The following is a 57,671-nucleotide window of genomic DNA, read 5'->3' as shown; positions in this document are numbered from 1 at the left end:
CTTCTGTTACTAAATTAATTCAGCATAAATAGGGGTTGCTGATTCAACGAGACGCATTATAGGCTAGTGAATTATATTTGCAAGGCTTATTACAAAAACACTAGGTTTTTCAATCACCTTGGTAAGTTTCTACTCTAGATTTAAGCTTTTGTCCGGCTCTAAAGGTAACCACTCGGCGGGCTGAAATTGGAATTTCTTCACCCGTTTTAGGGTTGCGGCCTGGGCGTTCATTTTTATCTCTTAAATCAAAGTTTCCAAAGCCTGAAATTTTAACTTGTTCGTTATCTGCTAGGCAGTCTTTAATTTCACCAAAGAATAAATCTACCATTTCTTTGGCGTCTCGCTTAGTTAAGCCTAATTCATCAATTAGCTTTTCAGCCATCTCTGCTTTAGTCAATGCACCCATCTATTCTGCTCCTTGCATAGGTTGTTCGTAACCTATTCAGTTAGATGAACAAGCTTTTACACTTGTTCATCTGATAGCAGGGTTGTCTCTAAGCTGATTTTTCTGCCTAGCACATAACTTGTAGTTAATATACTTGTCTTAGTCAGTTTACTAAGAGTTTAACTACGCAGTTCTGCTGCATAACCCTGTGAAAAGGCCGTAACAACTTGATTAACTTGAGTATTAATTTCTTCATCAGTTAGAGTGCGTGAAGGATGCTGCCAGGTCAAGCCCAAAGCGAGGCTCTTTTTACCTTCTTCTACGCCTTTTCCTTGATAAACATCAAACAGGGTGACTTTTTGCAACCACTCGCCACCTTGAATGCGAGCTTCTTGTATGAGTTGTCCTACTGGTAGCTCTGCATCTACCACTAGAGCTAGATCACGGCGCATTTCTGGGAAGCGTGAAAGGCTTTGGAATTGAGCTACTTGAGCCTGTGTAATGCAGGCTAGGGATACCTCAAAAACAAATACTTTGCCTTTTAAGTCGAGCGACTTCATTAGTTGAGGGTGAAGTGCGCCTATCCAACCTGCGGTTACCTGCTGACCATCATCTTGCTGGAAGAGTATTTCTGCACTTTGACCTGGATGCAGTGCAGGATTGCTAGCAACACGAAACTGCCAACGCTCGGCATTATTGCCTAGGTCTATTAAAGCTTCTAAATCGCCTTTAAGGTCGAAAAAGTCGACATCTTCTGTTTTGCCTGCCCAACCTTCTGGGAAGCGGTTGCCACTAATCAAGCCAGCCAATTTAGGTTCTTGGCTTAGGCTACCGTCTGCTTGTTTAATAAAGCTTAAGCCTGTTTCAAAAAAGCGTACTCTTGCTTGTTGGCGCTTTTGATTGTGGCTAAGTGCTTTAGCTAGGCTAGGCAGTAGGCTAGTGCGCATAACGGCTAGGTCTGCTGAGATTGGGTTAGCTAGGGCTAGTGGTTCGTTGTTGGGGTCAAATAAAGCCGACCACTTAGGGTCTATAAAGCTATAGGTAATGGCTTCTTGATAACCACGCGAAATCAGTAGCTCACGAATTTGACGCTTGCTAAGCTCACTTTCTGAACGGCTTTGAATAATTAAGTTGGCCGTGGGTGCTTTAACGGGGAGGTTATCGTAGCCGTACACCCGTGCAACTTCTTCTATAAGGTCTTCTTCAATGCTGATATCAAAACGGTAGCTAGGCACTTGGGTAACCCAAGCTGCGCCTGTGTCGGTTACTTCTAAGCCTAAGCGGGTAAGAATATCATTGACTTCTGCATCGTCTAAGCGTAGCGCCAATAGCTTTTCTAAGCGTGCTTTGCGTAAAGTTACAGGTTTGCGAGTGGGTAAATGACCTTCTGAGACTGCTTCAGTAATAGGGCCAGCTTTACCACCGGTGATTTCTAGCAATAGCTCAGTGGCTCGTTCCATGGCTCTTTCTTGCAGTTTAAAATCAACGCCTCGTTCAAAACGGTGTGAAGCATCGGTGTGTAAGCCATAGTCACGGGCTTTACCTGCTAGGGATAAAGGGTCGAAATAGGCAACTTCTAACATTAAATCTTGGGTGGCTTCATTACAGCCGCTAGCTTCACCGCCCATAATGCCAGCAAGTGCTAGGGCTTGTTTTTCATCGGCAATGACTAGGCTTTCTGGGTTTAGCTTAAGTTCGGTACCGTTTAACAGGGTTAAGGTTTCGTTTTCTTTTGAAAGACGAACAGTAATAGCCCCGTTAATATTGGCTAAGTCAAAAGCATGCATGGGCTGACCTAGCTCTAACATGACATAGTTGGTGACATCAACCACTGGGTCTAGGCTTCGAATACCACCACGGCGCAGTTTTTCTTGCATCCAAAGTGGGGTGGTGGCTTTAATGTTTACACCTCGAATAATACGGCCTAGGTAACGTGGGCAGGCTGTGGGTGCCTCTAAGGTGATTTTTGGCTGATCTTCAATCTCAGCAACAATGCGGTTAAGCACTGGCTGGTTTACGCCCATTTTATTGAGTACACCTAACTCGCGTGCCAAGCCTGCAATGGATAGGCAGTCACTACGATTAGGGGTTAGATCGACATCAAAAATTTGATCGTCTAAATCTAGGTATTCACGAATATCCATACCTAAGGGAGCATCGCTAGGTAGTTCCATGATGCCGTCGTGGTTTTCAGATAAGCCTAGCTCTTGTTCTGAACTGAGCATTCCAAAGGATTCCACCTGGCGTAGCTTGGCTTTTTTAATTTTAAAGTTACCAGGCAATACAGCACCTATACGGGCAAAGGCAGTTTTTAATCCAGCTCTTGCATTAGGCGCACCACAGACTACGGCATAGGTTTCTGTACCATCGGTGACGCTGCAAACTTGTAGCTTGTCTGCATTAGGGTGGGGTTCAGCACTGAGTATTTCCCCAATTACAACACCACTAAATTCGCCCGCAGCAGCTTCACGTCCATCTATTTCTAAACCAGCTAAAGAGAGTTGTTCATCTAGGCTGTCTGAATCTATAGCGGGGTTAACCCACTCACGCAGCCATTTTTCACTGAATTTCATTGTTTTGGAATCCCCGAGTAAATAGGTTGCTTAATCAGCCTAGCTGGCTGAGGAATTTTAGGTCGTTATCAAAAAATAGGCGTAAATCATCAACGCCATAGCGCAGCATTGCAAAACGCTCCATACCCATTCCAAAAGCAAAACCTGTGTATTTTTCAGGGTCTATGCCTGACATTTCTAAAACTTTTGGGTGAACCATGCCGCAGCCTAGTACTTCTAACCAGCGACCATCGCCTCGGTCTACGTCTACCTCTATGGAAGGTTCTGTAAAAGGGAAGTAAGAAGGACGGAAGCGCACTTTTAAATCTTGCTCAAAAAAGGCGCGTAGAAATTGTTGCAGAATACCTTTTAGGTCTGCAAAACTAATGTTCTCATCAATTAATAATCCTTCCATTTGATGAAACATAGGGGAGTGGGTCATATCTGAATCACAACGGTAAACACGCCCAGGGCAAATAATGCGTATTGGTGGCTGTTTGTTTTCCATTTCACGCACTTGCACAGGTGAAGTGTGAGTACGCAATAGGGTATGCGCATCAAAGTAGAAGGTGTCGTGCATGGCGCGTGCTGGATGGTGTTCGGGTATATTTAAGGCTTCAAAGTTGTGGTAATCATCTTCAACTTCTGGGCCTTCTGCCACAGTAAAACCTATAGAAGAGAAAAAATCTTCGATACGGTCTATGGTGCGGGTTACTGGGTGGAGGCCACCAATTTCCTGACCACGACCTGGTAGGCTAATGTCGATAGACTCAGCAGCAAGGCGTGCATTAAGGGCCGCGCTATCAAGTTCATCTTTGCGTGTATTTAAAGCATCTTGAACGACTTGTTTAGCTTGGTTAATAACTTCACCGGCTTTAGGTCGTTCTTCGGCTGGCAGGCTGCCTAGGGTTTTGAGTAGGCTGGTTAATTCGCCTTTTTTACCTAGGTAATCTACCCGGAGTTGGTCTAGGGCTTGACTGTCTGAGGTCTGGGTGATTTTTTCCAGTGCCTGATACACCCTTTGCTGTAAAGACTCGCCTTCTACAGTGAGGGAGGAGAGGTTTTCCATCTGCACAACTCCAGAATAAAAATGGGTTAAATAAAAATCAATAAAAAAGGGGAAGAGCGCAGCCCTTCCCCTGATTACTTTCTACTTGCTTAAGTTAAAAAACTAAGCCAAAGAGGCTTGGGATTTTTCAACGATAGCAGCAAAAGTTGCCATATCGTGTACTGCTATATCAGCCAGTACTTTACGGTCAATGGCGATGTCCGCTTTCTTCAAACCTGAAATGAAACGGCTGTAAGACATGCCATTCATACGGGCTGCTGCATTAATACGGGCAATCCACAGAGCACGGAACTGACGCTTACGGACTTTACGGTCACGGTAAGCATACTGACCAGCTTTAATAACTGCCTGTTTAGCTACGCGGAATACACGGCTACGAGCGCCATAGTAACCTTTAGCTAATTTTAAAATCTTTTTGTGACGACGACGCGCCTGAACACCACGCTTTACGCGAGCCATACTTTACTCCTGAAAATGAATTAGAAAAAAACCTAAATTAAGCAAGCATACGCTTGATAAGCGGCTGGTCTGCAGCTGCAACTACTTTCATGTTACGTAGTTGACGCTTACGCTTAGGGCTTTTCTTAGTCAGGATATGGCTACGGTGTGACTGCTTGTGCTTAAAGCCGTTGGCAGTCGCTTTGAAACGCTTACGCGCTCCGCTTTTGGTCTTCATTTTTACTTTAGACATTGCTTGTACTCCACAAGTGCATCTTAGGATGCGTTGCAAGGGATTGGGCATGATCCAGGCCCTACTGCTAACTAACTGCACCCCAAATTTTAACTTTTAAAGGCTAAAACCTAGAGTGCAGTAGGGATCATTTCTTCTTAGGTGCTAGCATCATTACCATTTGTCTGCCTTCTAAACGAGGGCGAGATTCAACAACAATGGTATCACCTAGGTCTTCTTCGATCCGTTGGAAAAGGCGTAAACCAATATCTTGGTGTGCCATTTCACGACCACGGAAGCGGAGAGTTATTTTCACCTTGTCACCATCTTCAAGGAAACGAACCATATTACGGAATTTAATTTGGTAGTCGCCTTCATCAGTGCCAGGGCGGAATTTTAGCTCTTTAATTTGGATTTGTTTCTGCTTTTTCTTTTGAGCATTTTTTGCTTTTTTCTGCTCAAAAACAAATTTGCCATAGTCCATTATTTTACAAACAATGGGGTCGGCATCAGAAATTTTTACCAAATCTAATTCTACAGCCGCTGCACGCTCTAGTGCATCTTCTAGCTGTACAACACCTACCTGTTCACCTTCTTGATCGATAAGGCGTACTTCGGTAGCTTGAATGTTTTCATTTATTGGTGGCAGGTTCTTTTTTGGATCCCGCCTAATTGGATTAGCGCGCTTGATTGCTATATCTCCATCAATTTTTAGTGTTTTTCGAGCAGTTTGGATTTGAATGTCTCTAAATCCATGGAACCAAGGTCTTCGCCGTGTCGAGTACGTACTGAAATGGTTCCATTCTCAACTTCCTTATTACCAACTACAAGCAGATAAGGAATCTTAGCGAGGGTATGCTCGCGGATTTTAAAGCCTATCTTCTCATTTCTCAAGTCCGTTTCTACACGAAAGCCTGAATTTAACAAGTTTTTTGTTAAATCCTTGGCATAATCTGCCTGCTTGTCTGTGATATTCATCACAGCGACTTGAACAGGGGCTAACCAAGTGGGTAAGTCACCCGCATAATGCTCGATTAATATACCTATAAAACGCTCAAATGAGCCTAAAATAGCTCGGTGTAGCATAACTGGGTTTTTACGGTTGCCGTCTTCTGCTACATATTGAGAGTTGAGGCGACCGGGTAAAACAAAGTCTAACTGTAGCGTACCACACTGCCACACACGACCTATAGAATCGCGTAATGAGAACTCAATTTTAGGGCCATAGAAAGCACCTTCACCAATTTGCAGCTCCCATTTTTTACCGACTTTATTTAAAGCACCTTCAAGTGCATGTTCGGCTTTATCCCAAAGGGCATCATCACCTAAACGGCTTTCTGGGCGAGTAGACAGTTTAAGTTCTACATCGTTAAAACCAAACTCTTTATAAACGTCTAGGGTCAGCTGAATAAAGCGAGTGGATTCTTCTTCCATCTGCTCTTCAGTACAGAAAATGTGCGCATCATCTTGTGTGAAGCCTCGAACACGCATTAGACCATGTAAGGAACCAGAAGGTTCATTGCGGTGGCAAGCACCAAACTCAGCCATGCGCAGGGGTAGATCGCGGTAACTTTTTAAACCCTGGTTAAAAATCTGCAAATGGCAGGGGCAGTTCATGGGTTTAACAGCATAGTCACGGTTTTCAGATACAGTGGTGAACATATTGGCATGGTAGTGTTCCCAATGCCCGGAGCGTTCCCAAAGTACTTTATCAACCACTTGCGGTGTTCTTACTTCTTGGTAGCCATTTTTACGCTGAATGTCGCGCATATAGGCTTCAAGAATTTGGTAGAGAGTCCAGCCGTTGGGGTGCCAAAACACCATGCCAGGCGCCTCATCTTGAATATGAAATAAATCCATACGCTTGGCTAGCTTACGGTGATCGCGTTTTTCAGCTTCTTCCAAGCGGTGCAGGTAAGCTTTTAGGTCTTTTTTATCTGCCCAGCAGGTACCATAAATACGCTGCAGCATTTTGTTGTTCGAGTCGCCACGCCAATAAGCACCCGAAACACGCATTAGTTTGAAGGCTTTGATCTTTCCAGTGCTAGGTACATGGGGACCACGACATAGGTCGGTAAAATCACCTTGGCGATAAAGGGATAGTTCTTCATGTACAGGAATGTCACGAATGATTTGAGCTTTATAAATCTCACCCTGCTGCTCAAAGAAGGTAATTGCTTCATCTCGCGACATGGTTAAGCGTTCTACAGGTATATCCTGTTTAACTAGCTCGCCCATGCGTTTTTCAATGGCTTCTAAATCTTCTGGCGCAAAGGTGCCTTCTATATCGAAGTCGTAGTAAAAACCGTCTTCAATGGTTGGGCCGATGGTGACTTGAGACTGGGGCCAAAGTTGTTTAACAGCCTGCGCCATGAGGTGGGCACAAGAATGGCGTAACACTTCAACACCATCGTCATCTTTAGCGGTGACGATAGCAAGGGTGGAGTCTTCGCTTATAAGGTAGCTAGTATCAACTAGCTGACCATTCACCTTGCCTGCAAGAGCTGCCTTGGCTAAACCTGCGCCTATCGATTCGGCAACTTGAAATACGCTAACAGCTTGGTCAAAACTACGTTGACTGCCATCGGGGAGGGTAATTAAAGGCATTTTTTATCCTGAGCAGTGGTGTCCCGTACGAGAGGACACTTGGTTCGTTTCCCATTTTCAGTGGGCTTCAGTATCAAAAATTTTATCGATTAAAATAAAAACCGACCTTATCGGTCGGCGCAAAATACTGCCATTAAAACAGGGTTTTGTCCAGTTAATTCACTGGCAATAAGGCTTTTACTGGTACATTACACCTTGTTTAGGTAGGGGTGTTCCATCCAGGGTTGGGTAATTACCCATTAGCTGCAAACGACCTTGTAAAAACCAGCGTACTGCAATGGGGTAGAGGGTATGCTCTTGAGCCTGCACCTTATTGGCTAGGGTCGCTTCGTCATCATCAGAAGTGACGGGGATTTTTGCCTGCAAGATGATAGGGCCGCCATCTAGCTCTTCAGTTACAAAGTGAATGCTTAGGCCGTGTTCCTCATCACCTGCTTCCAGTACCCGGCGATGAGTGTGCAAGCCTTTGTATTTAGGAAGTAAAGAAGGGTGGATGTTTAATAGCTTGCCATGAAATTTAATTACAAAAGCAGGCGATAAAATGCGCATAAAGCCCGCTAGTACTATTAAGTCTGGCTGTTGTTCTTCCACGAGCCGCGCTAGTTGTAGGTCATAAGCCTCACGGCTAGGGAAGTCTTTTGCTGATAGCGTTAAGGCTGGAATGCTAACCTGACGTGCACGCTCTAAGCCAAAGGCATCGGCTTTATCGCTAATAACGGCAACTATCTCACCGTTCAACCCTTCCTTGGATTGAGCAGTGTCGATTAAGGCTTGTAAGTTACTGCCATTGCCCGATATTAGAACAACCACTCGGCGTGCATCCGGCATTTCACTCACCTGCATCATGCTTGAAGCCCTTTAACCACCACCGCATCTTCACCTGCTTGGCGCTGGGTAATTTCACCTAGTTCAAAAACAGTTTCACCGGCTGCTTCAAGTTTTTTAGTTAGCTCGGTAACGCGAGCAGCATCCACCGCTAAAACCATACCAATGCCACAGTTAAGTGTACGGTACATTTCCATTTCTGCGACTTGGCCTGCTTCTTGTAGCCAATCAAATACGGCTGGGCGCTGGTAGTTGGTTAAATCTAGCTCTGCCTTGCAGTTGTCGGGTAACACGCGGGGAATGTTTTCATACCAACCGCCACCAGTAATGTGCGACAAAGCGTGAATGCCTTCATCGCCACGAACTAAAGGCAGTAAAGATTTAACGTAAATGCGTGTGGGTGCCATTAAAGCATCGCCAAGCTTTTGACCATCTTCTAAGAGTGTATCTAAAGGCTCACCAGAAACTTCAATCAGCTTACGAATTAAAGAATAGCCGTTAGAATGGGGGCCAGACGATGTTAAACCTAAGAGGCGGTCACCTGCTTTTACCTTGGTGCCATCGACTATTTCTGACTTTTCTACAATGCCAACACAAAAGCCTGCCAAGTCATAGTCATCACCTTCATACATGCCAGGCATTTCAGCGGTTTCACCACCCACCAGTGCACAACCTGCTTGCTCACAGCCTGTACCTATGCCAGTAACAACGTCTGATGCTACATCTACATTTAATTTGCCTGTAGCATAGTAGTCTAAAAAGAATAATGGCTCTGCACCACATACCAGTAAGTCATTAACGCACATGGCTACCAAGTCGATACCGATAGTGTCATGCTTGTTAATATCAATAGCTAGGCGTAATTTAGTGCCAACACCGTCGGTACCAGAAACCAAAACTGGCTCACGGTAACCCGCTGGAATTTGGCAAAGTGCGCCAAACCCACCAAGGCCACCCATAACTTCTGGACGGCTGGTGCGCTTGGCAACACCTTTAATACGTTCAACTAGGGCATTGCCTGCGTCTATGTCTACGCCAGCATCTTTATAAGTAATAGGGGTTTTGCTACGGCTCATTGGGTGTCCTGCGTTGGAAAAATTGGAACGGTAATATTGGGCAAGAAGCATAAAGTTGCGTATTCTAGCACTCCAACGAGCGAGTCTCCATGCACTAGAGCTGCTCAATTTGAATTTATTTATACTTGGATGGATTATTCCGACTTATTGCAAAGGGATGGAATAGGTGAAATTGAAAAAAATCGCACAAAAACTAGCCATAACACTGCTGGCATGCTTGCTACTAAGTTTGCCCGTTTATGCTGAAAGACTAACTGACCTCTATACTCTAAGTAGCTTAGTTAAAGATACTTCAGGTGAGCAACGTGCGCTGGTTGCTAACGAGCTATTAAAAAAACTTTTAGTTAAAGTTTCTGGCACAATCGCTGTGCTAGAAAAAATGCCTCCAGAAGATTTTAGTACCCGTTTGTTAGATCAAGAAAATGAAGCTGAGTTTCTTGAACTCTATAGTGAGTACCCCGGCTATGAGCTTTGGAAAGAGTTGACCTCAGCTCAACACCTCATTAATCAATTTAGTTATACAGCAAGCAACGAATCAGTCACTCTAAGTAATGGTGAAGTGGTAAAAGGACAGCTTTTGGAGCTAACTTTTGATGAAGCAGGGGTGAAAAGCTTATTGCATCGCTTAAATACCCAGGTGTGGGATGCAAATCGCCCAAAGGTTTTATTTTGGGTAGCCTTAGAAAGCAGAAAAGGCCGTACTCTAATCACACCAAATTCTAATGCACCTCTTTCGAATGTGTTAACTAGCCTTAGTGAGGAGCGGGGTATTCCTTACCAGCTACCCGATTTTAACCTTCACTCTGCGACAGACACATTATTCTCAGATATTTGGGGTGGTTTTAGTCAGCAGATAATTACTGCTTCAGCTCCTTATAAACCCGATGCAATTGCCGTGGGTAAAATTAAAGCCTCAGGTAGTAATTGGCGAGTAGAGTGGCGTTTATTCACTGGTATGGGCAGTGTTTGGCATAACGCCCAGGTAAGAACCTTAAGAGAAGCTTTGCAAGAAGGTGTAGAGTTTTCTGCTGAAGAGTTGTCTAAGCGCTACGCTAGCCAAGCAGGTCAAGGTGCGGGTACTTACCAAGTCATGATTAGCAATATAAAACACTTGCAAGACTATGCAGCTATAACGGCCTATCTAAATGGACTCGCTTTAACGAGCCAAGTACGTGTGGTTCAATCTGCTGATCAACGTATTTTATTTGAACTAGGTTTGCGCGGTGGTTTAGATCAACTAAAAGCCAACTTAGCCTTAGATGGACGCTTAAATGAAGAGTCTTTTTTTGGTCTGCAGCAAAGCAGTAATTACGCTCAGCAAGTTACTACAGATCAGCCAGACAAGGTTAAGACTGAACAGGCTGATGCTTATTTCCGTTGGCAAGCTAACTAAAAAGTACCTTAATTTATGACTTTTCAGCCAATGCAACTATCCCTTGGCGTAAACCTACAAGATGACCTGCATTTTGATAATTTTTTAGCGGGTCAAAATTTAGCTGTGTTAACCCAGCTGCAGCAAATGTTTACTCAAGAAAAAGAGGCTTTTCAGTTTGTGTACCTCTGGGGTGCAGAAGACTCAGGTAAAACGCACCTCTTGAAAGCAGTGTGCCAACAAGCCCAGCAGCTTTCAAAAACTCACTGTTACCTAGATTTAGGCAAAGAAACACAGCCCGAAGTATTAAGCAGTGTGACTAGCCAGGTGGTTTGTATTGATAACTTACAGCAGATCGCTAGCCAGCCAGCTTGGGAAGAAGGTCTTTTTCACTTATTTAACCGTATTCGTGAGCAGCAGGGGTTGCTGGTTTTTTCAGCATCCAGTGGTCCAGCACACCTAGGTATTGTTTTGCCTGATTTGTTGTCCCGGCTTTCTTGGGGGCTAACCTATCACCTACAAGCCTTACAAGATGATGAGAAGCTGTTAGCCTTCAAGTTAAGAGCAAGGCAAAGAGGCATGGATGTACCAGACGAAGTAATTCGTTATTTAATTCATCGTAGCCCTAGAAAACTTAGCGGTTTATTCGCTTTACTAGATTTGCTAGACGAAGCGAGTTTAAAAGAGCAACGTAAATTAACGATTCCCTTTGTTCGTCAGGCACTAAATTGGTAGGATTTGCTTGTTGTTACATATAGTTGTGATTTAATCTTTCACTTGTGGGTTGCTTAGGGTTAATCTATAGGTATTCTAAGGTTGGTATTTAAGCAAACTGTAGCTGTTAGCATCGGAAGGAAAAAGTCTTGGCTAGAATCTCTGAGCAGGAAGTAACACACATTCTTCAGCAATCACTTGATCTGGTTTTAATACTAGACCCTGGTGATTTAACTCTAATGTTTGTCAATGAGCATGGTGCTAACTGGTTAGGTTACACGGCTGCAAACTTAATGGATAAACTGCCCATCGAGTTTATGCCAGAAATGTCGGCTGCTGAATTAGAAGGCATACTTGAGAACCTACGTATTCTTGATGTAGGTGAAGGCACGGTTCTTGTAACCCCAGTACGCCGTAGCCTTGGCAATGATCACGACTTTGAATTTCGTCTACAGTTAATTGAAATTGGTGGTCGTGAGTTTGTGCTAGCTAATGGTAGAGACATAGCCGAGCGAGTAGCTGTTACCGATGAAGTACACAACCTGCTAGCCGATGCGCAAACAGAGTCACGCCAAGATAAAACCACACAGCTTTATCAGCGTGATACTTTCTTGCAAATTTTCCGTGATTTAGTAAAAGAAGTTGGGCCAGATGGTTTGCGCTTAACGCTTGTTGTGATCGATATGAAAAACCTGCACGAGATTAACACTCAGTTTGGGCAGGGTGTAGGTGACAGAGTGCTTCGCAATATGGGTAATTTATTACGCCATGCAGCTACTCGAGAAGATATTTGTGCACGTTTTAGTGGGCGTAAATTATGTATTTTATTGCCCCGCAAAGGTCAAAATGATGGCTTAAACTTGGCTGAGAAAGTCAATCGTGCTTTAACCAAGGTTAAGTATTCAGAATATCCAGAACTACGTATTCATACCAGCGTAGGTGTAGCAGAACTACCAGAACCTAACGAACCAGAGCTATTACTGGAAAAAGTGATCAGCCAAATGCGCGAACTTAAATCTGAAGAAGTCGCGCAAGAGGTACACCGTTTAGGTTTGCTAGTTATATAGATTGATTAGTTTTGAGCTGTGTCGTCGATGATTGCGCCGCGCAGCTCCATTCCTCGCCAACGGCCATACATCATAGCTGCCGTAAACAGCGTTATCGCTAAAAGCGCCTGCAAAGCGCCTATGCCTGCCTTACCTGGCACAATAAAAGTTGTTGTGCCTTGCATAAAATAGACCAAGCTAACAAAACACAGCCAAGCATGCCCACGTGGATTACGCGTGATGACAGCTGGCAAAAAAGCTAAAAGTGGCAACCAAAGTACCGTTAAAATAACCCATAAACGGCTTTCCTCAGGCAGAGGGAAAATAATCAGCCCAGCTAAAAGAATGGCTAATAAGCCAAAGTAGCTTAATAAAGTAAGCCAGCGACTAATCGCCAGCTTCAAATTGAGTTCTTTGCGGGGTAGGGGGGTAGCAGGTTTCACGGGTAATTATGCTTCCTAATCGTTAGTTTTATGCACTCTGCAGCTTTAAGGCTAAACCTGCTAGTCGCTTACCTTGCGCATGGCAAAGTTTTATTTCAGTGGCGCTCAGCTCGCTATTGCCTTTAACCCCAGCAAGGTGGCTAGCGCCGTAAGGGGTTCCACCATCGGTCGTGCTAGTAAGCTCAGGGTTAGAATAAGGAATACCCGCCCAAAGCATACCGTGATGAATTAAAGGAATTGCCATGGTGAACAAAGTGGTTTCTTGTCCACCATGTAAACTAGAAGTTGAGGTAAAAGTGCCGGCAGGTTTATCAATTAAAGCGCCAGATAACCACAAACCACTGGTTGAATCGATAAAATACTTCATGGGCGCAGCCATATTACCAAATCGAGTAGGGCTACCTAAGAGTAAACCTGAGCAATTGCGTAGGTCTTCTTCTGTACAATAAATAGCACCTTCTTCGGGTACCGCAGGCTCAGTTGCTTCGCTAACGCTAGATACAGCCGGTACAGTGCGTAATCGTGCTTCTATACCACTAACCTGTTCAACACCTTCGGCTAGGGCACGCGCCATGTTAGCGGTACTGCCGTTGCGAGAGTAATAAAGCACCAAAACATAAGGGTGTGACATACCTTTTCCTTCTTAAATTAGTTCAAGCACTTGCTCGGGTGGGCGGCCAATACGCGCTTCTTTACCATTACTTAAAATGGGGCGCTCTATAAGCTTAGGGTGATCAACCATGGCTTGAATTAATGCTTCTTCAGTTACTTCTGCAGCACCTAGCTTCAATTCCTTATAAAGGTCTTCGCCTTGACGAATAAGCTCAGCTGGTTTTTTTCCTAGCTGAGCTAGTAGGTCGGTGAGTTCGTCAATGGTTAACGGTGCTTCAAGGTATTTGCGAATTTCTGGCTGCACACCTTTTTCTTCAAGAAGCTGTAAAGCTTGACGAGATTTTGAGCAGCGTGGGTTATGAAATAAGACTAATGACATAAGGTGTCCCTTATAAATTCGATTATCGGTGTTAGAATGACGCTATTCTAACAGTCTGTGATACGGATTAAACCTTTACATGCAAAGACTCCAATCTTTACTGACCCAAGCTTTAAATATAAAAGCCATTAACTACGCTTGGCGAGTGTTTCAGCGCTTTTTAAAAGATGACGGCCCGCGTAATGCAGCTGCCTTAACCTATACTTCGCTTTTTGCAGTTGTTCCTATGCTCATGGTGGTTTATTCCATGTTAGCTGCGCTGCCAATTTTTCAGGGTGTAGGTGATGAGCTGCAAGCCATGTTGTTTAATAACCTAGTACCCGCAACGGGTGAGGTTATACAAGATTATATGCAAGGCTTTACTAAACAAGCCAGGCAAATGACTTTGGTTGGTGCGGCGGTTTTAGTGGCTACTGCCGGCATGATGATTGTCAGCATTGAGAAAGCCTTTAACCGTATTTGGCGGGTTGAAAAGCCGCGCCGTGGTTTACAGGCTTTTTTAATTTACTGGTCTGTGCTTAGCCTAGGTCCCATGCTGCTAGGTGTAGGGGTGATGTTAAGTTCTTATTTAACCAGCTTGCCGCTTTTAGATAAGCTCAACGGCTATACAGGAGGCGGTGTAGCCAGCCTTTGGAAATTCTTACCCTTACTGTTCAGTGTGTTAGCTTTTACCCTGCTTTATTGGGCCATGCCTAATTGTAAAGTGAGGTTTCTTGATGCTGCCATAGGCGGCCTGGCTATGGCACTTTTATTTGAAACGGCCAAAAAATTATTTACCTGGTTTGTGAGTAGCTTCCCTAGCTATGAGTTTATTTATGGTGCTTTTGCGGCTTTCCCATTATTTTTAATGTGGGTTTATTTATCTTGGATGATGATTTTACTCTGTGCAGAATGGGTTGCCATTAGAGGTCTACCAGAAGAAAATTATTCAACCGATAAGTTAGAACCTAGCTTACAAATGCTGCTGGTATTAAAAGAGCTTTGGCAAGCCTTTGCTAAGGGTGAAGGTGTTAGTGAAAACCGGCTAAGAACAATGGCTGCTAGCCACAATGCTGAAGCCTGGCAAACGCATATAGAATGGATGCAAGACAATAAGTGGGTTGTTTATAATGCTGAACAAGAAGTGTGGTTGCCCGCCCGTGATTATAGCCAAATAAGCTTTGCTGATTGGCTGCAATCCTTGCCTTGGCGCTTACCACCAGTAGCCGATTGGCCAGCCTCACTTAACTCTTTGCAAGCTGTACAAGGCATTCTTGCAGACCTACAAAAAGAAGAAGCAGAACGTTTTTCTGCACCTTTAGCTGAGCTTATCAGTTCATCACACCTAAAAAAGGATAACTCACTATGAGACGCGCAACGAGTTTATTGCTGATCGTTATAGGTATTTTGCTTTTGTATTGGGGTTATGATTTACAAGAGCGAGTGGATGTAGAACTAATTAAACAAATCACCGGTGAAGCACCTGAAAAGGTATGGCAATACTATGTGACTGGTGGGATAGCGGTGCTAGTGGGTATTTTAGGCGTGTGGAAAAGCAAGTGATTTAAGTAGAAGCTAGCTATTTAGCTAGCTTCTAAAGGGGTTTTTAGTCGCCCATGCTGATTTCAGGGCCTTCAGCATCGGCCATTGCCTGTATTTCACCATCAACCTTTTCAGCTATCTCTGCAAAAATAGCCGCAGCTTTACTCTCAGGTTCGCTAATGGCCAAAGGCTGGCCTAAATCCATTTGTTTACGAATATTCAAAGCTAGGGGCAACTGGCCAAGTAGCTCAGTTTGGTATTCTTCAGCAATTCTTTCACCGCCACCTTCACCAAAAATTGGCTCACTATGCCCGCATTCAGAGCAGGTGTGTAGGCTCATATTTTCAACCACACCTAACACGGGTACTTTTACTTGACGGAACATTTCGATTCCGCGCTTGGCATCTAAAAGCGCTATATCTTGTGGGGTAGTTACTATTACCGCACCGGTTACTTTTACCTTTTGCGCCATGGTTAGCTGAATATCACCCGTGCCTGGTGGCATATCAATAAATAGATAGTCCAAATTTTGCCAGCGAGTTTGATCAAGTAATTGCTGAAAAGCACCCGCAGCCATAGGGCCACGCCAAATCATTGGGGTTTTGGACTCCACTAAAAAAGCCATCGACATTAGCTGTAGGCCATGGGCATTAATAGGATCAAAACTTTTGCCATCTTCAGAGTTAGGCTTGGTGTTTTCTGGAACAGCAAACATAGCTGCTTGGCTAGGGCCATAGATATCCGCATCTAATACACCTACACGTTTACCCTTAGCAGCCATTGCCATGGCTAAATTAGCTGTTACAGTCGATTTACCTACGCCGCCTTTACCTGATGCAACGGCAATAATATGCTTTACGCCATCTGTCACTTTATTCTCCTCACAAGGTTTATACTGCACATCTTAGACCTGTTTGATAACTAGGGCAAAGGACTTACCACAAGGATAGCTTTTAATGTTGGTTGAAAAAAAACACTATAAAATGCAGGGGTTTACCACTTTTAATGGGCAGCTTATACCCGAAGTAAATATAGGCTGGGAAAGCTGGGGCAAGCTGAACGCTAAACGTGATAACGCTATTCTGGTCACCCATTACTTTTCAGGCTCTAGCCATGCGGCAGGGCGCTATCAAGAAGATGATCTACTAGCAGGCTATTGGGATAGCATTATTGGCCCAGGCAAGCCTTTAGATACCGATAAATACTTTATTATCAGTAGCGACACCCTAGTTAACCAAGAGCCTTTTAATCCTCAGGTAATAACCACTGGTCCTGCCACTATCAACCCAGATACAGACAGGCCTTGGGGATTAGATTTCCCTGTAGTGACGATTCGTGATTTTGTAGAAGTACAGCGGTCTTTATTACTTTCACTCGGTATAGAAGAATTACATGCGGTAATTGGTCCTTCAATGGGTTCGCTACAAGCTTTAGAGTGGGCGATTGCCTACCCAGAAGCCGTTAAACGCATGGTTTCAGTGATAGGTATGGGCGAAGCCGATGCCTGGAGCTGCTTAGGTTTGCAGCAATGGGCAGAACCCATTTTAAATGACCCTTTATGGCGTGAAGGCAATTATTACAACTCAGAAGCACCCACCGCTGGAGTACAACAAACCCTAATGCAAATTAGCCTAGCTGCTATGTCGCCAAGCATTATTAACCGTACCTTCAACAAGCATTACCCCTTAGAAGCAGCACCTTTAAAAGACATTCGCCAAGGTTTTCGCATGGTTGACTACTTTAAAGCCCAAAGCCTTGCACAAGCTAAGTACGCCGATGCAAATCATCTTTTATATTTGATTCGCGCTAATCAACTTTTTATTGCCGGGCAGGGTAAAACGCTAAATGAAGGTTTGCAGAAAATTAAGGCAGAGTGTTTGTTTTTACCCGCCACTAACGACCTGCTACTTAGGCCAGCCATGTCACAACTTATTCACCAAGAGTTGCTGAGCTTAGGTAAAACTAGCCGTTATGCAGAAATTGAAGGTGATTGGGGCCATTTAGATGGCTTAAATTCAATTACTAGCCAAGCCGAAACACTCAAGCAATTTATTAACTAGAAGAAAGGTTTAATTTACTATGTCACTAAATTTAGCTGCTGGAATTAACTGGCAAGAAGCCAAGGGCGCAGTATGGCGTGTTCATGCACAGCGCTTAAAGCCCATTATTGAGTTCTCAGCTTTTCCTTTAGACAAACTGCTAGGAATTGAAAGACAAAAAGCCGCTTTAATAAAAAACACCGAGCAGTTTATAGCAGGAGCCGCTAGCAACCACGTATTGCTATGGGGTAGCCGTGGCACGGGCAAAAGCTCATTAATCCGCTCTCTATTATACCGTTATCATACTAGTGGATTAAAAGTGATAGAAATTCCGCGTGAAAGCTTAAGTTGGTTACCTGAAATTTCTGATGAACTGCGGCTATTACCTTATCGTTTTATTATTTTTTGCGATGATTTAAGTTTTGAAAGCGGTGAAAGTGGATATAAAGGCTTAAAAAGTATTATGGAAGGCTCGCTAGAAACACCACCCGATAATATTAAAGTTTACGCAACCAGCAACCGCCGCCACCTAGTACCTGAATACATGAGCGACAACCAACAAGCGACAGTAGGTGAGCGGGGTGAGTTACACCTGAGTGATAGCGTAGAAGAGCGTATTTCTTTAGCGGATAGGTTTGGTTTAAGTCTTTCATTTTATTCAGGCAACCTAGATGATTACCTTGCTTTGGTTAAAAGCTATTTTGAAGGGTACAAAGGCGATTGGCAGGAGTTACAGCAAGAAGCTAGACAGTTTGCCCAAGCACGTGCTTCCTATAGTGGCCGTACCGCCCAGCAGTTTTTTAATTTTAAGGGTAAGTTTAACCAGTAAGTTGAATCCAGAAAATAACCCTGCCAACTCATTATTTCTAACTAGCTGGCAGGGCATTATATTTAGGTCGTGGAATATCCCAGATATTCGGGTAGCCAGAGTGCAATTTGTGGGAAGAACAATACCAGCAATAAGGCACTAAACATAGTAACCATAAACAGCATAGCCCAACTAAAGGTTTCTTCTAGGCGTATATTGGCAACTTTAGTGGTAACCATCAGGTTGATAGCAACTGGTGGCGTGAACTGGCCTATAGCAATATTCATCGCTAATAAAATACCAAACCAAACAGGATTCCATTCAAAGTGATTAATTAAAGGCACTAAAATAGGCGTTAAGATTAAGTAGATAGAAATAGCATCTAGTAACATACCTGCCAACAAGACCAATAGCATAACTAAAAATAATAATACTAATGAGCTGTCCGAAATAGAAAGTATCGCGTCAGCTAAGCGAGTAAATGTACCTAGTGTAGTACCAGCCCAAGCAAAAATACCTGCTAAAGCAATAATAATTAAAACTATTCCAGAAATTTTAACGGCTTCATTTAGCATTTCTACTAAGCTAGTCCAGTTAAGCTGCTGATAAACAAATGTACCGATAATTAAGCCATAAGTAACAGCTACAACAGCAGCTTCGGTTGGTGTAAATAAGCCAGAGCGTAAGCCACCCAAAATGATAACAGGTGCTAGTAAAGCTGGAATGGCTTTTATGAAGCTAGCTTTAACTGATGGTAATTCTTCATCTGAACTATTCTTTGTTTCCCAGCCGTTACGCTTTGCTAAAAAATAGGCTGGCACTAGTAAAGATGCTCCAGCCAGTAGCCCAGGAAATAAACCAGCTGCAAATAATGCACGTAAATCTAGACCAGGTAGCATTACTGAGTAGAGAATAAGTGCTATAGATGGCGGTATAAGTATTGCTGTAGACGAAGCAGCAGCAATAAGAGAAGCAGAAAAAGGACGCGGATACCCAGCTTTAGTCATACTTGGTAGCATAACCATGGCAACAGCGGCTGCATCAGCAGGGCCGGAACCACTCATACCACCCATAATTAAGCAGACCAGCACAGCTACTAACGCTAGCCCACCATGCCTACGTCCAATTAGAGACTGAGCAAAATTAACTAGGCTTGATGCCACACCAGCCCGTTCAAAAATAATGCCAGTTAAAATAAACAATGGAATAGCAATAAGCGGGTATTTAGCAATACTGTTATAGGTGTTAGTCCCTAGTGTTGCTAGCATATCGGGTGATAAACCCGTAATGATTCCAGCAATACCACCTAAACCTAAAGCAAAAGCAACAGGCATACCTAAAAGAAGACTGGCACCAAAAATTAATAGCATCCATAAATCTGGAGTCATTGTGCTTCCTCTCTTTTAATATCGCTATCACGCAAGCGATTAAAGAGACTTTGCGTGCTACGAAAAATAACTACACTAGCAAGGAGAGGTAACCAAATTAAGTAAATCCAAGTTGGGTAGCCTAAACCGGGTGAAAGTGATTCCCAAGTATATTCTTCATAAGTTAACCAGCCGCCATACCAAACGACCAAACCCAAAACTATAAGACTGCCTAGCCATTGCAGAACAAAAACAATACGCCGTCCAAGTAAGCCTAAATAGTTTTCTAAAAGGGTAATACGAATGTGCTCATTACTTCTTGCAGCAACCGCAGCGCCAGAAAAGGCAAGTACAACCATTAAAAATACTGAGAATTCTTCAGTAAAAGCAAAGGATGCATTAGTAGTGTAACGGACTAGTACATTAGCTAGGCTAATAACGCTAATACCAACTAAAGCAGTTATTCCTAGCCAGGATTCAAGGTGAGTTCGTTTTTTTGACATAAATAATTGTAACCAGCGATACCTAAACCTAACCTTAATTTACCAAGGCTAGGCTTAAGAGTTAGCAGAAATTAGCGATTTTTAATGGCTGTTTGTGCAGCGTCTACTAATTTTTTACCAATGCGCGGAATCCATTTTTCATACACTGTTTGTGTTGCTTGAACAAAAGCTTGGTGCTGTTCAGATGTTAGTTCTGTTACTTCTACACCGCGATCACGAATAGCTTGTAGTGTTGCATCTAACTCAGAACGTGATTTTTTGATTTCCCACTGGCCCGCATCATAAGCTGCTTGTTTAAGAAGCTTCTGGTCGTCAGTAGAAAGGGTCGACCAAACACGCTTGCTAACACCAAAAATGAGCGGATCATTCATGTAATGCCAAAGCGTTAGGTATTTTTGATTAGCTCGATCTGCACGGGCCACATCAAATACGGCTAAGGGGTTTTCTTGACCATCAACAGCACCGGTTGTCAGTGCGGGTAGAGCATCAGTCCAACTCATCTGTGTTGGGTTAGCGCCTAAGGCATTAAAGGTATCTAAAAAAAGAGGTGAACCAACAACACGGACTTTTAAACCTTCTAAATCAGAAGGCTGACTTAATACAGCACGAGAGTTAGATAGCTCACGGAAACCATTTTCACCCCAAGCCAAAGGAACAACACCGCGCTTTTCAATGGCATCAAATACCATTTTACCGGCTTCACCTTGCGTAATTGCATCGACCGCAGCGTTGTCAGGCATTAAAAAAGGTAAAGAAAATAGGTTTACTTCAGGAACTTGGGTAGACCAGTTAATCGTGGAACCAACAGCCATATCAATTAAGCCACTACGCATGGCAGAAAATTCACGCGTTTGGTCACCTGATACTAGCTGGGCATTAGGATAAACTTTTAGCGTAATACGACCTTCAGAACGCTCTTCTACTAACTCAGCCCACTTTTTAGCAGCTTGACCCCAAGGAAAAGCATCAGATAAAACCGTTGAAACTGAAAACTCGCGTGTTTCTTGAGCGAAAGTAGGTGCGCTACTAAAAGCTAAGCAAGCAGCACTAACTAACAACCATTTTTTGATTTGCATCACAAACTCCAGTGTTATTTTTTTAGAGCTTGATATTAGCAGAATAGTAACAAAAAAATTAACTTTATTAGACTAATAACTTATTCTGTAGGTTAAGGTTGATGCAAGGTCCAAGTAACCACACCCCAAAACAGGGTTTCGTGATCATAACGGCTAATATTAACTGGCTGGTAAATGCTATTGCTTGATTCTGCTATCAACCAGCTGCCTGAGTTGTTAATAACTAAACGTCTTACAATCATTTCACCAAATAAAACCGCTACTACCACTCTGTTGTGGGTTGGGTTAAGCGATGAGTCTACAACCAGTAAATCACCATCATTAATGCCTGCATTTTGCATAGCATCACCAACAACACGGCAATAGTAGGTCGAAGAGGGGCGAGGTGCTAGGTATTTATCTAAAGACAAGGAGCTGGTTTCAGCCCCAGCAGCAGGACTAAGAAAACCAGTCATTTCTGAGGTTTCACTTAGCTCTGAAGAAGTTTTTTGCGTTAACGCAGTAAATGTTTGATTAATATCCATAGCAACCCAGAAAGCTGTTTATTTGTACAGCGATCATTCTAGCCGGATACTAACGATTAAGCCAAGCTCTTAACCTGCTTTTTGGCTTTTTTTGCTTGGTTACATCAAAGTACCATTCATGTATCAGTTCTAAATCTTCTTTACTTGGGTTGCTGTTGGCTACGCCTCTAATTTCACCCAACACCCAGCCATTCTCTCTTGAATTTAAAGCTAGAGTTAACCGTACACTGGCATGTACCTTATATATAAAAATTTGCCCTTCACTGATTCGATTGTGGTAAGAAGAAACACAATGCTTCATTTTTCGACCTTCAAGAATTAAATCTGCCCAACAGGTCAGGGGGCAAATAACTTCATTACCAGGTAGAGGCGGCTTAGGAAAAGCACCGTATTGTCTTAAATAGAATACTTCCTGCTGCTCAGCATCAAGAAGATTGTAGCGAGTCACTAAACGATCATGCAGTGCATCAAGCTCAGCTAATGAAGATGCAGCATTCAGCTGGTTTAACTGCATACCCATTCGCCAACAGTCATGAGTGATAACCAGAAGGTGGTTTGCCTCTTTTTTACTGGTGTTAGGGGTAATTAAGTTTAATAGGTTAGTTGTTAATCTTGCCCTGTAGCGCTTAATAAAGTGAAAGTGTTGAATGCAGGGTTGCTTGATATGCGGAATTAGCGACAAAAACTGTGGATCACTCAGTACTTGATGAATCACTTCTAAATCTGTCGAGTAATCAAAGGATAAATCGGTTCGTGCCAGTGTTTTTACAATAGAAGGTTTAGCAGGCAAGCCAAGGTAGTTTAAAATTTCTGTTCGTTTCTCTATAACTAATTTTTTAAAGCCTTCTTCGCTTAGATTATTTTTCTCAGCACTTATAACTAGCAGCATAAACAGTATAGGATTAGACAAAGCTAATTCTGTAGACGCACTACTAATTAAAATAGCCTGTAGAATTTGGCAGCTTTTGGCAGGTATAAGATTAGTTATTTCTAGTATTTCACTAGGCAATCTAGCTAACTCTTCTTCAGGAACTAAAATCTCTAAAGAAAAACCTGTTGCCTCTAAAAAAGCGCTCTTGGTTGTTAAGCCTTCTTCGTCTAATGAATGCCAAAACAAGGGTCTAGGGTGATTGAGGGTGTTCACTTCTAACCAAAACGGGTAGCCAACAAATTTTTCTAGATCAATACGTTTTACTGAGCTTATTTCGCTTTGCTGAAGGTTGGTAAGGGCAAGCATGTTAATCCTTAAACAATTTTAACCCAGCTAGTGTAAGGGGGTTTGTCTAGGATTCCAATAAGGAAAGCCTAAGTTAGCTTGCCTACTAAAAAAACAATGTTTAAAGTATTTTAACAAATAAAATAATTAAGAGCGATTTACTCATGGAAGACCTAAGCCCGTCTGATCTTAAAAGTGTATTACATTCAAAACGTGCCAATATTTATTACCTGCAATACTGCCGTGTGCTGGTTAATGGTGGTCGTGTTGAATATGTAACCGATGAAGCCCGCCGTTCCCTGTATTGGAACATTCCCATTGCCAACACTACCAGCCTATTACTGGGTACAGGTACGTCTATTACACAAGCCGCTATGCGTGAACTGGCTAAGGCAGGTGTTTTAGTTGGCTTTTGCGGCGGTGGTGGTACGCCTTTATTTAGCGCGAATGAGGTAGATGTTGAAGTTGCTTGGTTAACACCTCAAAGCGAATACCGGCCAACAGAATACCTGCAGCAGTGGGTTAGCTTCTGGTTTGATGATGAACTACGAATAGAAGCAGCTAAGCTGTTTCAGCATTCCCGCTTAAATTTTATCGAAAAGCATTGGTTAACTAACCGACGTTTAAAAGATGCTGGCTTTATTGTTGATGCTGAACAAATAAAATACGCTCTCAATAAGTCTCGCACAGCTATCGCAGCCTGCCCAAGCAATATGTCTTTACTAGCTGAAGAGGCACGTTTAACCAAGCTCCTTTATAAAATCACTGCCAATACACTTGAATACGGTGACTTTACTCGTTCTAAACGAGGTTCAGGCGTAGACCCAGCCAACCGTTTTTTAGATCACGGCAATTATTTAGCTTATGGCATGGGGGCAACTGCCACTTGGGTTATTGGTTTACCGCATGGTTTAGCTGTTTTACATGGAAAGACTCGCCGAGGAGGTTTGGTGTTTGATGTCGCCGACCTAGTAAAAGATGCTTTGATTTTGCCACAAGCTTTTATATCTGCTGCTCGGGGTGATGAAGAACAAGCCTTTCGCCAAACTTGTATAGATAACCTAACTCGTGCTGAAGCACTCGATTTTATGATCAAAACCTTACAAGACATTGCCCTGCATTTAGGTGGTGATAGATAAGTGAATATTTTATTAATTTCAGAATGTAATAAAGCTGCTTTAAAAGAAACTCGCCGAATTTTAGATCAATTTGCGGAAAGGCGCGGTGAACGCACTTGGCAAACTTCAATCACCTATGAAGGCTTAAAAACACTCAGGCGTTTGTTGCGTAAAACTGCACGCAAAAATACGGCAGTAGCTTGCCATTGGGTTCGCGGTTTGAATAATAGTGAATTGATGTGGGTGGTGGGTAATAGTAACCACTTCAATACAGAAGGCGCAGTACCCACCAACACAACTCAACGTAATATTCTTCGTTTAGCTGACGAAAATGATTGGCACACAGGCGAGGACATTTACTTACTCAGTGCCTTTGCAGCCCTTTTGCATGATTTAGGTAAAGCCTGCGATGCTTTTCAAGGCCGTTTAGCTGGGAAGCCAGACTGCCAAGGAAAAAACTTGTACCGCCACGAATGGGTTTCACTGCGTTTGTTTCAAGCTTTTGTAGGCAAAGATGATGATGCCGCTTGGCTAGAACGCATGGTCAATTTAAGTGAAATAAATCAAACAGCTTGGCTAGATGACTTACAGCGCGATGGTTTAGATACCGTTACCGATAAACCTTTTGAAAACCTACCACCTTTAGCAGCTGCACTGGCTTGGCTGGTGGTTTCTCACCACCGCTTACCCAGCAAACCTGAAGATGAGCAGAGTATAAAAGCAGACCAGTTTGATTATTACTTTAAAGAAATTAATGCTGAATGGAATCAAACCTGCTTAGAAACAGATGCAAAGCTTATCCAGCCTTATTGGTCTTTTAGCAATGGTTTACCGTCCAGCGATCCAGTGTGGCAAAAAAGAGCTGCTCGTTTAGCAAGTCGGTTACTTAAACTGCAAGGCTCAGAAAAGGCAACGGATTGGCTAGATAACTTATATTTAATGCATTTATCACGTTTAAGCCTAATGCTAGCAGACCACCATTATTCAAGCCTTAGTGATAAAAAAGACCGAATCTTCCATACAGCAACAAACAAGCTTTATGCCAATACAGATCGAAAAACAGGTAAATACAACCAAACGCTAGAAGAACACCTTGTTGGTGTAGCTATTAACGCCGGTTATATTAGCCACAGTTTCCCTGATTTAGAACGCTCTTTACCCACCTTAAAAAATCATAAAGGCTTACGTAAACGCAGTGCTTTAGCTCGATTCCGTTGGCAAGATAAAGCCACTGATTTAGCGACTTCTATGCGTGAACGCAGTGCTAAACAAGGTGCATTCATTGTTAATATGGCTTCAACTGGTTGTGGTAAAACGCTTGCTAACGCTCGAATTATGTATGCTTTAGCAGAGCCAAGCCAAGGTGCTAGATTTTCCGTTGCTTTAGGTTTGCGTACTTTAACCCTACAAACTGGCAAAGCTTATCGAGAACATAAAATGCACTTGGATGAAGACCTGCTAGCAGTAAGAGTAGGTGGTTCTGCCAGTCGTGATTTGTTTGAATATTACCAACAACAAGCAGCAAAGCAGGGCTCAGAATCTGTTCAAGATTTAATCGACGAAGATAGTGGTGTGCTTTATGAAGGTGATTATGATGCACACCCTTTATTAACTCGAACACTTCACAAAAAAGACATTAAATCCTTGGTTGCTGCGCCTGTTTTAGTTTGTACGATAGACCACTTAACACCTGCAACTGAAAGCCAGCGTGGAGGGCGGCAAATAGCCCCTATGTTGCGCTTAATGACCAGTGATTTAGTGTTAGATGAAATTGATGATTATGGCTTAGAAGATTTGCCTGCTTTAGCCAGATTAGTCAACTGGGCTGGATTATTAGGTTCAAAGGTAATGCTGTCATCCGCTACCTTGCCACCCGCCTTAGTACAAGGCTTATACGATGCTTACCGAGCAGGGCGTAAACAATATCAAGCTAACCGAGGTGAGCCAAATACGCCGATTGATATTTGTTGTGCCTGGATAGATGAAAATGGTTGCAGTGCTACAGATTGCGCCACCACAGAAGTTTTTAAAGAAGCCCATCTAGCCTTTGCCCAAGAGCGAGCTGAAAAACTTGCCCAAGAAGTTAAAAAGCAACAAGTAAGACGGGTTAGTGAGTTAGTGCCGATTGAATGTACTAGCAATCAACCAGAAGATGTTCACCAAGCCTTTGCCGAGCGTATGCTACAAAGTGCGCTAGAGCTACATAAAACCAACCATACAATAGATGAAAATACACAAAAAACAGTCAGTTTTGGTTTGATTCGTATGGCTAATATAAAGCCGCTGATTCAAATTGCGTTAGCGCTGTTTAAAGCAAAAGTACCAACCAATACACAAGTTCACCTAGCTGTATATCATTCACAGTTTCCACTTTTAATACGCTCTGCCATAGAAAACGAGCTAGACACCACGCTAAACCGTGACAAGCCACAAGCAGTATTCCAACTACCGCGCATTAAGCAGTTACTTAAAGAGTCTAATCAGCAAAACCATTTATTTGTTGTGTTGGGTTCACCAGTCACTGAAGTAGGCCGCGACCATGATTATGATTGGGCGATTGTTGAACCTTCTTCCATGCGTTCACTGATTCAACTAGTCGGTCGGGTAAGAAGGCATCGACCAGAGGCTTACTTAACGACCAATATTCATTTATTACAGCGCAATATTAACTCTTTTATTGGCCCACAAAAGCCTGCTTTTACACGGCCGGGCTTTGAAACGGATAGGGTAAAACTGAAAAGCAAAGACCTAGCCGAAATACTTGAGCAGCAGGAGTGGCAATTTATTGATTCACGTCCACGCATTTTAGAGCGAGAAACACTAGAACAAACACTAAGCTTGGTTGATATTGAACACTACCAGCTACAACAAAAAATGCTGCCGAAAAAACCGCGTTCTGGCCCATCACGCAGGCGTGCGAAAAGTACAGCAAAAGAAAGCTATATTCCGCCGCCACTGGGCGCACATAGTTGGTGGACAGCCCCTAAAGCAACTTTGCTAGCAATTTTGCAGCAAGCACAGCCTTTTAGGAAAGATGATGGTCAGCAAGATGACTTAGCTTTACTGCCCAATGAAGACGAAGATGATTTTTTACTGCATAAGATAGAAAAGCAAAAAAACTTTGCAGGAAATAATTACACCTTGATTGAAGAATCACAGCTCAAACGCTTGCCTGATCGCTGCGTAGAAGGCGAAAGAATCAGCCCTTGGTTTGTAGAAGACTACCCAACCCTTTTAATTAACCAAGCAGAAAGTGAAGACCTGGAACTTAATCGCTGTGCAAAAAAATACGGGGTTCTAAGCTTAAGAGAAAGTAAGCAGGGTTGGTGTTTTCATGCAGTCTTAGGTTTTTTTAACGCCACATGAAAACACCCAGGCTAAAACTAGCTGCTGCCTATTCGGCAGTAAAATGCTTATAAAGCAAAGCGTTAATCTTTCTGAGCTGCCTATTCGGCAGGGTTGCTATTCTAACAAAATTTTAACTTAGGTATTTTTTTAATTCATTTAGCTTTTTAAGTTTTAAAAGCTAAGCGTTAATCGGTTGACTTATAATTTCTGCAAGCTACTATGAGTTTACTTGCTTTGGATTTTGCAAATTTTGGAGAGAAGGAATGTCAGAAGAAAAACTTAGCAGTAGGGCAAAAGCGATACGTAAAGCCATGCATGACTTTATAGCTGATCGCCTTAGTGCAAGGATAGAAAAGCTAGCTATAGATGATCCTAAATATCAAGCTTTACAAGATAGTCACTTACCTGATGTTTGGCTTGCCAGTGCTATTGATCGTTCACCACAAATTCAAGTTGTAACGCATCCACTAAAAGCCACCTATCCTCATGCACACATCACAAAAACCACCAGCTTGTATTGTCAGCCAAAAGATTTACCTCAACACAACTTGGTAGCAACTCAAGCTTTAAAAGAAAACTTTACTGATGACGTAACTGGTAATGCGGGTGCATTAGATATTTACGCTTTATTGCAGATAGTATTTGAAGGTAAAACTCTTTTAAAGCTTTGCTTGGCCGAAGATAAGGATATGCAAGCAGCATTGCATGATGATCCAGAAACAGGCAAAACATGGCTAGCTGCTTTAGCTGATGTTACTCAGCCTAAAATGCAAGGTGTTGCTTCTCATAACTTTGCTAAACAGTTATTTTGGTTCGCAGGTGATGACCCTTATAACAATCAAGACTATCTGTTACTCGCACCACTTTATTCCAGTACGTTAGCCCATAAAGTGTATGAGCAGATAGATTTTGATCGATTTACCCCAGAATCAAAAGAAATACGTGATGCTGTACGTGCCAATAAGCAGCACGACGGAATCGCTCGAAGCTATCCGCAGTTAGCTGTTCAGGTGATAGGCGGCGCTAACCCGCAAGGTATTTCTTCTTTATCTAGTAAACGACGCGGTGTTAACTATTTATTAGCTTCTTTACCACCCAGCTGGAAGCCAACAAAAAATCGACCACCTTTTAAAGTGCCATCTATCTTTACTGTATTTGAAAAACGCCGTGATACAGCAGCCTGGGTAAATGAACTTAAAGAGTTTTTAGCAAGTAGCCCGCCCTCTAATGTACAAACGCGTAAAAAAGTTGATTGGCTGGTGAATGGTTTGCTTGATGAATTAACTATTTATGCTGCTGTGTATCAAGAGCTGCCTGCTGGTTGGAGTGTGGATGAACAATGTCATTTACCTTTGGCACAGCGTTGTTGGCTAGACCCAGCACGTGCGTTACATGATGCAGACTTTGCTGCAGCTTGGCTTAATTCAGAATGGGCAGAGCAGGTAGAACAAGACTTTGCTCGCTGGTTAAATCAGCAGTTGGGTAAGAAAGTAAGCCAGCTAGGCGATATAGAGTTTCGCCGCTGGGCAAAAGAAATGCAAACAAATAGCCACTGGGAAAGTTTTATAACTGACGACTTAAAACAGTTACAGAAAACAGCAGCAAGGAGTGATAGCTAATGGAAATGGAGCATAACGCTTACCTTGTATTACCACGTCTACAAGTACAAAACCTAAATACTCTTTCTAGCCCCATGACTTGGGGAGCACCTTCAATCACTGCGGCAATGGGCTTTATGCTTGCGCTGCAAAGAAAAATTCCCTTTGAATGGGAAATAGACTTACTAAGTATTGGTATGGTTATTCATGACTTTGAGCCGCAAGTTAATGGAAATTATGTAAAAAAATTTAACTTAACCCGTAATCCTTTAGGCAAGGATGGTAAAACACCTGGAATAACTGAAGAAGGACGTGCTCATGCGACTGTTAGCTTAGTTTTTGGTGCTTATATTGATGGCAATACAGCAGATAATCATTTACTACAAGAGCGTGTTTCAGATATCTATAAGCTTGCTAGCAGTATGCGCTTTGCTGGTGGTTCAATTATCTATAACTCCAAAAACTGGCATTCACCACAGCTACAAATATTAGGTGATGACGAAGAAGCAGATGAAAAGTATCTAGCCAAACTAAAGCGCAGTTTATTGCCTGGCTTTGCGCTAATTAGCCGTGATGATGCACTGCTAGCGCACACTAAAAAATTACAGACAGAAAATTCTGAATTAACAGCCTTAGACGCGTGGTTAGATTTATCGCGTATAAATAAACGCTGTGTTGTAACGCAAACTGAGCAAGCCAGTGGTGAAGTTAAAGAAACCCTTGAATGGAAGTCTGACCGCGAAAAAGGCAGCGGCTGGCTAGTGCCTATTCCTGTTGGCTACAGTGCTTTATCTGAACTGTATGAAGCTGGAGAAGTGCAAAATACCCGTGACCCTAATGTGCCGTTTCGTTTTGTAGAAAGCATGTATTCCATCGGCGAATGGTGCAGTCCGCACCGCTTAGCTTCTTTAGATGAACTTTTATGGTATTCCAGCGCAGACCATGACGCGGGAGTTTACCGTTGTTTAAATAAAAACCTTAACCAAAAGACCCTAACCAAAACTAATCAATAATAAGCTTCAAGGAGCGAAAATTATGTCTAAAACGACTTTAAAAACTGCCTCAGTATTAGCATTTGAACGTAAAATTGATCCATCCGATGCCCTGCTGTTTTCAGGTGATTGGAACGAGCGTGCCACTGCAGCCAATTGGCCAGCCATTGAAGTACGCGAGAAATCAGTGCGCGGCACTATTTCTAATCGCTTAAAAGCTAAAGACCAAGATCCAACTAAAGTTGATGCTGCGATTGAAAATGCCAACTTACAAACGGTTGATATTGCGGCTTTAGATAGCCAACACGATACATTACAAATGCGTTTTACGATGCGTATTTTACCTGGTGCTGGCACACCTTCAGCCTGTAATAATGCCGACTACCAAGCAAAACTGGTTGAAACAGTAAAAGGTTATGCAGATACGAATAAATTTACTGAATTAGCCAAACGCTATGCAACCAACTTAGCGAGCGGTCGTTTTTTATGGCGCAACCGCATTGGTAGCGAACAAGTAGAAGTTAATGTTGCACGTTTAGTTAAAGGTAAAGCAGCAGACATCTATACTTTTAATGGTTTAGATTTTTCACTGCGTAACTTTGACCATTCCACACCAGAGTTAGAGAAATTAAGCCAAGTAATTGCTGAAGGCTTAGCAGGTGACGAGCATGTGCTACTTGAAGTGACTGCCTTTGCACGTATGGGAGCAGGGCAAGAAGTATTTCCTTCACAAGAATTAATTCTTGATCGTGGCCGTGGTGATAAAAGTAAGACCTTGTACAAGGTTAAAGATGTAGCAGCTTTGCACTCACAAAAAGTGGGTAATGCTTTGCGTACTATCGACACTTGGTACCCTATTGAAGAAGATACTGTGAACTTAGGACCAATTGCGGTAGAGCCCTACGGTTCAGTGACTACCCAAGGTAAAGCTTATCGCCAGCCTAAGCAAAAAATGGATTTTTATAACCTGCTAGATAACTGGCTATTAAAAGATCAAGTGCCTGATTTAGAACAACAACACTTCGTGATGGCGATTTTAATTCGTGGTGGCGTATTCGGCGATGCAGGTTAAAACAATGGACTATTACCTAGATATTCAACTACAGCCAGATCCTGACTTTGTGCCTGCCATGTTGATGAATGCTCTATTTAGTAAATTGCATAGGGCTTTGGTAGAACACCCACAACTCACTGTTGCTTTAAGTTTTCCTGAATACAGCCTAAGCCCACGCGGGCTAGGTAATTGCTTACGTTTACATGGTAAGCAGCATGAATTAGAAAGTTTGCAAACTACAACTTGGCTAAAAGGTATGCATGACCATGTTTTTTGCAAAGAAATACAAGCAATCCCTAGTAATACAAAGCATATTCTAGTTAAACGTGTGCAAGCTAAGTCTAGTGTCGAACGTTTAGTAAGACGTTATGCTAAACGTAAAAATATTAGTGAAAAGGAGGCACTTAGTTATTACGAAAAAACACAGCCTAAAAAGCTACGTTTACCTTTTGTAAATCTTAACAGCCAAAGCAGTAAGCAAAAGTTTTCTTTGTTTATTAAACAGAGTAAACCACAAGAAAAACCACAAGTAGGGGAGTTTAATCGCTATGGATTAAGCCAAGCTGCAACTGTTCCTTGGTTCTAACCCTTTTTTTAAAGGAAAGTAGCAGGCTAAGTAAATCAATAACTTACGCCTGTTGCTAAAAAAAGGGGATTTTTAACAAAAAGCACCAGAAGCTCTTTAAAAATGAAGGAATACACTGTATAAACTCTTGTTCACTGCCGAGTAGGCAGCTCAGAAAGTGTAAATTTAGCTTTATAATTCTTTCTCTCAGTTCACTGCCGAGTAGGCAGCTCAGAAATTGCGCTTAGGTGTGTTTTTGTGTAAACAATTGTTCACTGCCGAGTAGGCAGCTCAGAAAAAGAACAATCGTATAATGCAAGGCATTATAATTGTTCACTGCCGAGTAGGCAGCTCAGAAAAAGTCGTCAGCTAAAACATTTTCTAACGGATAGTTCACTGCCGAGTAGGCAGCTCAGAAACTCATGGCGCTGTCAAGAAGGCTTTTAGTTCGTGTTCACTGCCGAGTAGGCAGCTCAGAAAGTGGCCGCTGAACTGAGCAACCAAGATGAAATGTTCACTGCCGAGTAGGCAGCTCAGAAATTGTGCATACCTTTCAAGCGTAATACGTTCAAGTTCACTGCCGAGTAGGCAGCTCAGAAATGGGCCGTTATTATTGTGCGGGTAAACGTCACGTTCACTGCCGAGTAGGCAGCTCAGAAATGCAGCTTTCTATTTTTAATAAAATGCCTGTCGTTCACTGCTGAGTAGGCAGCTCAGAAAGCCATTTTTACCTGCGTTGCCAGCAAAGCCGCGTTCACTGCCGAGTAGGCAGCTCAGAAAAAGTTAAACTTAGTAAGTCGCCCGGCCTTAAAGTTCACTGCCGAGTAGGCAGCTCAGAAAGTGTCGATTGAGTTAAGAGCAAGGCCGTAGGCGTTCACTGCCGAGTAGGCAGCTCAGAAAATTATAGACGGTGCATCATTGGGTCGGATATTGTTCACTGCCGAGTAGGCAGCTCAGAAACAGTTGAGCCACCAGTATCTCCGCCAGTTGGTGTTCACTGCCGAGTAGGCAGCTCAGAAAGTGCAGCGTCCAATCTAACGCGATATTAGAGCGTTCACTGCCGAGTAGGCAGCTCAGAAATAGCATTGCGCCCAGCTCGTTTAAATGCCCTAGTTCACTGCCGAGTAGGCAGCTCAGAAATCATCAGGTGAGCCAGTTTTAACCTGGTCAGTGTTCACTGCCGAGTAGGCAGCTCAGAAACTTTAAAATCTACAGAACGAAGGAAATCAACAGTTCACTGCCGAGTAGGCAGCTCAGAAAGCAGCAGAGCGGAATAGAAGGGCTAGAGCCAAGTTCACTGCCGAGTAGGCAGCTCAGAAAACGCCGTAATCGTCAGTCATTGCATGGTCCACGTTCACTGCCGAGTAGGCAGCTCAGAAAGCACCAATCCACACCTTGGCAGGCTTTTCTTAGTTCACTGCCGAGTAGGCAGCTCAGAAATAACCTTATGCTGCTAAAATCTGCCACAACTTGTTCACTGCCGAGTAGGCAGCTCAGAAAAAAAGAACGGAGAAGGAAAAAATGGAAACTAAGTTCACTGCCGAGTAGGCAGCTCAGAAAAGTATTGGTCGCAATCGCTGCCAGCATTTTTTGTTCACTGCCGAGTAGGCAGCTCAGAAAATGTTGATCATGTGATTGATATGGTATCGGAAGTTCACTGCCGAGTAGGCAGCTCAGAAACCCAGGTCAGAGAACACACGTTTTAAGGCATAGTTCACTGCCGAGTAGGCAGCTCAGAAAGTCGCTCGTCGTGTCGGTCGCTTGCACGAAAAGTTCACTGCCGAGTAGGCAGCTCAGAAAAGCGCCCCCCTCATGCTTCGGGTAGACACTGGGTTCACTGCCGAGTAGGCAGCTCAGAAAAATGGTTAGCAAAAGGTGGTGACGACTATAACGTTCACTGCCGAGTAGGCAGCTCAGAAAACAGAGGAAGTGTCGGTGGGCAGGGTTGTTGCGTTCACTGCCGAGTAGGCAGCTCAGAAATTTTTGGGAGGCGTGGCGGTGACAAACTCAAAGTTCACTGCCGAGTAGGCAGCTCAGAAAACTAATAAGCAAGCATTTTTTTGCTGAACTGAGTTCACTGCCGAGTAGGCAGCTCAGAAATCCAGCTCCGTCATTTCGTCTATTTTGTTTGTGTTCACTGCCGAGTAGGCAGCTCAGAAAGTCATATCGCCCGTGGCAATGGCGTTTCTTAGGTTCACTGCCGAGTAGGCAGCTCAGAAATTTTAACGTGCTATTCTCTAGAATGGGTACTAGTTCACTGCCGAGTAGGCAGCTCAGAAAATTGGCTGAATTGCTAGTTTGCTATACCAGTTGTTCACTGCCGAGTAGGCAGCTCAGAAATGTATCTCGCCAACGGAATAGGTTAAAAGCCCGTTCACTGCCGAGTAGGCAGCTCAGAAATGTTACAACGTCCATCATTAGCTTGTCGCCACGTTCACTGCCGAGTAGGCAGCTCAGAAAATTTGGGGGCTAGACGTTACAATAGCCTGTAAGTTCACTGCCGAGTAGGCAGCTCAGAAATATGAAAAAACCCCTAACCCGCACCGCACAAGGTTCACTGCCGAGTAGGCAGCTCAGAAAATTGGCTGAATTGCTAGTTTGCTATACCAGTTGTTCACTGCCGAGTAGGCAGCTCAGAAATGTATCTCGCCAACGGAATAGGTTAAAAGCCCGTTCACTGCCGAGTAGGCAGCTCAGAAACGTTTAACACGACACTGACGCGGATTTGAACAGTTCACTGCCGAATAGGCAGCTCAGAAATGCACAATTCAGAAGCGTATTACCGTTAAAGGGTTCACTACCGAATAGGTAGCACAAAAAATCTAAGCTAAAAGAAAAAATATTATAAAATCTATTCTTTTAGACTTTTTAATATGTAATTTTTAGCTAAATTGTTGAAGTATTTGATTTAGAAGTTAAAAGGAGTGGTGCCCAGAGCGGGACTTGAACCCGCACACTCATAAGAGCGAGGGATTTTAAATCCCTTGTGTCTACCAATTCCACCATCCGGGCATTTACTACAGAGCTATTGCAGCTCTTATTTCTTACTAGACAGATCTAAAAATGGAGGCTGGAGTCGGAATCGAACCGGCGTTGACGGATTTGCAATCCGCTGCATGACCACTCTGCCATCCAGCCTTCTTGTTTCTTAATTCCAGCTTTAAATCTATTGGAGCGGGAAACGAGATTCGAACTCGCGACCCCAACCTTGGCAAGGTTGTGCTCTACCACTGAGCTATTCCCGCTCGATCTGGTTGCACATTATAGGTAGAATTTTTTCCTTGTCAACAAAATAAATGAAATTATTTATAAAAAACTTCTGATAAGCCAAAGACTTAGCGATCTTACTTGTTTTCACTAGGTAAAAGGTGAGGCATTGCTGCTCGTAAATAGCTATACATGGACCAAAGCGTTAAGAGGGCAGCAAGGTAAAGTGTGGCTATGCCAGCCCACGCAATTAGCTCGCCTGGGGGTGCAAGCAATAAAAGAAAAATAGAAACCATTTGGAAGGTGGTTTTTACTTTGCCTAACCAGCTAACCGCAACATTGGCGCTTTTACCGAGCTCAGCCATCCATTCACGCAAAGCAGAAATAACAATTTCACGACCAATAATTACTAAGGCTGGCAAGGTTAATAACCAGCTAGCATGAACTTCAATGAGCAACCCTAAGGCAACGGCAACCATTAATTTGTCGGCTACTGGGTCTAAGAAAGCACCAAAGGGTGTCATTTGATTCCAGCGCCTAGCTAAAAAACCATCTAACCAATCTGTTAGGGCTGCTAAACCAAACAAACCTGCACAAATAAGGTATTTACTGTCTAGAGGTAGATAATAAATAGCCACTAATAATGGAATGATTAAGATACGAAATAGAGTTAGGAGAGTGGGAAAGTTCATTAGACTGGCGCTCTAAAGTGGATTTAACTGGTATGAAGAGTAGCATGAATTTCTTCTGCTAGGGCACGATTAATGCCATCAACTTGGCATAAAGCGTCTAGGCTGGCTTCGGCAATGGCTTTGCGTCCACCAAAGTGGCGTAGAAGTGCTTGACGGCGCTTAGGCCCAACACCTGGGATGCCTTCTAGGCCTGAAGTGGTTCTTGCTTTATCGCGTCTTTGTCGGTGTCCAGTAATAGCAAAGCGGTGAGCTTCATCTCGAATTTGTTGAATTAAATGCAAAGCTGGTGAGTGTCCGGGTAAAGCTAGTTGGTTATCGATGGTTTCAAGAAAGAGAGTTTCTAAGCCAGGTTTGCGTGTTGTGCCTTTAGCTACGCCTAAAAGGTGAATGCTCGTTAAGTCCAGCGATGCAAGTATAGCTCTGGCTGCATTTAGTTGTCCTTTACCACCATCAACTAGCAGTAAATCTGGCATGGCGGCTTCACCGGCTTTCACTCTTTTATAGCGTCTTTCTAGTGCCTGGCTCATGGCTGCATAGTCATCACCTGCTGCTACACCTTCGATATTGAAGCGTCGATAATCTTGTTTAAGCGGGCCTTCAGCATTAAAAACTACACAGGAAGCTACGGTTGCTTCGCCGTGACTGTGGCTAATATCAAAACATTCCATTCGCTTAATGGGTTGGCTAAAGCCTAATGCTTCTTCTAAGGCTTTCATGCGTTGTTCTTGTTGACCTGCTTTACCTCTATGTGTGGCTAATTGCTGTTCAGCATTGGTAATGGCTAATTCTAACCAGCGTGCTCTTTGGCTACGTACTTTATGCGCTAAACGTGACTTAAACCCAAAGCGTTCTTCTAACGCAGTTTGCAAAGTATCCGCTTCTTCTAACTCATGGCTTAAGAGTATTTCTGCGGCTGGGGGTAGGGAGGTGCGTGTTAAATAGTATTGAGCTACAAAGGCGGTAAGCGTAGCGCTGTCGGTTTCGTCTAAAGGGTTCTTAAAATTAAAGTGACGTGTACTTATTAAGCGACCTTGGCGTAACTGCAAGAGGCTAATGCTGCTATTACCTTCTGTAGAAACCAAACCAAAAACATCGGCTTCGCCTACGCCTGTATCTACATCTTGCTGGGTTTGAAGTTGCCTTAATTGTTGAATTTGATCGCGGTAATGGCTGGCTTTTTCAAATGCTAGCTCTGCTGCTGCGGCTTCCATTTTTTCTGCTAAAGCATCGGTAACTTGGTTATTTTTTCCTTTTAGCAATAGCTTGGCATGGCGCAAGTCTTCTGCATAAGCTTCGGCTGAAATCTCACCTGTGCAAGGGGCTGAGCAGCGTTTGATTTGATGTTGTAAACAAGGGCGGCTGCGATTAGCAAAGGTGGTGTCATCACATTGGCGTAATTGAAATACACGGTACAGCAGTTGCAAAGTGTCTCTTACACTAGATGCGCTAGGGTAGGGACCAAACCATTCACCAGCTCCTCGCTGATGCCTTGCACGCTTAATGCTTAAAGCAGGCCAAGCATGGTTAGAAAAATGCAGAAAAGGGTAAGATTTATCATCGCGCAGCAGAATATTATAGGGTGGTTTTAGTGCTTTAATTAGGTTTTGCTCTAAGAGCAAAGCTTCGGTTTCTGTACGCGTAATGGTGAGTTCAATGTTGTTTATTTTACTCACTAAAGCTTGGGTCTTTATGGGCAGACCCGTGGGGCGAAAATAGCTTGCAAGGCGCTTTTTAAGGTTTCTAGCTTTACCCACATAAAGAATTTTGCCGTCTAGCGCAAACATTTGGTAAATGCCTGGGGCTTGAGTGGCTTGCTTTAAAAAAGCTGAATGATCAAAAGTCGTTATTGTTTCTGAATCGGTCACAGTGTTTACCAGTCTAGTCAGTGACATCAACTAATTTATGACGCATAGCAAGGTGCGTTAGTTCAACATCATTGCGTACTGCTAGCTTTTCAAAAATTCTGTAACGGTAGGTGTTGATGGTTCGTGGGCTAACAAACAGGCTATCGGCTATTTCTTGTACTTTTTGGCAGTTAACAATCATCATCGTTACTTGCATTTCACGATCAGAAAGCAGTTCAAAAGGGTTGTTGTTCTGTGGATCACGCACCAACATGCCGCTGGCTAGGGTGGGGTCAACGTAAAACTGGCCGGCAGACACTAACCTGATTGCGCGTACAACCTCTTCGTAGCTGGTGCCTTTGGTTAAGTAGCCTTTAGCACCTGCCTGTAATAAGCGCTGAACAAAAGTTTCATCACCACTGGCCGTTAAACCGATAACACCTATGGATGGGTTGGTACGGGTTATTTTTCGAGTTGCCTCAACACCGCCTATGCCTGGCATTTTTACGTCCATCAAAACTATGTCTGGCGATAATTCTCGAGATTTTTGAACGGCTTCTTCGCCATCTGCCGCTTGCCCTATGACTTGAATGCCCTCTGTTTCAGAAAGCATGCGCTCTATTCCTGTTCTAACTAGAATGTGGTCATCTACAATTAATACGCGAGTCACCTTGAGCTACCTCTATAATATAGCTAGCGAATTTATTACTAGAATACCAGAAACCAAGCTAAAACAGCTAACTAGGCTAGCTAGAGGCTAGACATTAAAAAGTTCTTTTTTAGGTCAGTACAAACAGCTAGAATGCCGCATAAAATTTAAACACTAGAGTAAAGTTTTTATGGCTTCGAGCATTTCTACCAGTAGTGACACGCATAAAGTTGGCTTTGTTAGTTTAGGTTGCCCCAAGGCATTGGTTGACTCTGAACGTATTCTTACCCAGTTAAGGGGTGAAGGGTACGATTTAGTTCCTAGCTATGAAGATGCTAATCTTGTTGTTGTTAATACCTGTGGCTTTATAGATGCTGCTAAAGCTGAGTCTTTAGATGCTATAGGCGAAGCCATTAGTGAGAATGGTCGTGTAATTGTTACTGGCTGCATGGGAGTGGATGAAGCTTTAATTCGTGATTTGCATCCACAAGTCTTGGCTGTCACTGGTCCACAGCAATACGAGCAGGTGGTTAAGGCTGTACATCAGTATTTGCCGCCTAAAATTGACTATAATCCTTACCTAGATTTACTGCCGCCTCAAGGTATTAAGTTAACTCCAAGGCATTATTCTTATTTAAAAATTTCTGAAGGCTGTAATCACCGTTGCAGCTTTTGCATCATTCCTTCGCTAAGGGGCGACTTGGTTTCTCGCCCTATAGGTGAAGTGTTAAGTGAAGCCGAGCGCTTAGTTGATGCGGGTGTGCAAGAGTTGTTGGTTGTATCACAAGATACCAGTGCTTATGGCTTAGACTTAAAATACCGTACTGGTTTTTGGCAGGGTCGTCCGATTAAAACCCGTATGAAAGAATTGTGTGAAGAGTTAGGCCAATTAGGTAGCTGGGTAAGAATGCATTATGTTTATCCTTACCCGCATGTTGATGACATTATACCGTTAATGGCTGAGAATAAAATTCTTCCTTACTTAGATATTCCTTTTCAGCACGCTCACCCAGATGTATTGCGTGCTATGAAGCGCCCAGCGGCTAGTGAAAAAACTTTACAGCGTATTCAGGCTTGGCGAGCTGTCTGCCCAGACCTTACCCTGCGCTCTACATTTATTGTAGGTTTTCCAGGTGAAACAGACGCACAGTTTGAATACCTGCTCGATTTTCTTGATGAAGCGCAACTCGATAGAGTGGGTTGTTTTACCTATTCGCCCGTTGAAGGTGCTACAGCTAACCAGCTGGCTAACCCTGTACCTGAAGACGTTAAAGAAGAGCGCTTAGCTCGCTTTATGGAAAAACAAGCACAAATAAGTGCAATAAAACTGCAACAGAAAATAGGTAAAACTTTAGAAGTGTTAGTTGATGAGGTGGGGGATGATGGTGCAGCAGCACGTACTCAAGCCGATGCACCAGAAATAGACGGTCAAATATTTTTACTGGGTGCTTCTCACCTTAAACCTGGGCAGCGCGTACAAGTAGAAGTGACTGAAGCCGACGAGCATGATTTATGGGGTCGCTTGGTAGAGCAGTAAAAACTTTTCGATACAGTAGTCTATGTACTGCTGTATCGCTTCTTTACTGGGCATTTCGTTGGTCATAATAAACTTGGGACGAAAGTAAGCATTCAGTGCGCCCTGAAAAAACAAGGCTGCTTGCTCTGGGTCATCAACTTTTAAGTTACCGGCTTGGTTTTGTAAGGTTAGAAAATCGACCAGCAATAAACGGTCTTTTTCTAACCCGGCTTTAAAAAACATTTCGCCCAAGTTTGGAAAACGTATAGCTTCAGAAATCATCATTCTAAACATGGCGGTGTTTTCTGGTGAGACTAAGTCTGCTAATTTGCTTTGCGCATAAATTCTTAGCACTTCTTCAACGTTTTCGCTTTTAATATCGCTTGAACGCATGGTCTCGTTACCACGGTAGTCGCACTTTTGATCAACCACAGCAATAAACAATGCATCTTTATTGCCAAAGTAGTTGTAAAGCGTTTGTTTAGCTACACCAGCTTTGCAAGATATAGATTCCATGCTGGCATTTTGGTAACCATTCTCTAAAAAAGCTTCAGAGGCAGCGTCTATAATTATTTGTCGCTTATCGTTTTTTACTGCAGGTGGTTCTGTTTTTTTAAGGCTATTCACTAAAATGTACCGCACTTGTAACCAATGGAAGTTAGACTGAGTATAGCAAAATAACCTTGCTGCACATAATGGCTTAGTAAGCGCAAGTAAATTTTGTTAATTTTTAAAGGCTGCTAAGGAGCTTACCTTGCTAAATGGTTTGTTAGAGGTATTTAGTTGGCTAGATTGGCTAGCCATTGGTTGTTTTTTTATTAGTTGGGGCTGTTATTACTACTATTGCCTTTTGCGTACACGTTCTAAACGTTGCTTGGCAGCAACCATGCATGGCTATCGTTATGACTGGATGAAGCGCATGGTGGATAGAGACGTTCGCATTGCTGATGCCACCATCATGACTCATTTAGAGCGTAATGGTGCTTTTTTTGCTTCCAGTTCTTTGTTAATTCTCGCCGCCTTATTTAGTTTGCTAGGTGCATCAGAGAAGGCGTTAGCAATGGTTACCGAGCTGCCTTTTGCTATGGCTCAGCCTACGCATTTGGGTATAGAAATTAAAATACTCTTGTTGGTAGGTATTTTTATTTATGCTTTCTTTACCTTTACCTGGTCTATGCGCCAATACAATTTCTGCGCCATTTTGATAGCTAGCGCACCTTTGCCTAGTGAAAAAAATGTTACACCCGGTGCAAGGAATGCGTTTGCTATTCAAGCTGCCAATGTGATTGACCTAGCTGCCAACCAATTTAACTATGGTTTGCGAGCCTACTATTTTGGTTTGGCTTTATTAGGTTGGTTTCTGCACCCTTTAGCATTAATTTTTTCAACTTTAGCCGTAGTAGGTATTTTATATCGCCGAGAGTTTCATTCTAAAACCCTGAAAGCCCTTGCTGCTGGGCGTGATCTGAATGTTAGTTTTCGGGGTATTTTGCAAGATATAGAGCCTAGTCTGTCGCCCGGGCGAGACACTACACCTACAGATACAAAGGTTTAGTATAGTCGGTCTTAATTTTCTAGCTTAAGGCTTTAGATTTTATGATCGGCAGCACTCTAGTTACCCAACGTTTTTTAGTTATTAGTTTTTTGCTGTTGTTATTAACTGGCTGCCAGTTTTTACCTACTAGCCAAGAAAAGCCGGTACTGGTTACCAGTCAGCAGTTAGAAGCCTCTAGCCAGGCTTTACAAGCAAGTTTTCAAAAGCAGTTATTAGCTTCAGAAGAGCGGCAATTAACTAATTTGGAACAACAAGCTGCTCAAGTGCAACAGCTAAAAAAACTCGTTAAAAACTTTCAGCAAGAAAATCTACGCCTTCAACAACAGCATACCTTTCAAATTGAGCAGCTAGGCAACCTACTAGAGCCTGGTTTTGCTAAAAGCCATTTAACAGAAGTGGTACAAGAAGATGGGAAGATGCTCTTGGGGGAACATGAGTGGATTTTTCTGCCTGAACAAAAGCTCGTTTTGCCGGCACGTATAGACTCAGGTGCCAACACTTCTTCTTTGCATGCTGTTAATTTGCAGCAGTTTGAGCGGGATGGAAAAACTTGGGTCAGGTTTGAAACCCATTACCAGCCTGAAGAAGATCAACCGGCATACAAAGCTGAGATTGAAGCGCCTTTAGTAAGAAAGGTAAAAGTCACGCAAGCTAGCGGCTCAACTGTTCGCCCAGTGGTTTCCTTGCCTATTCAGCTAGGTGCTTTAAACCAAAGTGTTGAGTTCACCCTAGCTGATAGGGGTAGCCTAACCTTTCCGGTGCTTTTAGGACGACGCTTCTTTATGGATATTGCGGTGATCGATGTCAGCAAAGCCTATGTTCAGGGTAAGCCTAAAAAACCAGATGAGACTGCTAAGTTGCCACTCAATGAGCAGGAGAAGGCATTATGAAGCAGGGGCGCTCAACTTTACTCTGGACCGCCTTAATCCTAATTTTGTTAGGGGGTATGCATACCGCTTGGCGGCACTTTGTTCACCAGGTTCCTTTGTTACCCGGCAGCCAACAAACCTACTGGGATTTAGAAGCCCGCGTTGAAATGGAGGCCGAAGGTTCACCTGTCAAAGTTCGTTTAGCTATTCCACAAAGCCAACCAGGTTTTTTGATGCGTTCAGAACACACGGCTTCACCGGGTTTTGGTGTTAGTTTTGTGGAGGGGGATCAGCGTTTTGCTGAATGGAGCATTCGTAGCGCAACAGCGACTCAATGGCTTTACTATCGAGCGCAATTTCAATTTGACCCTAAACGCCATATTCCTGCAGTCGACCACGCACCTGACCTTAAACCCAGCACCTGGTCTCAGCCTTTACAAGCCGCAGCAGCACAGGTTTTACGCCGTTCTTGGCAAGAATCTGCTGATTCTTTTAGTTTGGCTAAAGCCTTAGCTGAGCGCATTAGCAATGAAAAAAATCAAAATGGCCGTTTATTATTAAGTGAAATGAGCGCTTCAGAGGCCATGGTTAATCTATTAAATGATGCCAAAGTCCCAGCAAGGGTACTGTATGGTCTGAAGCTTGAAGACGGTCGTCGTCGTCAGGCTTTACAGCAGCTAGTTCAGGTATTCGATGGACAAAACTGGCAACTTTTTGATGTGAACTCTGCTGCTAGCTTAGATGTAACAGGAAATAATTACCTCTTGTGGCAGCAACAGGCAGGGCCTATTTTGGAGGTTGAAGGAGCGCATGAGTCTAAAGTAACTTTTTCTATGCTCACCACTCATGAGCCTGCCAGTAGTAGTGTGAATGCGCTAGCTGTTAAAGATGCTCTATTAAGTTTATCCATTCATAGCCTGCCTATTTCTGAACAAGCCTTATTCAAAACTTTATTACTTCTGCCCTTGGGTGCTTTAGTTGTGGTGGTTTTAAGGGTGTTTATTGGTTTAAAAACGTCAGGCACTTTTATGCCTTTGCTTATTGCCTTGGCTTTTTTAGAAATGTCTTTATCTGCTGGGTTAATCACCTTTTTAATCCTCGTTAGTGCAGGGCTAGTGTTGCGTCAGCTTTTAGCTTATTTGAACCTATTATTAGTGGCCCGAGTGGCTGCTGTTATTGTGTGCGTGATAGGTATGATTGCTTTATTTGCAGTGATTTCTTTTCATACAGGTATTACAACGGGTATGAAAGTAACCCTTTTTCCAATGATTATTCTAGCTTGGACCATTGAGCGGATGTCGATTCTTTGGGAAGAAGAAGGCCCGTTAGAGGTGGTTAAGCAAGGCGGGGGAAGCTTGATTACAGCCACCCTCGCTTTTTTATTAATGGATATTTATGAAGTTCGCTATTGGATGTTTAATTTCTTAGGTTTGCAGTTGGTAGTGCTGGCCCTTATTTTAATTGTGGGGAGCTATACCGGCTACAGGCTGCTTGAACTCTGGCGTTTTAATCCTTTAGCTAACCAAAATAAGGGGTGAGAATGCTCAATTGGCTAAAAAAATACCTAGCCAGCCCTAGGCAATTACGCCAACTAGGCGTTTTAGGGTTGAATGAGCGCAATCTTGCCTGCATTAGTGCTCATAATCCTAGAAGTAGCTTTCCTTCCGTTGATGATAAATTGCTGACCAAGCTTTTAGCAGAAGATTATCAAATAGCCACTCCAGCTTTATTGGGTACTATTCGTCATCAAGCTGAAATTACTAGGTTTGAAGGCTATTTACCCAAGCAGGGTGGTTTTGTTATTAAGCCTGCAAAGGGTAGTGGTGGTAAGGGTATTTTAGTTATTCAGTACGTTAGCGGTAACCGTTATTTGAAAGCTTCGGGTGAGTGGATATCACGAGAAGCCGTACAGAGGCACTTGTCTAACCTTATTTCTGGGCTTTACAGCTTGGGTGGGCATCCAGATGCAGCAATTATTGAAAAATTAATTCATAGTGCTAAAGATTTTGCTGATTTTACCTTTGAAGGTGTGCCAGATATTCGGGTGATTATTTACCAAGGCTACCCGGTAATGGCGATGATGCGGCTTTCCACCAAAGACTCAGATGGTAAGGCTAACTTGCACCAGGGTGCCATAGGTGTAGGGGTCGATTTAACACTAGGCACAGCCATTCAAGCTGTTCAGCATGACCGCCCTGTATTTATACACCCAGACACAGGAAGCCCATTAGAGAAACTACGCATTCAGAATTGGCACTACCTATTAGACTTAGCAGCACGTTGTTACGATATGACTGGTTTAGGTTATTTGGGTGCAGATTTAGTTGTCGATGCAGAACAAGGCCCTTTGCTGTTAGAGCTTAATGCACGCCCAGGCTTGGCCATTCAAATGGCTAATGGCACAGGGGTAAAACCTAGGTTACAAGCAATCGATCAGCATAGGGCAGAATTAAGAGGTCCTGCAGAAGTAAGCGAGGTAAGAGTAAAGGTGGCGCAACAATTATTTGGTAAGCAAGTTTGTTCTGCAAGACAGCTCAACGTAGAATAAGCTCACACTGTTTACAGAAGCGAATAGAATGACTCAGGTACCAGAGGAATTAATGGCAAAAGCAGATGCTTTTTGTCAGCGTGAAGGGTTAAGACTAACACCTACTCGGCGTCGTGTTTTAGAGTTAATTGTACGCAGCCCTGGCGGCACCAAAGCTTATGACCTTTTAGATACTCTAGCCCTTGAAAACTCCTCAGCTAGACCCCCCACCGTTTATAGAGCAATCGATTTTTTACTCAGCAATGGTTTAATTCATCGTATAGAATCACTGAATGCTTACGTTCGTTGCACCTGCCCAGAGCATGTTCAAGCCTATCAACTGCTAATATGTGAAGTATGCGGCTATGTACAAGAGTTACATGAAGATTTAATTGATCAACGCCTAGATGCTGCAGCCGCAAAGCAAGGCTTTACAGTTGAGAAAAAAACCATAGAAGTACATGGCAGGTGTCAAGACTGCCAACCAGACAAACACCTTAGGGAGCCAGCCCATGTATGATTTACTTATTTTAAACGCCACCCTAGTTAATGAAGGCCATTTAACCAAGGCAGATGTTGCGGTTGAAGGTCAGCGTATTGCTGCTATAGCGCCTGATTTATCTTCAGCACCGGCTAAGCAGGTAATCGATGCAACGGGCTTGCACCTCATGCCTGGCATGATAGACGACCAGGTGCATTTTCGTGAGCCGGGCTTAACCCATAAAGGTGATATAGCAACAGAATCAGCGGCAGCTGTGGCTGGCGGTATTACTACCTATATGGAAATGCCCAATGTAGACCCATTAACCATTAATGCTCAGGCTTTGGAAGATAAATACCAACGTGCAGCAGGTCGTTCACGCGCTAACTTTGCATTTTATTTAGGTGCTAGTAACGATAACCTTGAAGAAATTAAAAACCTAGATCCACAAGCAGCCTGTGGAGTTAAGGTATTTATGGGCGCTTCAACCGGCAATATGCTGGTAGACAACCCAGAAACCTTAGAAGCCATTTTTGAGCATGCCCCTATTTTAGTGGCTACGCATTGTGAAGATACACCCATGATTGCGGCTAACGAAGAAGCAGCGCGTGAGAAATACGGTGAAGACGTTCCTTTTAGCGAACACCCTAAGATTCGTTCTGAAGAAGCCTGCTGGAAATCATCTTCCTATGCAGTAGGTTTAGCTAAAAAGCACAATACCCGCCTGCATGTACTACACATTACCACCGCCAAAGAATTAGAGTTATTTGAGCCGGGTGCCTTAAAAGGTAAACGTATAACAGCAGAAGCTTGCGTGCACCACCTTTGGTTTAGTGAAGAAGATTATGAGCGTTTAGGTGCACAAATTAAATGTAACCCTGCAGTTAAGCGAAAAGAAGATAGAGACGGTATTTTACAAGCGCTAACCGAAGGTCGTATCGATATTATTGCTACCGACCACGCACCTCACACTTGGGAAGAAAAGCAAGGTAGCTACTTTAAAGCCCCAGCAGGTTTACCCTTAGTACAGCATGCTCTACCTAGTTTGTTTGATCATTACCATGCTGGCCGTTTATCGCTACAAACCCTAGTACAAAAAGCTTGCCATAACCCAGCTGAAGCTTTTGAAGTAAAAGATCGAGGTTATTTAAGGGAAGGTTATTTTGCTGATCTAGTGCTGGTTGATTTGCAAGCCACTACCGAGGTAACTAAAGAGTCAATTCTTTATAAGTGTGGTTGGTCACCTTTTGAGGGTCACACCTTTAATAGCCGTATTGTTACCACACTGGTTAATGGTGGGTTTGCTTGGCATGATGGCGAGCTAGGCCAGAATATTCATGGCCAACGTATTACGTTTAATCGTTAATAAAGGGTAGGTCATGGCACTAGATAAAACTTCAGACAAGCACTTCTGGTTAGACTTAGAAACAGCGCCTGTTGGTTCGCAGCGTAATATGTCTAAAATAATTGATCGCTTGGTTTTTAATGAGCAAGGGCTAATCACCGCTATTGCCCAACAGTATGATACGGGTGAAGTGTTAATGCTGGCTTGGATGAATAAAGAGTCTTTATTAATTTCACTAAAGGAAGGTCGAGCCTGCTACTGGTCACGTTCACGCCAAAAGCTCTGGCGCAAAGGCGAAAGCTCTGGCCAAGTACAGTGGCTAAAAGGTTTACGGGTAGATTGTGACGGTGATGCTTTGTTGCTAGAAGTCGATCAACAGGGCCCAGCTTGTCATACAGGTCGTAAAAGCTGTTTTTATCTAGGCTTAAAAGGTGAGCAGCTTGAAGTGCTAAATGCACCTGAAGTTGACCCTGCTAGCTTATATCAGTAGCCTAACTTTTTAATATGCCTGAAAGCAAGCCAGTCAATCAGCCCAAAAAAAAGCTAAAAAATTGTATAAACAAGCTTTTAGCGCCACTGAAATGGCTGGTTAGGTTACTGCTGAGCTTACTTAAAAAGTTATTGGTTGGGCTTATTCGTTTTTATCAGCTATTTATTAGCCCACTTAAACCGCCTAGCTGTCGCTTTTACCCCACCTGTTCTAGCTATGCAATTGAAGCTGTGCAAGTTCATGGTCCTTTTAAAGGTTTATGGTTAGGTATTAAGCGTTTAGGTAAATGCCATCCTTTACACGAAGGTGGTGTAGATTTAGTGCCTGAAAAATCGAAACAAGCTGATAAATAAGCAAGCTGACAATAAGTAAAAAGGAGGGAGGTCTTATGCTTAAACCTTTAGTGGGTGCGCTAGCAATTACTTTGAGCTGCTCTACACCCTTGTATGCAGAACCCACCCCCTTAGATATGATGCAGTTAATGAGTAACTACCTTAGTGGTAGTGTTACTTCTGAGCAGATTTTTGAGATGGGTGTAGAGTCTAATATGCGCATACCTATGCAGCATCTGCGGGTACACTTTGTAGATTCTAGAAGTGGAAAAGAAATGCCCCGCTCAGATATTGATCAAATTCTTGGGCAGGCTAGGCAAGATTGGTCGTATGACCTTATTCGGCAAACTATTGGTACTTTTGCTCCTGCAGGTTCTAGTCCAGAACAAATCATCGACCTGTTTAATGCTTCGGCCTTAGCCTCTATGCGGATTCCGCCAGACTATATTCAGATTGAATATTACGATGCACGCTTAGGTGCTAGGGGAGATGCCGAAGGTGGCGTAAGCGGCAGTATTCCTAATAAAACCCACACCCCTCAAGCTAAATAGTTCTAAGTTAAACTAGGGATTTAGCCATTTAAAAAAGTTTAGATGTGTACTAGAAAGCTACCTAAAGGGTGGCTTTTGCCGTTAATAAGTAGCTCGACCAAATGTTCACCCGGGTAATGTTTGCGAGTGTTTATTTTAGCAAAGCTGATTTTCTTCTTTAATATTTCAGCTGAATTGCCTGGCAAAGTTAAAGTTTTTAGCTTGAATACCTTGCCGCTACTAGTAGCGTTAGCCTTTACAAAATAAACACAAAAATCAATTAACAGCTTTTGTGCTTGTTTACTTTTACTGTGTAATTCAAAGCTTAGCTCAACTGCTTCACCTAGCTTAATCGTTTTTGGTGTAAAACTTACCTGTGTGATTTCAACCTGAGGCGTTTGCCCATAACCTAACTGTTCTAAAGCTTTGGGGTGACTTTGTTTAACTAAAGAACGTAAAGCATGGCGAATTAACCACAGACGGTTTTTATCAGCACCTTTTAACCAGCTTTTGGTGGTTGCTAGCAATAATTTTGGGTGGTCTTTGCCTATATCATTCAAGTTGTTAGCCACCGAGCGCCTAACATACAGCTCGGGATCATCTTTCAGTTTTTCTAATAACGCCAACACAGGGCTAGGGTCTTTTTTAAAAGCAGGTAGGTGGCTGGCCCAGGGTAGGCGAGGGCGCGGACCTTCAGAAGCTAGGCGCCTTACATAATGGCATTCATCTTCAGCCCAAAGGTGTAAACGCTCTAAAGTGGCTTGGGTATGCTGTTCAAGAAAAGGACGAATGCAAAACTCACCCGTAAAGCGCTTAGTTAGCTGGTAAATAGCCTGCATAGAGGCTTCAAAATGATTCAAACCATAGTTGGCTATATAAAAGCTATGCGGCAAATAAATAAAAGGTGCCATGCCATTACCCATATCTCGCTCTAAACGAGGCCCCATGGAAGCAACCAATATACCAATGGCTTCTTCATAGTCGGCAGGCAAATAAGTCTCTAGGCTTTTAGCAATTTGTTGACCCCGCTCCATTAGGCTGAGCTTTTCATAACCAATTAAAGCCGTCTTAATAAAAGCTTGATCTTGAAAGCTTGCATCAACGGCTTTAATTTGATCCGCTATTTGGCGCGGAATCTCAGGGCCATAGTTGTTAATCAACGGCTCAGCCATATTATTTAGCTTTGAGTCGCTTGAGCAATAGCAAAAATACGCTCTAACATAGCGTGAAGGCCATTACTGCGTGTGGGGCTTAAGTGCTTATCTAAACCTAGTACTTTTAAAAACTCAGGAGGGGTCGCAAGAATTTCTGCTGCGGTACGATTATTATAAATGCGCATCAGTAGAGCAATTAAACCTGACACTATGGCTGCATCGCTGATGGCAGCAAAAGAAATAACGCCATCTTTTGCTTCAGGACGTATCCAAACCTGAGATTGGCAACCTTCAATTTTATATTCGGCTGTTTTCCACTCATCTAGGTAGTCTGGCAAGGCTTTACCTAAATCTATTATGTATTGATAACGGTCCATCCAGTTATCAAAAAACTCAAATTCTTCTAAGAGTTCCTGCTGGGCTTCTTCTGCTGACAAGGTTAAATCTCCAGTTGCTAGTGGGCATCTAGGCGGCGTACTTCCATACGCTCACTGTTGGCAATGCGAATCAGTTGTCCGTCACGAGTTGTAAACCCACGTTCTTGTAGGTCTTTTTTATACACTTGGTAAGTCGCTATGTCAGATGTATTAGGCGTAATTACTTTAACTTCTAGTAAAGTGCGTTGATCTTTCCAGTCATAAACCATCCAAGCCGCTGTTACTAAAATAAATATAGCTAATACAGATGAAAAAATGAGTTTTATAGGTGGTTTAGGGCTAGCGTCAGCAAGTCTAGGCTGCTGATGATTTCCAGTCCGGTTAGGAGCAGTGGTTTGTTCCTGCTGTTTTCGCCATAAAAAGTAAACTACCCCACCAACGATTGCTGTTATAAGCAATTTCCCTAACATGCTGACTCCAAGCAAGTGAAAAAAGTGTTAAGAAGGTACATACTAGCAGTTGATTCTTGGTCTATAAACTAATGCTTCGGATGGATTAATGAGAAATATTACTTTATTAGGTTTAATCAGCTTTATTTTAGTAACTTTGGTGGCCTGTACAAGTTATCCATTAGGTATGAGTGCCGACGAGTGGGAAGCTTTGCCTGAATCTAAACGCTTTGCAGCAAGGCAACAGCAGGCCAAGCTTGATGAAGCTGAAAAACAACGTAAATACCAGCTTCAAAAAGAAAAGCGTAAGCAATGGGCAATTAAATCTTTGCGAGAAGACGAAGAAAAAGAACGCTTAGCCGCAACGCGCAGCAATGCAGCTTATGGAAACCTTATTCAATGTTCAATTACTGGAGCAAAAGCTAAGTTTGGAAAAAGCTGGCATGCCGCTCAAGGGGTTAGCTTTGAATTGCAGCGCAATGAAAAAGGGGTTGACCTAGCCCTTGCACGTAAAGACAGAAGAACTCAAAAAACCTACGTTGAAGTTGGTTTTGATGGTTTGAATGTTTCAGTTTGCAAGTCTAGGTGGCGTAATTGCGACACGCTAGCCGGCTCTGAAAGAGAATACCGACGCGGCAAATCAAAAGCTATCAATGTTAGCGGTGCTGTTCAAGGAAGGCTGCGTTGTTCTTTGCCACGTGGCTGGTAAGTTTTAAAGTCTGATTCCGGCATTGATCATCATTGCAGCTGAACCAGCTAAAATGCCTTCTAGATGCAAGCGTTTATATTGCACACCTAAAGAAGGCAGGATAGCTGGGGCAGTCTTATAACGATTAAGAGGAATTTTATCGCGATACTCACCTTTATAACCGTGTAAAAAGCCTGCGGTTAACTTGCCACAAAAAGGTGACTCACCAAAATCGTAACGCTTGCCTAGGTAGGCATAATAAGTACGCTGCTTAAAAGAATTAAGAAAAGTTGCACCGCCCCAGAGATAGCTATCATCGCGGTTACGTTCAACACTAAAAAGTTTTTGGCGATTATTATGCTCAGGTTTGGGGTTGAAGTGCTTAGTTCCAATACTGGTTTGCAGGTACCAATAGGCTTCAGAGGGCACAGGTTGAAAAATCTTCTGAATCAAGTTGTTTTCAGCTGGCTCAACTTGTTTTGCACTGGTTATTGATGGCAAGCAAGCAACTAGTAATACTAAAACTCCAGCCTTAGAAAAATTCATACAGACATCCGTTCCAATAAAAAACTTAGAAAATAAAAATAGGTAGCGGATAGTGCCTGAGTCAGTATTACTTGCAAGCTATCTTAACTTTATAAATCGATTTGTTAGGCTAATCCTCTTCCGACCAAGGGGCCTGCCAATCTTGTTTCTTATTCTGCTCTTGCCAAAGTTCGTCTTCTTCATGTAAATAAATACGTGTGGTAGCTAGGCTGGAATGCCGCGCATTACGTGCTAAAAACCTCAGCTCAACACCTGCATCGGCCTGGTGAGTAATTGATGTGTGTCTAAACCAGTGGGTCGAAGTTTTAGCTAAGCGTTGCGCTATATCTGGGTTAGATACCTCAAAAGCTTGGCTGGCTTCGTCGGTTAAATCTTTCATGGTGCGATAAATCATATTGGCACTAATGCCTTTATTGCCTGCTAGGTTGCGTATCACTGGGCTGAAATCATCACTAGCTGGCAGGGCAGGGAGGTTTAAAAATTCACGGTAACGTTTTAAAGCATTAATTAAAGCTGTATTAACAGGTATTTCAGCATATTTTTTACCCTTACCTTCAACTGCCCACCACCAATCTCCACGTCTTTGAAAAAAATCATTCATTTTAGCTTGCGCCACCTCGTGAACACGCGGTGCCAAAAGGTATAAAAAAGCTAATAAAAGTCGCCAGCGCTCTACCTGCCTTTGGCGTTGCAGATCATCAGCTTGCTGGTACTGCAAAAAGTCCACCAAAGCATCCCAAGTTTCTTGATCTAAATGCCTTTCTCTTACATTACGGGAATCTTGGCGGGTTTCTCTTTGTCGCAATAAAGCTAAAGGGTTACCTGCTAGGTAGCCGGCTGCATGTAAATATTGAAACAAACCTTTTAATACTCTAAGTGCGTGTTGTTGGCTGGTTTGGCTTAAACCACCTTGAAAGGGCCGCCAATCTTCAGAGTGGCGAGGGGTTCTGCCTTGCCCACACCAACGTTCTCTAGGCTGAGGGTCGGCTAAAAATGCTTGATATCCTGCTAAATCTTGGCGATTCAAACTAGAAAAGGGTTTTCCTAACTCTAACCAACACCATAACAAGAGTCTTTCAGCTTCTTTTCGATAAGCGCGAAAGGTTTGCGGCTGTTCTTGATATTCCATTAGCCAAGATTGAACAGCTTCTAAATCAGTATTGGCTGCAATTTGGCAAATTTGCGTGGCAGGTGGACGATTCTCACCAAAACGACCATTTAATTCATCAGGCAGTTTTGGCAAAGCTTCTAAGGGTGCCATGGGTAAAGCAAATTTTGTCGCTGGGTTGAGCTTTCTATTAGTCATAGCTGAATCAAACTCTATTAATCAGGGTTGTTAGGTGTTTTTTGCTAGCTGTATTACACAGTATCTCATAGTTTTAGCGTTCATGATAATAGCGGTTATCATGAATTTGGTCTTATTGATGTAAGTAATTTTACATATTACGTAATACATATTATTATGCGTAAACTTCTTAAAAGCTTGTATTAGTTGAAAGCAGGCTTAAAAATAAAGATTGAATGGGGATACAAAACAATGGCTAGAATGGGTGTGCAATACGAAGACGTAGTTGAAGCCGCTTTGCAGCTACAAAAACAAGGTGATAACCCAACCATTCAGCGAATACGGGATTGGTTAGGAACAGGAAGCTTTACCACGATAAGCGAGCATTTAAAGCAATGGCGTGAAAATCAGCGCAATGCCACACCTTTAGAGCAAGACTCTCAAGGCTTGCCAGCTAGCCTAGTTAAAATAGCGCAAGAGCTTTGGCAGCAAGCTTGTTTAGAAGCTGATGAAAAGTTGCAAAGCTATCAACAACAAGCCGATGCAGAAATACGCCAAGCTTTAACTGACAAGCAGCAAGCTTTAGAGGATGCGCAACGCATGGAGGAAAAAAACCTATTACTCGATAATAAAAATAATGCGCTCTTAGCTGATATTAAGCAGCAGGCAGCATTATTAAGTCGTTTAGAAACACAGCTAGAAACCAGTCAGCAGCAGTTAGTCAGTTTAACAACCGCTAGCCAAGAAAAAGAAAGCCAAGCTAAGCAAACAATAGCTGCTTTAAAAGCAGAATTGCTTGAGCAACAAGCCCTAAGTCAGCAAGCCCTTGATAAGCAAAAAGAAGAGCAAATCACCGCCCTCGCCCATGAGCAGCAGCGCAATGAAGAAAACCAGCTACGCTGGATGCAGGAAGTTGATCTGGCACGCCAGCAAACAGCAAGTTTAAAAGAAGCGGCGCAACAAGAAGCGCAGCAGACTAAGCAACATTTAGCTCAACTAGAAAAGCAGTTAAGTGCCAGCCAAGAACTGACCCAGCAACAAACCTTAGACTTGCAAGGAAAACAAATAAGAGAAGAGAACTTAATCAAGCAACAACAGCAGCTTGAAGCAAGAAGTGAGCGTTTAGAGTTGCAGTTAGAAGAAAAACAAGCAGCCTGGCTACTGAAACTAGAGGAGTTTAATGCTCAACTAACCAATAAAAACCAACAAATTAAGGAGTTAGAGGCAGCCTTAGCTAGTTCAAGCCGCCCTGCCCCTTTAATTATGATTTAGTAAGCTAGTGAGTGAGTTAACCTAGCGCACCTTCATCTTCTAAGCGTTTTATTGCTTCAGAAGTATAGCCCAACTCTTTTAATACCTGATGGCTTTGCGCTCCTAGCCCACTGCCTGCTTGCTTATAAGTGGCTGGATTACGAGAAAACTTAATGGGTGAGGCGATTTGCTTTATTTTTGTACCATAGCTAGTTTCTACCTCGACCACCATTTCACGCTCAACCAATTGAGGGTGATTAGCCGCTTCTGTCAGCGTTAAAACTGGCTCAACACAGGCATCTACCGATTTAAAAATAGACTGCCAGTCTGCATAGTTTTTACTTGCAAAAATACGGCTTAATTCTTTGCGTAGTTGCTGCTGATCTTCAGGCTTTTGACTAAGCCCCAACTGCATTAAGTGTGGGCTCTCTAGGGTTTCGGCTAGTAGTTTTAAAAACTGCGGCTCTAGGCTACCAACAGAAAAGTAGCGCCCATCGGCTGTTTGATAGTAGTCATAAAAAGAGCCACCGTTAAGAATTCCTTCTCCTAGCCCTGGTGATTCGCCTGTTCCTAAAGCCCCAGCGCCCGTCATAGCATTGAGTGCAAATGCGGTATCGGTCATGCTGATATCAATAAACTGACCTAGCTTACTGTCTTGGCGTTCAATTACAGCAGCCAAAATGCCAGTAATCGCATGCATAGAGCCACCAGCAATATCTGCTACTTGAATACCTAAAGGCACGGGGCCTTCATTTGGGCGGCCTGTATAACTGGCTACACCAGCAATGGCTAAGTAGTTAATATCATGGCCAGGACGGCTTTTATACGGGCCAGTTTGACCATAACCAGTAATTGCACAATAAATTAAACCCGGATTAATCGCCTTAAGTGTCTCATAACCTAGGCCTAGCCGATCCATAACACCCGGACGAAACTGCTCAACCACTATGTCATAGTCTTTGACTAGCTTTTTAACGACTTCCACGGCAGAAGCTTTTTTTAAATCTAAGCCGAGCGAGCGTTTAGAGCGATTGAGGTAAGAATGGATATAGTTAACCCCCTGTTCATCAAAAGGCGGCATGTCTCGCGTTATTTCAGGGCGATTCGGCGCTTCAATACGCAACACCTCTGCCCCCATGTCTGCTAGTTGCCTAGTAGCATAAGGCCCAGGTAATAAAGTAGAAAAATCTAACACTTTTAGTTTTTTTAAAGGCATACAAGGCACCTAATTAATTACGATCGGGTCTAACCACCATGACTGAAACATGCGCCCGCTCAACCACCTTGGCAGCCACAGAACCTAAGAAAAATCGTTCCATGCGTTTAGGGTCATGACTGGGAAGCACTATTAAATCTGCTTTGATACGCTTAGCTTCTTTAAGTATTTCTTGGTGTGGAGTTCCTTCCACTGCCCTTAACTTAACATCTAGGTCATCGGGTATATATTGTTCAACCGATTCCCGCAGTTTTAGGTAAATGCTATCTAAAATTTTACTGAGGTCTTGCTTAGGGAAGTAACTAGCGACCATAGGCGAACCAAAGCCTGGCAAGACAGTTAAAATATGTAGTTGTGCTTGATTGGCAGTGGCTAACTCCACAGAAGTTTTTATTGCTTTAATTGTTTGCTGGTTACTGCCACAAGAAATATCTACGGGTAAAAGTAGCTGCTTAAACATGCTGACCTCCTTTTATTTTAGCTAAGCGAATACGTCGCTTTTGTAGCCAAGCTATTAAGCCCAGCAACATAAGCGGAGGAATCATCATCCATTCCTTGGCTGGTTGGTCTAAATCTTCTTCTATAGCACTTATTTTCCAGCCAAAGTCGATACCCACTTTTTCTGCTGGGGAGTCAAAAGCAATTAAGTCCACTTCAACGCTAGATTCATCTACAAGCAATAAGAGTCCCGCTTGCTCAAGGCGTTCTTCACCTGTTCCAGCTTCAGCTAAAGGTAGGCGCACCAGTTTTTTTATGTTGCGTCCATCAAGGCTTTCACCACTCACCCAAATTTTTAGCGCAGTATTGGCTGGCTGTTTTTCTGCCAGCTCGTAAATTTCAGTTGCAGGATGTGTTTGAATGGGCGGATAAATCATGTCCCACCAAAACCCAGGCCTAAATAAAGTAAAGGTAATTAATAATAATGCTAGGGTTTCCCAAACACGGTTTTTAGTTAACCACCAGTGTTGAGTTGCCGCTGCGAACACCAGCATGGCGGTTATTGCACCAAAGACCACGGTTATAAAGTGAAAAGCGCTGTCTATATCAATCAACAACAAATTAGTATTAAAAATAAACATAAAGGGCAGAATGGCGGTACGTATATCGTAGGTAAAACCCTGCACCCCGGTTTTAATTGGGTCGGCTCTAGCCACTGCTGCTGCAGCAAAGGCTGCTAAACCGACAGGTGGTGTATCATCAGCCAATATCCCAAAATAGAAAACGAATAGATGCACAGCAATTAAAGGCACCATCAAACCGTGTTGTGCCCCCAACTCAACAATCACCGGTGCCATTAGGGTTGAAACGACTATGTAGTTAGCCGTAGTTGGTAGCCCCATACCCAATACCAGGCTGATAACGGCAGTAAACAGCAAAATTAATACTAGACTTCCACCTGATATAAATTCTACGAAATCAGTCATCACTAAACCGATACCCGTTAAAGTGACCGTTCCTACGACAATACCAGCAGCAGCTGTTGCAACACCTATACCTATCATATTGCGAGCGCCATTAATCATACCCATCAAAAGCTCTGAAAAGCCCTGGCGGGTGGCGGCTAGGTAATCATTATTTTTTCTAAAGAAGCTTTTTAAAGGCCTTTGGGTTACCACAATAAAAATCATGAAAATGGTTGCCCAAAAAGCAGCCAAGCCTGGTGAAAATTTTTCTACCGCTAAACACCAAACTAGAACAACCACTGGAAGCAAGAAGTAAAGGCCTGATTTAACTGTCGGGCCAACTTCTGGAAGCTCTAAGACCTCAGCTTCTGGATCATCCATTTCTAGCTCTGGATAACGGCAAGCATAGGCAATTAAGCCCACATAAGCAGCTGCCACTAAAAGTAAAACAACGGGTAAAGCCCAGTCACCTAAGTAGATTTTTATCCAGCCAATACCGTAGTAAACCACGAGAGTAAGAACAGCAAGCACTAAAAAAGCACTAATAAAGTTAATTAACGAATAAATAAACTTGCTTTCATGGCGACGTGGTAAAGCCTTCATATCTGCTTTACAAGCTTCTAGATGAACAATATAAAACAAAGCAAAGTAAGAAATTAAAGCTGGCAAAATGGCGTGTTTAATAACATCCAAATAAGGAATGCCTACGTATTCAACCATTAAAAAAGCGGCGGCACCCATAATGGGGGGTGTTAGCTGACCATTAGTTGAAGCAGCCACCTCTACAGCACCGGCTTTAGTTGCAGGAAACCCAACACGTTTCATTAAAGGAATGGTAAAAGTACCCGTAGTTACTACGTTGGCTATTGAAGAACCTGAAATTAGGCCAGACATACCCGATGCAACTACGGCTGCTTTAGCAGGGCCACCACGCAAATGGCCTAACAGAGAAAAAGCCACTTTTATAAAATAATTACCAGCGCCTGCTTTTTCTAGCAAAGCACCAAAGAGTACAAACAGAAATACAAAACTAACTGATACACCTATAGCAACACCAAACACCCCTTCTGAGGTTAACCATTGGTGAGATAAAAGCCGTTCAAGACTAGCGCCACGGTGTGAAATCACTTCAGGAAAGTAAGGGCCAAAATAGGTGTAAATTAGGAAAATTGCAGCCACTACCATTAAAGGTGGGCCAAGAGCACGACGTGTAGCTTCTAAAAGTAGCAACATACCCACGCCTGCAAAAATAAGATCAGTTGTATTAGGTATGCCAGGGCGAGTAGATAAAGCTTCATAAGCAAAGACCAGGTAGGTTGCTGAGGCAACACCTAATATAGCCAGTAACCAGTCGTGCCAAGGTATTTTTGTTTGCGGGGACTTTTTAAAAGCTGGATAAGCTAAAAATGCTAGAAAAATGGCAAAAGCCAAATGCATAGGGCGAGCAAAAGAGGAGCTAATTAAGGAAAAAGGAGAAGCGTACCAAAGTTGAAATAATGACCAACTTAATGCCACTAGAAGAATAATCTTGCCGCTTAAACCTACAGGTAACCGCGAGCCGGTTTCTGACTCAACAAATTTTGCAGCTTCAGTAGGTGAATTATCAATACTAATGCGTTTGGTGTTCTTATTTTCTGTCATATAAACTTACCTCTTGCAGGTCTGCCCATCTTTATTATTAGTTTACTGGCCCTGGATTCAACTCTCAAGTGCAACTCATTAAACTAGGATTGGATGGCAAGCTGCTGTAGCATCTTATGCTTTTCAATCGACCAAGAATGAGAAG

General features: G+C 43.0%; 55 protein-coding genes, 3 tRNA genes and 1 CRISPR repeat array. Of the genes, 25 read left to right on the top strand and 33 right to left on the bottom strand.

Annotation, left to right across the window (positions count from 1 at the left end):
• Window positions 1-109: 109 nt before the first annotated feature.
• The 9 genes from ihfA to purM all read right to left on the bottom strand — a co-directional run bounded on the left by ihfA (window position 110) and on the right by purM (window position 9,184).
• Window positions 110-406, bottom strand: coding sequence for an integration host factor subunit alpha (ihfA, locus tag BP27_RS0106465; RefSeq protein ID WP_027850860.1), 297 nt, complete (start codon window positions 404-406; stop codon window positions 110-112).
• 158 nt (window positions 407-564) lie between these two features.
• Entirely contained in the window at window positions 565-2,958 is a 2,394-nt protein-coding gene (gene pheT, locus BP27_RS0106460; protein WP_027850859.1) for a phenylalanine--tRNA ligase subunit beta, read from the bottom strand.
• Window positions 2,959-2,992: 34 nt separating this feature from the next.
• The gene (pheS, locus tag BP27_RS0106455) at window positions 2,993-4,006 is read right to left on the bottom strand and encodes a phenylalanine--tRNA ligase subunit alpha (protein ID WP_027850858.1); all 1,014 of its coding nucleotides are present in this window, start codon (window positions 4,004-4,006) and stop codon (window positions 2,993-2,995) included.
• Window positions 4,007-4,108: 102 nt separating this feature from the next.
• Window positions 4,109-4,465, bottom strand: a complete 357-nt coding sequence (rplT, locus tag BP27_RS0106450; protein WP_027850857.1) for a 50S ribosomal protein L20 — start codon at window positions 4,463-4,465, stop codon at window positions 4,109-4,111.
• A 37-nt stretch (window positions 4,466-4,502) separates the two neighbouring features.
• On the bottom strand, window positions 4,503-4,697 hold the full coding sequence (gene rpmI, locus BP27_RS0106445) for a 50S ribosomal protein L35 (RefSeq protein ID WP_036239595.1): 195 nt from the start codon (window positions 4,695-4,697) through the stop codon (window positions 4,503-4,505).
• A 127-nt stretch (window positions 4,698-4,824) separates the two neighbouring features.
• Window positions 4,825-5,316: a translation initiation factor IF-3 gene (gene infC / locus BP27_RS0106440; protein WP_027850855.1), complete on the bottom strand. Its 492-nt coding sequence runs from the start codon at window positions 5,314-5,316 to the stop codon at window positions 4,825-4,827.
• 71 nt (window positions 5,317-5,387) lie between these two features.
• Window positions 5,388-7,283 carry a threonine--tRNA ligase gene (thrS, locus tag BP27_RS0106435; RefSeq protein ID WP_027850854.1) on the bottom strand — a complete coding sequence of 632 codons (1,896 nt, stop codon included), beginning with the start codon at window positions 7,281-7,283 and terminating at the stop codon, window positions 5,388-5,390.
• A gap of 177 nt (window positions 7,284-7,460) precedes the next feature.
• Window positions 7,461-8,129 carry a phosphoribosylglycinamide formyltransferase gene (gene purN, locus BP27_RS0106430; protein WP_211251290.1) on the bottom strand — a complete coding sequence of 223 codons (669 nt, stop codon included), beginning with the start codon at window positions 8,127-8,129 and terminating at the stop codon, window positions 7,461-7,463.
• The gene (gene purM / locus BP27_RS0106425; RefSeq protein WP_027850852.1) at window positions 8,126-9,184 is read right to left on the bottom strand and encodes a phosphoribosylformylglycinamidine cyclo-ligase; all 1,059 of its coding nucleotides are present in this window, start codon (window positions 9,182-9,184) and stop codon (window positions 8,126-8,128) included. The genes purN and purM overlap by 4 nt, the downstream gene beginning before the upstream one ends.
• A 172-nt stretch (window positions 9,185-9,356) precedes the next feature.
• Here purM and BP27_RS0106420 point away from each other — a divergent pair, with 172 nt between their 5' ends.
• The 3 genes from BP27_RS0106420 to BP27_RS0106410 all read left to right on the top strand — a co-directional run bounded on the left by BP27_RS0106420 (window position 9,357) and on the right by BP27_RS0106410 (window position 12,337).
• On the top strand, window positions 9,357-10,577 hold the full coding sequence (locus tag BP27_RS0106420; protein ID WP_160169825.1) for a DUF2066 domain-containing protein: 1,221 nt from the start codon (window positions 9,357-9,359) through the stop codon (window positions 10,575-10,577).
• A gap of 15 nt (window positions 10,578-10,592) precedes the next feature.
• The gene (gene hda, locus BP27_RS0106415; protein WP_027850850.1) at window positions 10,593-11,291 is read left to right on the top strand and encodes a DnaA regulatory inactivator Hda; all 699 of its coding nucleotides are present in this window, start codon (window positions 10,593-10,595) and stop codon (window positions 11,289-11,291) included.
• A 128-nt stretch (window positions 11,292-11,419) separates the two neighbouring features.
• Window positions 11,420-12,337, top strand: coding sequence for a GGDEF domain-containing protein (locus BP27_RS0106410; protein ID WP_027850849.1), 918 nt, complete (start codon window positions 11,420-11,422; stop codon window positions 12,335-12,337).
• Between the two features lie 5 nt (window positions 12,338-12,342).
• On the opposite strand, the gene BP27_RS15465 is transcribed toward BP27_RS0106410, so the two are convergent.
• The 3 genes from BP27_RS15465 to arsC are packed head-to-tail and all read right to left on the bottom strand — an operon-like array spanning window position 12,343 to window position 13,750.
• The gene (locus tag BP27_RS15465; protein ID WP_036239592.1) at window positions 12,343-12,759 is read right to left on the bottom strand and encodes a DUF2069 domain-containing protein; all 417 of its coding nucleotides are present in this window, start codon (window positions 12,757-12,759) and stop codon (window positions 12,343-12,345) included.
• A 28-nt stretch (window positions 12,760-12,787) separates the two neighbouring features.
• Window positions 12,788-13,390: an NAD(P)H:quinone oxidoreductase gene (gene wrbA, locus BP27_RS0106400; protein WP_027850848.1), complete on the bottom strand. Its 603-nt coding sequence runs from the start codon at window positions 13,388-13,390 to the stop codon at window positions 12,788-12,790.
• A 12-nt stretch (window positions 13,391-13,402) separates the two neighbouring features.
• Window positions 13,403-13,750 (bottom strand): arsenate reductase (glutaredoxin), encoded by a 348-nt coding sequence (arsC, locus tag BP27_RS0106395; RefSeq protein WP_027850847.1) that lies wholly within the window; start codon window positions 13,748-13,750, stop codon window positions 13,403-13,405.
• A 79-nt stretch (window positions 13,751-13,829) separates the two neighbouring features.
• Between arsC and BP27_RS0106390 the strand changes: the two genes are divergently transcribed.
• Both BP27_RS0106390 and BP27_RS0106385 read left to right on the top strand, forming a co-directional pair.
• Window positions 13,830-15,098, top strand: a complete 1,269-nt coding sequence (locus BP27_RS0106390) for a YihY family inner membrane protein (protein ID WP_051610402.1) — start codon at window positions 13,830-13,832, stop codon at window positions 15,096-15,098.
• Window positions 15,095-15,292 carry a DUF3185 family protein gene (locus tag BP27_RS0106385; protein ID WP_027850845.1) on the top strand — a complete coding sequence of 66 codons (198 nt, stop codon included), beginning with the start codon at window positions 15,095-15,097 and terminating at the stop codon, window positions 15,290-15,292. Before BP27_RS0106390 ends, BP27_RS0106385 begins: the two co-directional genes overlap by 4 nt.
• Window positions 15,293-15,335: 43 nt before the next feature.
• Here BP27_RS0106385 and apbC read toward each other — a convergent pair whose 3' ends face one another.
• The gene (gene apbC / locus BP27_RS15460; RefSeq protein ID WP_051610400.1) at window positions 15,336-16,142 is read right to left on the bottom strand and encodes an iron-sulfur cluster carrier protein ApbC; all 807 of its coding nucleotides are present in this window, start codon (window positions 16,140-16,142) and stop codon (window positions 15,336-15,338) included.
• An 85-nt stretch (window positions 16,143-16,227) separates the two neighbouring features.
• Here apbC and BP27_RS15455 point away from each other — a divergent pair, with 85 nt between their 5' ends.
• On the top strand, window positions 16,228-17,331 hold the full coding sequence (locus BP27_RS15455) for an E22 family MetX-like putative esterase (protein WP_036239590.1): 1,104 nt from the start codon (window positions 16,228-16,230) through the stop codon (window positions 17,329-17,331).
• Window positions 17,332-17,350: 19 nt separating this feature from the next.
• Window positions 17,351-18,139: an ATP-binding protein gene (locus tag BP27_RS0106370; protein WP_036239587.1), complete on the top strand. Its 789-nt coding sequence runs from the start codon at window positions 17,351-17,353 to the stop codon at window positions 18,137-18,139.
• Window positions 18,140-18,201: 62 nt separating this feature from the next.
• Here the strand turns inward: BP27_RS0106370 and BP27_RS0106365 are convergent, their stop codons facing one another.
• The 5 genes from BP27_RS0106365 to BP27_RS0106345 form a co-directional block, all read right to left on the bottom strand.
• Complete coding sequence (locus BP27_RS0106365) at window positions 18,202-19,506, bottom strand: TRAP transporter large permease (RefSeq protein ID WP_027850842.1); 1,305 nt, start codon at window positions 19,504-19,506, stop codon at window positions 18,202-18,204.
• Entirely contained in the window at window positions 19,503-19,988 is a 486-nt protein-coding gene (locus BP27_RS0106360; RefSeq protein ID WP_027850841.1) for a TRAP transporter small permease, read from the bottom strand. The genes BP27_RS0106365 and BP27_RS0106360 overlap by 4 nt, the downstream gene beginning before the upstream one ends.
• Before the next feature lie 71 nt (window positions 19,989-20,059).
• Window positions 20,060-21,064: a DctP family TRAP transporter solute-binding subunit gene (locus tag BP27_RS0106355; protein ID WP_027850840.1), complete on the bottom strand. Its 1,005-nt coding sequence runs from the start codon at window positions 21,062-21,064 to the stop codon at window positions 20,060-20,062.
• A 92-nt stretch (window positions 21,065-21,156) separates the two neighbouring features.
• Complete coding sequence (locus BP27_RS15450; protein WP_051610397.1) at window positions 21,157-21,588, bottom strand: LexA family protein; 432 nt, start codon at window positions 21,586-21,588, stop codon at window positions 21,157-21,159.
• A gap of 49 nt (window positions 21,589-21,637) precedes the next feature.
• The gene (locus BP27_RS0106345) at window positions 21,638-22,825 is read right to left on the bottom strand and encodes a PcfJ domain-containing protein (RefSeq protein WP_027850839.1); all 1,188 of its coding nucleotides are present in this window, start codon (window positions 22,823-22,825) and stop codon (window positions 21,638-21,640) included.
• A gap of 143 nt (window positions 22,826-22,968) precedes the next feature.
• On the opposite strand from BP27_RS0106345, the gene cas1f reads away from it, so the two are divergent.
• The 6 genes from cas1f (at window position 22,969) to cas6f (ending at window position 31,500) form a co-directional block, all read left to right on the top strand.
• Window positions 22,969-23,943, top strand: coding sequence for a type I-F CRISPR-associated endonuclease Cas1f (gene cas1f / locus BP27_RS0106340; RefSeq protein ID WP_027850838.1), 975 nt, complete (start codon window positions 22,969-22,971; stop codon window positions 23,941-23,943).
• Window positions 23,944-27,288, top strand: a complete 3,345-nt coding sequence (cas3f, locus tag BP27_RS0106335) for a type I-F CRISPR-associated helicase Cas3f (RefSeq protein WP_027850837.1) — start codon at window positions 23,944-23,946, stop codon at window positions 27,286-27,288.
• A 245-nt stretch (window positions 27,289-27,533) separates the two neighbouring features.
• On the top strand, window positions 27,534-28,889 hold the full coding sequence (gene csy1 / locus BP27_RS15445) for a type I-F CRISPR-associated protein Csy1 (RefSeq protein ID WP_036239583.1): 1,356 nt from the start codon (window positions 27,534-27,536) through the stop codon (window positions 28,887-28,889).
• Window positions 28,889-29,881, top strand: a complete 993-nt coding sequence (gene csy2 / locus BP27_RS0106325) for a type I-F CRISPR-associated protein Csy2 (protein ID WP_027850836.1) — start codon at window positions 28,889-28,891, stop codon at window positions 29,879-29,881. Before csy1 ends, csy2 begins: the two co-directional genes overlap by 1 nt.
• 22 nt (window positions 29,882-29,903) lie before the next feature.
• Complete coding sequence (csy3, locus tag BP27_RS0106320) at window positions 29,904-30,932, top strand: type I-F CRISPR-associated protein Csy3 (protein WP_027850835.1); 1,029 nt, start codon at window positions 29,904-29,906, stop codon at window positions 30,930-30,932.
• Entirely contained in the window at window positions 30,922-31,500 is a 579-nt protein-coding gene (cas6f, locus tag BP27_RS0106315; RefSeq protein WP_211251289.1) for a type I-F CRISPR-associated endoribonuclease Cas6/Csy4, read from the top strand. Before csy3 ends, cas6f begins: the two co-directional genes overlap by 11 nt.
• Before the next feature lie 129 nt (window positions 31,501-31,629).
• A CRISPR array of direct repeats spans window positions 31,630-34,299; the repeat unit is 28 nt; unit sequence GTTCACTGCCGAGTAGGCAGCTCAGAAA.
• A gap of 105 nt (window positions 34,300-34,404) precedes the next feature.
• Here the strand turns inward: cas6f and BP27_RS0106310 are convergent.
• The 6 genes from BP27_RS0106310 to BP27_RS0106285 all read right to left on the bottom strand — a co-directional run bounded on the left by BP27_RS0106310 (window position 34,405) and on the right by BP27_RS0106285 (window position 37,892).
• Window positions 34,405-34,491: transfer RNA gene (locus tag BP27_RS0106310), tRNA-Leu, on the bottom strand.
• Between the two features lie 52 nt (window positions 34,492-34,543).
• Window positions 34,544-34,617: transfer RNA gene (locus BP27_RS0106305), tRNA-Cys, on the bottom strand.
• 32 nt (window positions 34,618-34,649) lie between these two features.
• Window positions 34,650-34,724: transfer RNA gene (locus BP27_RS0106300), tRNA-Gly, on the bottom strand.
• A 99-nt stretch (window positions 34,725-34,823) separates the two neighbouring features.
• A complete protein-coding gene (pgsA, locus tag BP27_RS0106295; RefSeq protein ID WP_027850833.1) occupies window positions 34,824-35,378 on the bottom strand; it encodes a CDP-diacylglycerol--glycerol-3-phosphate 3-phosphatidyltransferase in 555 nt (184 codons plus the stop codon).
• Between the two features lie 23 nt (window positions 35,379-35,401).
• Complete coding sequence (gene uvrC / locus BP27_RS0106290) at window positions 35,402-37,243, bottom strand: excinuclease ABC subunit UvrC (RefSeq protein WP_281172132.1); 1,842 nt, start codon at window positions 37,241-37,243, stop codon at window positions 35,402-35,404.
• Between the two features lie 13 nt (window positions 37,244-37,256).
• A complete protein-coding gene (locus tag BP27_RS0106285; RefSeq protein WP_027850831.1) occupies window positions 37,257-37,892 on the bottom strand; it encodes a response regulator in 636 nt (211 codons plus the stop codon).
• Between the two features lie 169 nt (window positions 37,893-38,061).
• Here BP27_RS0106285 and rimO point away from each other — a divergent pair, with 169 nt between their 5' ends.
• Window positions 38,062-39,408: a 30S ribosomal protein S12 methylthiotransferase RimO gene (rimO, locus tag BP27_RS0106280; RefSeq protein WP_027850830.1), complete on the top strand. Its 1,347-nt coding sequence runs from the start codon at window positions 38,062-38,064 to the stop codon at window positions 39,406-39,408.
• Here rimO and BP27_RS0106275 read toward each other — a convergent pair.
• Entirely contained in the window at window positions 39,382-40,014 is a 633-nt protein-coding gene (locus tag BP27_RS0106275) for a TetR/AcrR family transcriptional regulator (protein ID WP_027850829.1), read from the bottom strand. The genes rimO and BP27_RS0106275 overlap by 27 nt on opposite strands.
• 127 nt (window positions 40,015-40,141) lie before the next feature.
• Between BP27_RS0106275 and BP27_RS15440 the strand changes: the two genes are divergently transcribed.
• The 9 genes from BP27_RS15440 to BP27_RS0106230 are packed head-to-tail and all read left to right on the top strand — an operon-like array spanning window position 40,142 to window position 47,537.
• A complete protein-coding gene (locus BP27_RS15440; RefSeq protein WP_245597819.1) occupies window positions 40,142-40,942 on the top strand; it encodes a DUF599 domain-containing protein in 801 nt (266 codons plus the stop codon).
• Between the two features lie 41 nt (window positions 40,943-40,983).
• A complete protein-coding gene (locus tag BP27_RS16715; RefSeq protein ID WP_051610395.1) occupies window positions 40,984-41,832 on the top strand; it encodes a putative ATP-dependent zinc protease in 849 nt (282 codons plus the stop codon).
• Window positions 41,829-43,349, top strand: a complete 1,521-nt coding sequence (locus tag BP27_RS0106260; protein ID WP_027850828.1) for an inactive transglutaminase family protein — start codon at window positions 41,829-41,831, stop codon at window positions 43,347-43,349. The genes BP27_RS16715 and BP27_RS0106260 overlap by 4 nt, the downstream gene beginning before the upstream one ends.
• A gap of 2 nt (window positions 43,350-43,351) precedes the next feature.
• Window positions 43,352-44,359: an alpha-L-glutamate ligase-like protein gene (locus BP27_RS0106255; protein WP_027850827.1), complete on the top strand. Its 1,008-nt coding sequence runs from the start codon at window positions 43,352-43,354 to the stop codon at window positions 44,357-44,359.
• 28 nt (window positions 44,360-44,387) lie between these two features.
• Window positions 44,388-44,858 (top strand): transcriptional repressor, encoded by a 471-nt coding sequence (locus tag BP27_RS0106250; protein ID WP_027850826.1) that lies wholly within the window; start codon window positions 44,388-44,390, stop codon window positions 44,856-44,858.
• A complete protein-coding gene (locus tag BP27_RS0106245; RefSeq protein ID WP_027850825.1) occupies window positions 44,851-46,185 on the top strand; it encodes a dihydroorotase in 1,335 nt (444 codons plus the stop codon). The genes BP27_RS0106250 and BP27_RS0106245 overlap by 8 nt, the downstream gene beginning before the upstream one ends.
• Before the next feature lie 13 nt (window positions 46,186-46,198).
• Window positions 46,199-46,654: a phosphoribosyl-AMP cyclohydrolase gene (hisI, locus tag BP27_RS0106240; RefSeq protein ID WP_027850824.1), complete on the top strand. Its 456-nt coding sequence runs from the start codon at window positions 46,199-46,201 to the stop codon at window positions 46,652-46,654.
• A 14-nt stretch (window positions 46,655-46,668) separates the two neighbouring features.
• A complete protein-coding gene (gene yidD, locus BP27_RS0106235; protein WP_084324530.1) occupies window positions 46,669-47,007 on the top strand; it encodes a membrane protein insertion efficiency factor YidD in 339 nt (112 codons plus the stop codon).
• A 35-nt stretch (window positions 47,008-47,042) separates the two neighbouring features.
• Entirely contained in the window at window positions 47,043-47,537 is a 495-nt protein-coding gene (locus BP27_RS0106230; RefSeq protein ID WP_027850822.1) for a hypothetical protein, read from the top strand.
• A gap of 38 nt (window positions 47,538-47,575) precedes the next feature.
• Here the strand turns inward: BP27_RS0106230 and BP27_RS0106225 are convergent, their stop codons facing one another.
• From BP27_RS0106225 to BP27_RS0106215, 3 genes are read right to left on the bottom strand one after another with little or no spacing between them, the layout of a single operon-like run.
• Window positions 47,576-48,688 carry a DNA alkylation repair protein gene (locus BP27_RS0106225; RefSeq protein ID WP_027850821.1) on the bottom strand — a complete coding sequence of 371 codons (1,113 nt, stop codon included), beginning with the start codon at window positions 48,686-48,688 and terminating at the stop codon, window positions 47,576-47,578.
• A gap of 5 nt (window positions 48,689-48,693) precedes the next feature.
• Entirely contained in the window at window positions 48,694-49,107 is a 414-nt protein-coding gene (locus tag BP27_RS0106220; RefSeq protein WP_027850820.1) for a SufE family protein, read from the bottom strand.
• Window positions 49,108-49,124: 17 nt separating this feature from the next.
• Entirely contained in the window at window positions 49,125-49,517 is a 393-nt protein-coding gene (locus BP27_RS0106215; RefSeq protein WP_027850819.1) for a hypothetical protein, read from the bottom strand.
• 88 nt (window positions 49,518-49,605) lie between these two features.
• Between BP27_RS0106215 and BP27_RS0106210 the strand changes: the two genes are divergently transcribed.
• Window positions 49,606-50,205: a hypothetical protein gene (locus BP27_RS0106210; protein ID WP_027850818.1), complete on the top strand. Its 600-nt coding sequence runs from the start codon at window positions 49,606-49,608 to the stop codon at window positions 50,203-50,205.
• A 3-nt stretch (window positions 50,206-50,208) separates the two neighbouring features.
• On the opposite strand, the gene BP27_RS0106205 is transcribed toward BP27_RS0106210, so the two are convergent.
• Both BP27_RS0106205 and BP27_RS15430 read right to left on the bottom strand, forming a co-directional pair.
• Complete coding sequence (locus BP27_RS0106205) at window positions 50,209-50,730, bottom strand: sn-glycerol-3-phosphate transporter (RefSeq protein ID WP_211251288.1); 522 nt, start codon at window positions 50,728-50,730, stop codon at window positions 50,209-50,211.
• Between the two features lie 109 nt (window positions 50,731-50,839).
• Window positions 50,840-52,036, bottom strand: a complete 1,197-nt coding sequence (locus BP27_RS15430) for a tyrosine-type recombinase/integrase (RefSeq protein WP_211251287.1) — start codon at window positions 52,034-52,036, stop codon at window positions 50,840-50,842.
• Between the two features lie 231 nt (window positions 52,037-52,267).
• On the opposite strand from BP27_RS15430, the gene BP27_RS0106195 reads away from it, so the two are divergent.
• On the top strand, window positions 52,268-53,287 hold the full coding sequence (locus BP27_RS0106195) for a DNA-binding protein (protein ID WP_027850816.1): 1,020 nt from the start codon (window positions 52,268-52,270) through the stop codon (window positions 53,285-53,287).
• A 16-nt stretch (window positions 53,288-53,303) separates the two neighbouring features.
• Here the strand turns inward: BP27_RS0106195 and BP27_RS0106190 are convergent, their stop codons facing one another.
• From BP27_RS0106190 to BP27_RS0106180, 3 genes are read right to left on the bottom strand one after another with little or no spacing between them, the layout of a single operon-like run.
• Window positions 53,304-54,482 carry a CaiB/BaiF CoA transferase family protein gene (locus tag BP27_RS0106190; protein ID WP_027850815.1) on the bottom strand — a complete coding sequence of 393 codons (1,179 nt, stop codon included), beginning with the start codon at window positions 54,480-54,482 and terminating at the stop codon, window positions 53,304-53,306.
• Window positions 54,483-54,495: 13 nt separating this feature from the next.
• Entirely contained in the window at window positions 54,496-54,942 is a 447-nt protein-coding gene (locus tag BP27_RS0106185; protein ID WP_027850814.1) for a universal stress protein, read from the bottom strand.
• Window positions 54,935-57,526: a TRAP transporter permease gene (locus BP27_RS0106180; protein WP_051610393.1), complete on the bottom strand. Its 2,592-nt coding sequence runs from the start codon at window positions 57,524-57,526 to the stop codon at window positions 54,935-54,937. Before BP27_RS0106180 ends, BP27_RS0106185 begins: the two co-directional genes overlap by 8 nt.
• Window positions 57,527-57,671 lie beyond the last annotated feature (145 nt).

This window comes from Marinospirillum insulare DSM 21763, assembly GCF_000686905.1.
GTDB lineage: Bacteria > Pseudomonadota > Gammaproteobacteria > Pseudomonadales > Halomonadaceae > Marinospirillum > Marinospirillum insulare.
Note: the sequence above shows the minus strand (reverse complement) of the source record. Positions and strands in the feature narration are given on the sequence as shown.

Coding starts and splice junctions, on each gene's coding strand:
- BP27_RS0106345 (WP_027850839.1), bottom strand. CDS start 22,825: ATGCTTGCCCTTACCAACCTTCAGCAAAGCGAAATAAGCTCAGTAAAA.
- BP27_RS0106260 (WP_027850828.1), top strand. CDS start 41,829: ATGAAGCAGGGGCGCTCAACTTTACTCTGGACCGCCTTAATCCTAATT.
- wrbA (WP_027850848.1), bottom strand. CDS start 13,390: ATGTCACACCCTTATGTTTTGGTGCTTTATTACTCTCGCAACGGCAGT.
- BP27_RS15430 (WP_211251287.1), bottom strand. CDS start 52,036: ATGACTAATAGAAAGCTCAACCCAGCGACAAAATTTGCTTTACCCATG.
- BP27_RS0106185 (WP_027850814.1), bottom strand. CDS start 54,942: ATGTTTAAGCAGCTACTTTTACCCGTAGATATTTCTTGTGGCAGTAAC.
- BP27_RS0106230 (WP_027850822.1), top strand. CDS start 47,043: ATGCTTAAACCTTTAGTGGGTGCGCTAGCAATTACTTTGAGCTGCTCT.
- thrS (WP_027850854.1), bottom strand. CDS start 7,283: ATGCCTTTAATTACCCTCCCCGATGGCAGTCAACGTAGTTTTGACCAA.
- BP27_RS0106255 (WP_027850827.1), top strand. CDS start 43,352: ATGCTCAATTGGCTAAAAAAATACCTAGCCAGCCCTAGGCAATTACGC.
- BP27_RS0106385 (WP_027850845.1), top strand. CDS start 15,095: ATGAGACGCGCAACGAGTTTATTGCTGATCGTTATAGGTATTTTGCTT.
- cas1f (WP_027850838.1), top strand. CDS start 22,969: ATGGAAGACCTAAGCCCGTCTGATCTTAAAAGTGTATTACATTCAAAA.
- BP27_RS0106250 (WP_027850826.1), top strand. CDS start 44,388: ATGACTCAGGTACCAGAGGAATTAATGGCAAAAGCAGATGCTTTTTGT.
- BP27_RS0106205 (WP_211251288.1), bottom strand. CDS start 50,730: ATGAATTTTTCTAAGGCTGGAGTTTTAGTATTACTAGTTGCTTGCTTG.
- BP27_RS16715 (WP_051610395.1), top strand. CDS start 40,984: ATGATCGGCAGCACTCTAGTTACCCAACGTTTTTTAGTTATTAGTTTT.
- pheT (WP_027850859.1), bottom strand. CDS start 2,958: ATGAAATTCAGTGAAAAATGGCTGCGTGAGTGGGTTAACCCCGCTATA.
- BP27_RS15455 (WP_036239590.1), top strand. CDS start 16,228: ATGTTGGTTGAAAAAAAACACTATAAAATGCAGGGGTTTACCACTTTT.
- BP27_RS0106210 (WP_027850818.1), top strand. CDS start 49,606: ATGAGAAATATTACTTTATTAGGTTTAATCAGCTTTATTTTAGTAACT.
- purM (WP_027850852.1), bottom strand. CDS start 9,184: ATGAGCCGTAGCAAAACCCCTATTACTTATAAAGATGCTGGCGTAGAC.
- purN (WP_211251290.1), bottom strand. CDS start 8,129: ATGATGCAGGTGAGTGAAATGCCGGATGCACGCCGAGTGGTTGTTCTA.
- hisI (WP_027850824.1), top strand. CDS start 46,199: ATGGCACTAGATAAAACTTCAGACAAGCACTTCTGGTTAGACTTAGAA.
- hda (WP_027850850.1), top strand. CDS start 10,593: ATGACTTTTCAGCCAATGCAACTATCCCTTGGCGTAAACCTACAAGAT.
- BP27_RS15450 (WP_051610397.1), bottom strand. CDS start 21,588: ATGGATATTAATCAAACATTTACTGCGTTAACGCAAAAAACTTCTTCA.
- rplT (WP_027850857.1), bottom strand. CDS start 4,465: ATGGCTCGCGTAAAGCGTGGTGTTCAGGCGCGTCGTCGTCACAAAAAG.
- csy1 (WP_036239583.1), top strand. CDS start 27,534: ATGTCAGAAGAAAAACTTAGCAGTAGGGCAAAAGCGATACGTAAAGCC.
- BP27_RS0106180 (WP_051610393.1), bottom strand. CDS start 57,526: ATGACAGAAAATAAGAACACCAAACGCATTAGTATTGATAATTCACCT.
- BP27_RS0106355 (WP_027850840.1), bottom strand. CDS start 21,064: ATGCAAATCAAAAAATGGTTGTTAGTTAGTGCTGCTTGCTTAGCTTTT.
- csy3 (WP_027850835.1), top strand. CDS start 29,904: ATGTCTAAAACGACTTTAAAAACTGCCTCAGTATTAGCATTTGAACGT.
- BP27_RS0106370 (WP_036239587.1), top strand. CDS start 17,351: ATGTCACTAAATTTAGCTGCTGGAATTAACTGGCAAGAAGCCAAGGGC.
- BP27_RS0106195 (WP_027850816.1), top strand. CDS start 52,268: ATGGCTAGAATGGGTGTGCAATACGAAGACGTAGTTGAAGCCGCTTTG.
- BP27_RS0106190 (WP_027850815.1), bottom strand. CDS start 54,482: ATGCCTTTAAAAAAACTAAAAGTGTTAGATTTTTCTACTTTATTACCT.
- cas6f (WP_211251289.1), top strand. CDS start 30,922: ATGCAGGTTAAAACAATGGACTATTACCTAGATATTCAACTACAGCCA.
- csy2 (WP_027850836.1), top strand. CDS start 28,889: ATGGAAATGGAGCATAACGCTTACCTTGTATTACCACGTCTACAAGTA.
- arsC (WP_027850847.1), bottom strand. CDS start 13,750: ATGTCATTAGTCTTATTTCATAACCCACGCTGCTCAAAATCTCGTCAA.
- BP27_RS0106245 (WP_027850825.1), top strand. CDS start 44,851: ATGTATGATTTACTTATTTTAAACGCCACCCTAGTTAATGAAGGCCAT.
- BP27_RS0106225 (WP_027850821.1), bottom strand. CDS start 48,688: ATGGCTGAGCCGTTGATTAACAACTATGGCCCTGAGATTCCGCGCCAA.
- BP27_RS0106360 (WP_027850841.1), bottom strand. CDS start 19,988: ATGTCAAAAAAACGAACTCACCTTGAATCCTGGCTAGGAATAACTGCT.
- rpmI (WP_036239595.1), bottom strand. CDS start 4,697: ATGTCTAAAGTAAAAATGAAGACCAAAAGCGGAGCGCGTAAGCGTTTC.
- rimO (WP_027850830.1), top strand. CDS start 38,062: ATGGCTTCGAGCATTTCTACCAGTAGTGACACGCATAAAGTTGGCTTT.
- pgsA (WP_027850833.1), bottom strand. CDS start 35,378: ATGAACTTTCCCACTCTCCTAACTCTATTTCGTATCTTAATCATTCCA.
- ihfA (WP_027850860.1), bottom strand. CDS start 406: ATGGGTGCATTGACTAAAGCAGAGATGGCTGAAAAGCTAATTGATGAA.
- pheS (WP_027850858.1), bottom strand. CDS start 4,006: ATGGAAAACCTCTCCTCCCTCACTGTAGAAGGCGAGTCTTTACAGCAA.
- BP27_RS0106390 (WP_051610402.1), top strand. CDS start 13,830: ATGCAAAGACTCCAATCTTTACTGACCCAAGCTTTAAATATAAAAGCC.
- BP27_RS0106365 (WP_027850842.1), bottom strand. CDS start 19,506: ATGACTCCAGATTTATGGATGCTATTAATTTTTGGTGCCAGTCTTCTT.
- BP27_RS0106215 (WP_027850819.1), bottom strand. CDS start 49,517: ATGTTAGGGAAATTGCTTATAACAGCAATCGTTGGTGGGGTAGTTTAC.
- yidD (WP_084324530.1), top strand. CDS start 46,669: ATGCCTGAAAGCAAGCCAGTCAATCAGCCCAAAAAAAAGCTAAAAAAT.